Raw genomic sequence first — 57671 nt, 5'->3', positions numbered from 1 at the left:
TAGGACCCAAGGGCATGGACAAGATGCTCGTCGATACCATCGGTGATGTCGTCATTACCAACGATGGTGTAACAATCCTCAAAGAGATGGACATCGAGCACCCGGCTGCAAAGATGATGGTAGAAGTTGCCAAGACCCAGGATGATGAGGTCGGTGACGGTACCACAACTGCAGTTGTAATTGCAGGTGAATTACTCAAGCGTTCAGAAGAACTTCTTGAACAGGATGTGCACCCTACCGTTATCGCTCACGGATACCGGATGGCAGCAGAAAAGGCACAGGACCTTCTCAAGGGCTTTGCAATCGACGTAAAGCCAAAGGATGTAAAGATCCTGAAGAAGATCGCCGAGACTGCAATGACCGGAAAGGGTGCAGAAGCCTCAAAGGACAGTCTTTGTGACCTTGTTGTCAAGGCAGTGACCATGGTCGCAGAGACCGATGGAACTGTTGACACCGAAAATATCAAGATCGAGAAGAAAGTCGGCGGATCAATCGAAGACTCAGAGATAGTTCTTGGAATGGTCATTGACAAGGAGCGTGTCCACCCTGGTATGCCAAGCAGCATCAACAAGGCGAAGATCATGCTCCTGAACGCGGCAATTGAGTTCAAGAAAACTGAAGTTGACGCCGAGATCAACATCACCAGCCCTGATCAACTCCAGGCATTCCTCGATGAGGAAGAGCGGATGATCAAGAGCATCACCGACAAGGTGATCAAGAGCGGTGCAAAGGTCGTCTTCTGCCAGAAGGGTATTGATGACATTGCACAGCACTACCTCTCAAAGGCAGGCATCCTCGCAGTTCGCCGTGTCAAGAAGAGTGATATGGAGAAACTTGCCCGGGCAACCGGAGCAGCAATCGTCTCCAGCATCGATGCAATCTCAGACTCAGAACTCGGATTTGCAGGAATTGTTGAGGAACGTAAGATCTCAGGCGAAGAGATGATCTTTGTCGAGGAGTGCAAAAACCCCAAGGCAGTCTCAATCATCATCCGTGGTGGAACTGAGCATGTTGTTGCAGAACTTGAACGTGCATTCGAGGATGCAATTCGTGTAGTTGGTGTTGTTCTCGAGGACAAGAAGTGTGTAGCCGGTGGAGGAGCACCAGAAACTGAACTCTCACTCCGTCTCCGTGAATACGCAGCAACTGTTGGTGGCCGTGCCCAGCTCGCAATCGAGGCATTTGCATCAGCACTTGAGATCATCCCCCGGACTCTCGCTGAGAACGCAGGTCTAGATCCAATCGATATGCTTGTTGAGCTTCGTGCAGCACATGAGAAAGGGCAGAAAACTGTCGGACTCAATGTCTTCGAAGCAAAACCATCTGATATGCAGAAGGAAGGAGTCGTTGAGCCACTGCGTGTCAAGACCCAGGCAATTGCCAGCGCTGCAGAAGCAGCAATCATGATCCTCAGGATTGACGATATCATCGCCTCTGCAAAGTCAGCAGCCCCGGCCATGCCACCAGGTGGTATGGATGAGATGGGAGGCATGGGCGGTATGGGTGGAATGGGCGGCATGGGGATGTAATCCCCAAATCCCTTCATTTATCCAAAAAATCCAATTCAAAAAAAAAAATCTTTTTGTCTCTCGAACAAGAAAAAAAGTTATTCCTGACGTGATCCCGGACTCTCAATCGTCTCGGTCAGTATCTTCCTGACATCAATCCAGATAATCAGTCGTTTCTTACTCTCCTTATCAGTATCCTCGGCTTCTGTCTTAACCCCGTCATCATGAGAGAGTTTAATGATGCCATGGACATAATCCGCTAGTTCTGCATTCACACCCTTGACATTAGTATCAATATCTTTCTCATCAACGGTGAGAACGCTATGGACCTCATCAACGATCATCCCTACACTTGTATTCTCAAATACATCCGGGATCAATACCATGATATTCTGTTCTTCCCGTTGTTTGGCAGGCTTTATTCCAAGAAGATGATGGATATTAATTATTGTTGTGATCTCACCACGCAGGTTTAGAAGTCCGGTGACATGGCCGGGAGCTCGTGGGATTGGGGTGATGGGGAGCATCTCAACGATCTCACGTGCAATCTGAATATCCATGGCATATGATTCTCCCCCCAGATCAAACTCAAGAATATCGACAGCCATCTTATCGTGAGTGAGTTTACCGTGTGAGGGTTTCAACCTTTGTGATCAGATAAACAAAAAAGGCACACTTTTCATATATCAGGGAATGTGGAAAGGCAGGAGAAATAACACCTGCCTATATGTGTTCAAAACCCCCCGGATATCTCATGCCTGATATGTCCACAGAAGTTTCCCTGACAATTAATTGATTTTTCTGTCCGATATATAATACTTTTTATTTTAGTATGAAATATATCTCCTCATTTCTCCCTGATGCACGATTCTGATGTTATAATCACCGCTCAAGTCACTTGGGTAAATTATATCCTTTGGATTTAGAATACTTTTTATCGGGCTTCTTATTAAAAAAGATTCAGAAATAAAAATTTAATTTTGATATTCAGCAAAAAAGATATTTTTTTTAAACACTTGAAATCTAGATTGTCGTCTTTCATCTCGCGCGAAGGCTATGGTTATTTTTGATGTGGATGGGTAGGTGCCGCATGACCATACTCTACATGGGTAATAAAAAAAGTCTTTAATGTGAGTCGTGCGAGATTATTATTATTTGCGCTGCGAGAGTGTTGATCTATAGTAACTCAGGGATAAATAATGGCAACAGAACAATTGCATGTCCTTTTGATTGAGGACAATGAGGATCATGCATTTCTGGTAATGCATGAATTAAAAAAAGGTGGATATTCAACAGATCTCCTGAGGCTGGACACTCTTCAATCAGTCTGTGATGCATTAGACTCCAAGGAGTGGGATGTCGTCCTCTGTGATTACTCACTTCCCGGGTTTACTGGTCTCGATGTTCTTCAGGAATTCAATAAACGGGGCCTGGATATTCCATTCATCATTGTTTCCGGTGAGATTGGTGAGGATACTGCTGTCTCGCTGATGAAAAGTGGGGCCCATGATTATATCTTTAAAGGAAATCTCAAGCCACTTATCCCTGTCATTCAGCGTGAGATTCGAGAATCAGAAAACCGGAAAAAAAGCCGGGAGAATGATCGGCGTCGTGAGGCAGAGGCCCGAAAATACCGCGCTATGATAAATGCAGCTTATGATGCCATAACTCTCTTTGATAAAGATACCCTCGTTGAATGCAACACAACAACTTCGGAAATTTTTGGGATTCAGGAAGAAAACATTCTTGGGAAAAACCTCCGTGATCTCTCTCCACCTACGCAACCTGACGGGACCGAGTCAATTCTTTTCTTCAATAGGCACTATGATGATGCACTGCGAGGGATTCCCCAGAATTTTGAGTGTGTCTTAAACAGGGGTGATGGTACTTCGTTTGATGCAGAAGTGACAATGAAGGTTCTTGAGCTTCCTGAAGGAAAGAGGACACAGGCAACATTTCGGGATATCACCGAACGCAAGCGCGTTGAACGTGAAATAAAGGATCAGATGGAGACAATACGTGAACTCCAGCAACAGGAGATGACGATGATCAATCAGAATCCTCTTCCTTTGCTTCTCATGGATCTCAATCTGCGAATCCTCAAGGTGAATGACTCGTTTCTTCTTATGAGTGGGTACTCAGAGAACCAACTCCTTTCTATGAAAGCCCATGACTTCAAGGTCCTGGAAAAGACGGGAATGGGACTTAAGGATGCTCTGAGGACGAAAAAAGCCGTAACCGGTCATCTGGTTGTTGAGTTCCCTGCCGGGGTCCATCATATTGAACAGGACATCATCCCACTTTTAGACAAGTACGATCAGGTGGTCAGTGTGATGTCCACATACAAGGACCGGACTGAAGAGATCAGGAAAGAAAAAGAGATCCAGCGGATGATTCAGGAAGCTAAGGATCATACGGCAGCACTTGATACCAGTGCAAAGGACCTTGCCGGGGCCTTTGAAAGAGTTTCTTCCGGTGATCTTACTACCGATATCATTGTCAGAGAAGGTGATCCTCTGGGGTTAGTCAAGAATGACGCAGTCAAGACGGTTGGTGCTCTCCGAAATGCCCTTCTTGAAGTTAACCGTGTATCTGGTCAGGTTTCTGATACGATGCAGGAGATCAACAAAGGATCAGAATCTATCGCCAAAGCAACCCTTCAGGTGGTTCGTACTGTCCAGCAATCTGCAGAGACTGGAAAGGACCTTATTGCTCACATCGAGGATATTACTGATCAGATCTCCACCCTCTCTGCTTCAAATGAAGAGATTACCAGCACTTCTCAGGAGATCCTCAAACATGCACAGGATGTTACTGTGCGGGGAAGTGAAGCACAGTCCCTTGGCAACGAAGCAAATGACAGGATGGATGTGGTCAAGCGGATCGCCCAGGAGAGTGTTGAGGATATTGATGAACTCAACAATCAGATCCGTGAGATCAACAAGATTGTGAAGATGATCAATGACATTGCCGGACAGATCAATCTTCTGGCCCTCAATGCCGCAATAGAGGCTGCCCGGGCAGGGGATGCTGGTCGTGGGTTTGCCGTTGTTGCAGGTGAAGTCAAGAACCTGGCTGCTGACGCCCGCAAAGCAACCGATCATATTTCTGATGTTATCAATGCCATCCAGCGGAGTAGTGAGAAGACATCAACTGCAATCCGTTCCTCACATTCGGAAATTGCACATGGGGTGGATAGTGTGACCAAGACCATTGAAGCGCTCAATCAGATGGTAAATGGAGCATCCGAAGTAACCCGTGATATGCGGGAGATTGTTAAGGCTATCGAAGAGCAGGCTAATATTTCGTCTTCGGTTGTTAACACGGCACAGGAAGGAATCAAACTGACCGGGGATAATCTGAAGCAGGTTGAAGAACTCTCAACCCTTGCTGAACAGGTCAGTGCTTCGGTTGAGGAGATCAACAGCGCAATAGTGGAAGTTGGCGATCTCACCAGTGAACTGAAGAATGAGATTCATCGATTCAGGGTGTAAACCCGTTCTCTTTTTACCACTTTCGTCAAAAAAAATTAGAAGAAGTTCTGGGTGATGTAGTAACTTGTTCCATCAAATGATGTTCCGAGTCCGATCACTCTGAATTCTGGAAGTAGCAATGTGGTTTTGTGAGAGATACTGTTCATAAATGACTGAATTGCAACTGATGCCACCTGATCAGGGTCATCTGGATTTATCTTTCCAAACTGGTATACATCGCCGATTGGAATCTTTACAATATTTTCACTAATACCATAGAACTTCTTCCCGTTCGGGAGGTATCGCGTCTGGTTGTATCCGTGACGTGTTGCCCTGTCGATTGGGTTTTCGCCAGATGGGTTTACATGATCAAAGAACTGGCGATCTGCCATATCCTGGCTCTGATCCTCTGCAACAACATCAAGTGCAGAGTCCCGTTTCAACTCGGTCAGGTTTCTCTTAACACGTTCGGCATTTGTATAATTTAGTACAAGCTCTGATATCCGTTCATTGTACCAATCCTGGGGACGGGTATAGGTATTGTTGATGGTGACCAGGTTACTACTTATGCTGTTATCGCTTTCGTTGGCATCTTTGAGGAGTGTAAACTTGATCGTGAGCAATGCACCGGCGTAGTATTTTCCAGCAGGTATGGTATCTGGCACTTTTCCGATAAGGCCTGTTTCCACTGAATTTCCGGGACGGATAAACGAAATTTCTGTCTCGCCGATGGGGTAATCTGCTGTTGTAATGTTTTTGTCTGTTGAAAGGTACAGCGTGACTGTATCGGTCATTGATATCCTGGTGCCCTTGTTTGTTACTGTAAACCATGTGTATAGCGGGCTTCCCGGGGCTCCTGATGGAGCAGAATGCAGATCCGAAATGGCAAGATCAAAGGTGGATGATTCATTCTGGGCTGCTGCCACTGGAGATGGTATAATGAAAAGGATACTCAAAAGGATAAGGAGTATTACGGGTCTTAATTCCATGATATATCACTCCCGATCACAGGTCTGGTGATCAGGATAGTAAGGAAAGGTTCAGGTTCAGAGAATAATTAGTTCACGGTGTTCCTATGTTTTAGTCGCCATGAGAGAATGATGGGTCAATACCTGAACCATCGCATCATGACGATTGCATCTTCGGTGTTTGCATAGTATCCTGCATACTGAAACACCGGTTCATATCCAAGTTTTTTATAAAATTTTTGTGCGGGCTGGTTTGATATCCTGACCTCAAGCTGCATGGCTGTAGCGCCCTTGAGCATGACCTGGTACTCAGCCCGTTGCACCAGAGCAGAGCCAATTCCTGACCCCCGGTGGAATGGCGATACTGCAAGACTGCAGATATGGCCATATATGTCTTCACCGGTATCTTCCACTCCACAGATGATATACCCGGCGATTCCCTCTTGTGACTCAGCAATAAAATTGGTATCTGGAAAAATTTCAAGAGCCTCTTCAAGAGTATCCCGGCTCCAGAAATCTGAAAATGATTTCTGTTCAATAGATTCAACGGCAGGGATATCAGCCTCTTTCATTTTGCGGATCTGCAGACTCCTGTTCTCCATATTTCCGGTACTGGTTTGTCACTGCACTCTTATAGGGGCAGGGGGATACGTATAATCAGACTGGTGTCAGACACATGGTTCATATATATCCTTTTGCTGCCGTGAGACCTGCTGATGGAAAGGCACAGGCGATCGCTGCAGTTCCTTATGATGTGGTAAGTGCTTCGGAGGCACGGGAGATCATCAACAATCAACCGCTCAGTTTCCTTCGGATTAGCAGAGCAGACGCCCTGCTGCCTGACACAGATCCATATTCTGATCAGGTCTATGCTCTCTCCAAAAAAATATTTGATGAGTATATATCTGATGGAATATGTGTTCAGGAATCAGTTCCCTTCCTCTACGTATACCGGGTTCTCCATGAGGGACGATCGTACACCGGTCTTTCATGTTGTGTGGATGCCCGTGAATACAAGTCTGGAGTTATTCACCGTCATGAATTGACCCGGTATGACAAGGAGGAGGATCGGACAAGACACATCGATGCCATGAATGCCAATACCGGGCCCGTTGTTTTGCTTCATCTGAAGAACGATGTAGTGGCAACACTTCTCAGCAAGTCTGTTACTGGAACTCCTCTCATGGAAGTCACTGCAGCAAATGGAAGCATTCATCAGATCTTTGCAGTGCGTGACTCCGAAAAGATCAAACTAATTGTTGATGCATTTGGTAAAATCCCTGCACTCTATATTGCTGATGGTCATCACCGATGCAAATCTGCCCTGAATGTTGCGGAACGCAGGATTGAAAAGGGTATCAACATTCCCGAAGAGACCTGGCATGTTATGGGGGTCGTCTTTGCAGAAGATGAGGTTAAGGTACACGGGTACAGCCGTTTGCTAACCTCCCTCGGTGATTATACTCCTCAAACCTTTTTGACTGCCCTTCGTGCGGTTGCAACCATAACGCCATTTGAGGGAGTTGAGCCCTCTTCGTACTCGATCACTCCAAAGCAGAAAAAAACAGGGCTTCATGTCTTCCATCTTTACCTGGAAGGAAGATGGTATGAATGCGCAATCCAGATCTCGGGTGCAGTATCACGTATAGATTCTCTTGATGTTTCTGTTCTGCAGGATCAGGTTCTGGTCCCGTTTCTTGGGATCACTGATTCACGGGGAGATGCACGGCTCCAGTACCTGGGTGGGGCCCGACCCATCCGCGATCTGATGATAAAGGTAGACTCAGGAGAATACGTTGCAGCGATTGCCATGCAACCCGTGGATGTACAAACTGTCTGTGCGATTGCAGATGACGGTGGTATTATGCCCCCGAAGTCCACATGGTTTGAGCCAAAACTCCTGAGTGGACTGCTTGTTCACTTGTTAGAATAATATCAAGCTCTTTTTTCCGGAAATTTGAGGTTCTCTCCTCATAATTGTATACAAAAAAAGATGTGGCCACCTCTGGTGGCTGTGTTTTTTACGAAGTTCCAAGAACGCTTACCGGAGCTTCGATATCAGTGGCAGTGCTCATCATGGAGACCATGTCTGGTTTTGCCATCATGGCGATGACATCACTCTGGCATTTGTAACTCCGTGCATGGAGTGTATATGACCCACTGCCATTCTTTGCATAGACGAGAGCGTAATATCGGGAACCGGTTGTCGGGTACGTGATTCCTACGTACTTGTTTGAACCACTGCTTGTATCTGCCCGGGTTGCTGCACAACTGCTGTACCGTGGATCACAGTCCTTGTAGATGTAAAGCGAGAAGTCAGGTCCACAGTAACTGGTCCGCATTGTGCTGACATCACTTGCCGACATCATTGCCATCGGGATGACTTCATTGCCACAGGGGCCTGTCAGGATCCACTCGATGTAGTTACGGTCACCCATGATCTGATAGGTGTAGGTCTTTGCCTCTCCTGAATTCAGGTACCCGGTTTTGACATCATCTGCTGCCGGAGCACAAGTGGTTCCCCCGCAATTCGGATTGCCATAACATGGGTCTGGATATGGTGGGTTTGGTCCGGTACATGTGTTTGATGCATCAAGTGTGAACTGACCGTATCCAGATGAGGAATACACCACAACGTACCAGGATCCTTTGTCCAGATTCAGGTACTTCACTTGGTTGTATGAGGTTTCTGACTTGTCGTAGTGTGCCATGATGTAATTTTCATTTGGCCAGCTTCCAACCGGGCTTCTCATGGCATAGATATCAAAATCTGCCCCATAAGGTGCGTTCAAAACCAACTGGGCCCCGCAGTCCACCTGGATTTCATATGTTGCGGCCTGCCCCTGATAGAGGTATCCGCTCTTTGACCAGAAGTACCCGGAACTTGCCGACCCGGGTGCAATGCATGCTGCCATGACCACAAGGATCACTGCAGCGGTCAGATATCCTGAAATGTATTTCATTTTCCACTCCCCTAACATTGTACTATGCTCTGACTCTATGATCTTACTCAAGGTTCCTAATCAATCTTCTCCATTTATACAGAGGTGAATTCGTCCTGATTTCTCCTCATGATGGTGGAGCAACAGACGTTGCTGTGTACATCATTGATGAAAAATCGGTCTGCTTCATCATCATGACCACTTCGTCCTGGCAGGTATAACTCCGGCAGGTCAGGGTGTATGTTCCACTTCCCTGTTTGGCATATACCTGAGCGTAGTACGTGGCTCCGGTCTCTGGGTATGATATACCAACATACCCGTCAGATCCTGATTCTGTATCTGCATAATCGGCGTACCACCCCCAGTTTCTGTGTTTCTCCTGTTTGTAAATGTAGAGATCAAAATCTGGACCACAGAATCTGGTTCGCATCGTTCGAATATCCCCGGCTGACATCATACTCATAGGGATGATCTCGCTACCACATGGCCCGGTAAGGATCCACTCGATATAGGATCGCTCTGCAGGAATGTAGTAGCCGAATGTTCTACTCTGCCCCTGATAGAGATATCCTGTTTTCACATCCGTTTTGATTGGAGTACAGCCTGGCTGACACTGATCATCACAACAGACATTATCGAAACAGGCATCCCAATAGGGATGCAGAGGAACCGGACATGTACTGCTTCCTTCAAGCTGATACTGGCCACTTCCCTTACTGGCATAAACTGCCACACACCAGGTTCCCGGTTCAAGGGTAAGTGAACTAATTCCACCTCTTCCGATTGAAGCCCGGTCATGATGAGTTATGATGTAAGAGACTCCCTGACAGGAACTGAATGGGTTGTCATTTTTCATCGCATAGAGATCAAATACAGTGCCAACCGGTGCATGTAGCACAAGCTGGGTGCTGCAATCGATCTGGAGTTGATGAACGATCCCCTGTCCTGAGTACAGGAGTCCGGATTTCGTCCAGGAGACCTGAGATCCAGCTGAAGCTGTACTCACGGCAAGGAGAAGGACGAGAAACAGCGTTGATAAGCCACTGTATAACCTGGATGAATTCATTTTTCCTCTCCTGCAGGGTAGCATCACCCTGTCATGATCGATACTATCCGGGTAGTGGATAATAATCCTTCTCCCATTGGAAAAAGAATAGTATGCTGAGTTTTACAAAAAGGAAAGGGGTCTTACTGGCTTTTTTGGAATGGCGGCCGGACCATTCACTCTTCATCAGATCGGTACATCTCAACAACCCCGCCTATGACGATGACTGCCGGGGGTTTGACACCTGCCGCAGCTGCCTTCTCAGCAATTGTGGCTAGTGTTCCGATCGTCTCGCGCTGATCAGGTCTGAGTCCACGTTCGATGACTGCAACCGGAGTCTCGGGTTCTCTTCCAAATTTTATCAGGGTTTCCGCAATCGTGGGAAGATTTTTTACACCCATGAGGATTACGATCGTTCCTCTGCTACGTGCAAGCCATTCCCAGTCGATTGCAGATTCTTCTTTTGTCGGGTCTTCATTTCCTGTGATAACTGTTACCTGTGATGCCCATTTCCTGTGAGTAACTGGTATACCTACTGATGCAGGCACAGCGATGGCACTTGTCACCCCTGGAACCACTTCAACCGGGATCCCATGTTCTCTGCAGGTTTCAAGTTCTTCCCCACCCCTGCCGAACATGAAAGGATCTCCACCCTTGAGCCTGACCACCCGTTTTCCTTGTTTGGCTCGCTGGATCATGAGGTCTTCTATCTCATTCTGCTTGCGGGTGTGTTTGTCAGCATATTTTCCTACATCTATCAGTTCAGCACTTTTTGGAAGGGAAGAGAGTACCTCATCTCCTGGAAGCTGGTCAAACAAAATTACTTCAGCCTGATCTATCACTTCCCGGGCCCGGATTGTCAGCATTCCGCACCCTCCCGGTCCTGATCCGACCAGAAATACTTTACCTCTAGTTTCAGTCATGTGAAAGTCCCAACCTCAAATAGGCTTCATCAATCAACTCACGTCCGCCTTTCCTGATCTCAGTACCGAAGGCATGTGCCTGATCCAGATCGCTGATCTTCTGCTCCAGCCTGAAAACCCGATCTCCCTCAAGTGAGAGCACCTCAGTGATCAGATGGCGGTCTTTGCAGAATATTCCCAATGGTGTATAACATCCGCCACCTATCTCTTCCATGACTGCCCGTTCGATCAGGGTATCTGTTCTGGTGATCTCGTCGTCAATGGTTGCGAGTATCCCTCTAACTGGAGGCTCGTTTCTGCTCACTACAGCAATCGTCCCCTGGTTGGTAGAGGGAACATGGATTGTGGGATCAAGTCTGAATCCGGGAAGAGAAAGTGAGAGACGCTGCAGTCCGGCCTCGGCAAGGACAATTGCATCGTATTCTCCAGCTTTCAGTTTTCCAAGACGCGTATCAACATTTCCTCTGAGGGGGAGTATCGATATCCCTGACCAGTTACGCTTCAACTGGGCAGTGCGTCTGGTACTGGAAGTTCCGATGACTCTGATGGCATCGTGATCCTTCTCAGTCACAACATAATCTGCAGGAGAATCCCGTTTCAGGATTGCTGAAGTCGTCAGACCTTCGGGCCGCTCAGCCGGAATGTCCTTCATCGAGTGAACTGCGATGTCAATCTCTCTGTTTATGAGAGCATCATCAAGGGCTCTGACAAAAACTCCCTGGCCACCTATCTCATGGAGAGGTACTCCGGTCTTCTCATCACCAACAGTTGATATGAACACAAGTTCTGTTGTGACTCCCTCTTTTTCAAGAAGCCCTGCAACCTTTTCTGCCTGTGCCCGGGCCAGCATCGAACTTCTGGTTCCAATTTTCAGATGCATGCCTTGTATGCCTGGCTTATAGCCTCTATTTCACGTTCTGAATGTGCTACAGAGATAAAATTTGTCTCGAACTGGGAAGGTGGGAGGAAGATTCTTGCTTTGAGCATTTTTTCCCAGAATGATCTGAATGCTGTGGTATCTGCTTCTTTGGCTTCACGGTAGTTTCTAGGAGGCTGGTTTCTGAAGTAGTACTTGAACATCGATCCAATCCGGACAAATGAGCCACCTTTCCCGGTACATGCATCTTCAATTATTTTTGTCTTTGATTCGAGATCTCCATACATTTCTGGGTGCTTATGTATCCATTCCAGTGTAGCAATTCCTGCTGTGAGTGATAGTGGGTTTCCGGAGAACGTCCCGGCCTGATACACCGGTCCGGCTGGTGCAATCATGCTCATGATATCTTTTCTTCCTCCAAATGCCCCGATGGGAAGTCCCCCTCCAAGGATCTTTCCTAGTGTCGTCAGGTCAGGTCTGATCCCAAAGTACTGCTGCGCCCCGCCTATGCCGAGACGGTACCCGGTGATAACTTCATCAAAGATGAGAAGGACATCATGTTCTGCAGTCACCGATCTCACCTCTTCTAGGTACCCCTTTTCAGGCAGAATCGGGCCAATATTACCAAGAACAGGTTCCATGATGAGGGCAGCAATTGATGATGAATCTTTTTCCAGAAGTGATGTGAGTGACTCGATGTCGTTGTATGGGATCTGTCGTGTATGCTTTACAAGATCAGCTGGGACCCCTGCTGAATCAGGCTGTCCAAGGGTTGTACATCCTGATCCAGCCTGAACTAAAACAGCATCATGTGCTCCATGAAACCCGCCTTCGATCTTGATGATATCAGTCCTGCCGGTAAATCCTCGTGCAAGTCTGAGTGCAGCCATGGTCGCCTCTGATCCTGATGAGACAAACCGTACCATCTCAATTGATGGATGATCTCTGATCACCTGCTCTGCAAGTGTTATCTCCGCGGGAGCAGGTGTTCCATACAGCCACCCATCAGAGAGCTGCCCTATGATTGCCTCTTTTATGACTGGATGGGCATGGCCGAGGATCAGGGGTCCGTATGCACAACAACAGTCGATGAGATCCGCATCGTCTACAGTTGTCAGTCTGGGCCCATGTCCAGATGTGACATAAAACGGGTATGGCTGTATTGCCCTGACAGGACTTGAAACACCGCCAGGAATTACCTGTTTAGCAATATTGTATAATTCACTGCTCTTCATCGATCCACCTGCATACTGATTCAGCAAAATAGGTGATGATCAGATCGGCCCCTGCCCTCCTGAGCGATATAAGGCTCTCCATCACCACCCGTTTTTCATCAAGCCAGCCGTTTATAGCCGCTGCCTTGATCATTGAGTACTCACCTGATACCTGATAGGCTGCTACTGGAAGGCCAAGAGTTGCAACATCAGAAATAATGTCACCAAACCATCCGGCAGGCTTGACCATCAGAATGTCAGCTCCTTCAGCTGCATCAAGTTCAGATTCTCTGATCGCTTCGCGTCGGTTTCCGACAGGTTCCTGATATGTGGTCCGGTCCCCAAATGAGTATCCTGATCCTGCTGCATCACGGAACGGGCCATAAAGACTGCTTGAAAACTTGGAGGAGTAGGACATGATCGGGATCTCCTCATATCCATTCTCGTCAAGGGCGGATCTGATGGCTGTCACCATTCCATCGAGCATACATGACGGGGCAATGATATCTGCACCGGCAGCAACATGGGAAACAGCGATCTTCTGCATCAGGGCGAGTGATTCGTCGTTTTTTAGATCTATCCCGTCTCTGCAGTCACCTATGATCCCGCAGTGTCCATGTGATGTATACTCGCATGCACAGAGATCAGTGATGATTACCATTTCAGGAACAGCAGTTCGTATTTTTTTTATTGTTTGCTGAATGACCCCATCCGGCGCAAATGCCCCTGAGGCTGCTTCATCCTTCACCTTTGGTATTCCAAAGAGAAGAACTGCTTTGATACCAACAGATGCAAGGTTTTTACATACTTTATCAGCCATTTCCGGAGGATACCGTTCAACTCCGGGCATTGATGCGATTGGTATTGGAGATTCTGCTGTTTCATCAAAAAACAGGGGTGCAATAAGGTCAGTCTTTGCGATACGGGTCTCGTTCAGAAGCGGGCGTATCTGGCGCCGCCTGAGTCGTCTCAATCTTATTTGCGGGAACATAGTCCTTCTCCTCTGGTAATTGCCGATACAAGTTCTTCGGCCAGGGCTATCTCGCCCCGTTCCGCACAGAACCGAATTGACATGGTCACATCAGCCAGGAGTTTTCTGGTCAGAGCCCTGGTCAGATCCTCAACAATCTCATGGGCATGATCATCATATCCCTGCAGTCTGGCAAATGCCCTGTCACGTTCCCGGACCCTGACCGTTTCGGCCCAGGTATGGAGGGTAGCAAGGGTCTCGTCTGCAGCCCGGCGATTATACAGTTTGATAAACTGATCAAGTTCCTCTTCAAGGAAAAGTCTGGCGTGAGTTGCTGCCTCTCGTCTGAGCTGGGAAGTGGCGTCATTGACCTGTCTGAGATCGTCAATAGTAAAAAGACAGACTCCGTCAATCTTTCCAACCTCCTCTTCCACATCACGCGGCTGGGCAATATCAACGATGATGACAGGTTTTACTACCCCGTCGAGTGGCCAGGTTCTGCCTTTCATTGCTTCTCTGACATCGTTAGCACGGATGACCGGATGTGGGGCAGCCGTGCAACAGATTACAACGTCTGAAAGGGCTAGATACCGGTAGAGATCATCCATCGGTACTGCTGTTCCGTCAATTTTATGGGCAAGGACCCGAGCTCTGTCAAGCGTCCGGTTTGCAACATAAATGGCAGAAAGCTGTTTTGCCGCAAGAGCCTGTGTGACAAGCACTCCCATCTCCCCGCTACCAAGGATTAGGATACGTTTTCCCTCCAGGGTATGGAGCTGCTCTTCGGCTAAAAGCACTGCTGCTGACCCGACTGATATTGCCCCGTTATTTATCCCGGTTCTTCTACGGACCTCGGATCCTGTATGAATAGCCTTGTTGATACAGAGCGTCAGGATGGGACTAGCAACCCCCAGTTCTTCAGACTTTGTCAGAGTTCTTCTGAGTTGTCCAAGAATCTGATCTTCTCCGATGATAAGTGAATCAATCCCTGCTGCGAGCTCAAGCAGGTGTGAGAGTGCTTCCTGATCCTGATAGAGTCTGAACCTTGATCTTCCCCTGCTCTTAAGAAATTCAGCGAGGATATCCGGTTCTCCATGAACAATAACTTCAACTCGGTTACAGGTCTGGAGAAGTGCAACTCCTTTGAACCACTCCCGGGCTTCAGTAAGGAATACGTCTTCATCAGTAAATCTGAACTCTTCTATCTCCGGAACCGAAGCGGTATGATGTGATATGCCCGCAATAGTAAGTGGAGCAAAAAGAGTTTGTCTCATGTCAGGTAGGTCTCTTTCACTCTCATGAGAGTATCCTCTGTTTCAGTACGAAGACTCTTCCATACTGTAGGATCATGCAAAATTGCAGTAAGAATCTCTCTCTTCCTGGTTTCCGGAATCATTCTCGTCCGCATATCCATTCTGAGTTCTTCAGACAGGGAGATCATCTTATCGAGATCAGGCCACATCTCTTCAATCTGTTCTCGAATAAATCGGGAAACTGCTGGACTACTTCCGCTGGTACTGACTGCTATAGTGTATCTGTCACCTGTAATTTTTGCCGGAAGGGTGACATCTGAATGAGAGTCTGTGGCATTATTACAGAGAATACCATCTGCTTTGCATCTGGTTGCAATTATTTGATTGAGATCTGGATCCGAGGTTGCTGTGATGACCAGGAAAGTTCCTCTGATTAGATCGGAAATTGCAGTTTCATCCCTGGGTATTGTTGTTCTGATCTGTTTTACCTGAATGGATCCAAATGCCGGTGAAAAGGATCGGCTGTAGACTGTAACATCAGCTTCATCGGCAAAGTACCGGGCCTTGCGTGCACCCACTTCTCCCCCTCCAAAGATGGTTACCAGCCTCTTTGAACAGTCAACCATGAGGGGAATCATAGTAAGAAATTAGGATCTGAAAAATATGAATCTGTCTAAAATTCATCCGGATTTATGATCAATTCGCCTCAATTTTTAAATTTTTATCAGATTGAAACAAGGTCCATACTCTGGGCGCGTGTTATGTTCCTGAATGAAAGTGGTACTTCCTGGGGGATTAAGTTCAAAAATTATATATGGTGATAAGTATCACCTTGTAGAGCACTTACGCATCGATAGTGTAGTGGTCATCACTAGGCGTTGCCAACGCCTAAACCCGGGTTCGAGTCCCGGTCGATGCATTCGTTTTTTACTATTTTAATAATGATTTGGTATTTTTCTACAGTCAATCGTTATGCAGAAATAGCGACCAGGTAAATATCTGTCCATGGAGTTTGTCTGGGTTTCGACACCACAGAGTCAACGGTCTTCAGGGCTTATTGCACTGATTATCGGTATAATTATTCTTCTCTTTGCTCCGTTTGTCACAAGTCTTATTGGAACAGTACTTTCTGCAATAGTGCTGGTGATATCTGTTGGCATGATCATCTCTGGTGCGATGATGCGGGGGATCGGATTTGGGTTAGCCCTGCTGATCCTTGGTATTCTGGGCTTCTGTTTAGGCATTACCGCACTTGTCTCGCCTGATCTTGCCGTTTCTGTGCTGGGAATATTTCTTGGTGTCTGGATGTTCTTCCTTGGTGCTGGCCAACTCCTGCTTGCTTCCCGCTTTTCAGTAGACAAACTCTATTATGCCTTGGCCCTTCTGGGTGGAACCCTGACCGTTATAGTCGGTCTTTTTCTGCTCGTTTCACCGGTCCAGGGAATGCAGATCATGGTCTTTTTCCTCGGATGTTACCTTCTTGTTTTTGGTCTTATGAGCCTCATCAGACCCAGGTATATGTATTGAATTATTTTCATCAGATACTGGAGAGGATTGATCCAGATCCCCTCCCCAGATGAAATCTTTGAGGATCGTCTGGAGTCTTGATCTTATTCTTGTTCTCGCCCCTCTTTTTGATGTTGGTTTTACCTGATTTGAAATGACCTGGTTTGTTATATCTGATTCATCGATGGCCTTTTCAGGGATACGAAGGTCTATGGGATAGAGCATGACCTCTATTGGCCTTCTCCTCTGGATCTTCTCCCGTGTTTTTGTCCTGATTTTTCTCCGCGGCTGGCCGATACCTTCTCCCCTGAGCCTGTCCATCATACTGACCCATATCATCTCATCGACAAGGGTAATGTCCTCCATTCCCTGAATGAATATTGGATGGATCATTTCAGAGTCCTTATCCCGGGGTTTTAGGTCCTTTTGGATCTTGAAATCCACTTCCTGATCATCTGACCGATGAATACATGCAATCCATGGTCTGGTGTATTGAACAGGCAGGTACCTTGTCTTTTTACCTGATCCGAGAGCGAGGATACAGTTCTTTTTTGGAAGGAGAATCCGGGTTATGCGTTCCGGAGGGAGTGGTATGGTTACCCAGCGTGGTGGTTCTGTACGGGTAGAGGTTGTTCGTCTGCGTCTGTTTCGCTCCTGCAGCAGTCCTGCCACCTTTGGGGCCATGAGTAAGAAAACGACAGGTGAAAAAATCTGCTGTACAAGACAGATGGAAGTAGGCACAGATTTCAGGTAATTAAGATTGCACCAGGGACACCCTTCGGAATCTGGAAGATACCAGTGGTCTGGATTTAAATCGCAACAGACCAGTCGCTTGTACACCTGATCTATTACATTAAACCAGGTTTCGATGTTGTTATTATCCTGTGAATCTCCTTTGAATTCTTGGAATTCTTCATCAAAGAGATCGATGAGAGGCTTTGGAAGTGTCCTGATAGGTGGTGCTTGTGGTGGTGGGCGAAGAGCAGGATCATCATCACTCCATGGATAGAGACCTGATGCCATCCGTCGTTCATGTGATCCTGCACCTGTTGTCCGGCTTCCTATTGCATGGAATGGGTGGTATCCATCCATCAACATTCTAAAGATAAGGATTGCAGGCGACAAACTCATCTTTAAAGTGGACATTACCTGTTCTGGTTTTGGGAGGATGAGTAATCTGATCGATGCGTCAGGGCCCACGAATACAGTCCGTTCAGAGAGGTACACATCCCTGATGCCATGGTTTCTGGCTGATATGAGTACAGCCGTCAGGTTGAGGCAGGCTGCAATACGGTGTTTAAAGTAAAATTTCCCATCAAATCTCTCTCTTCTGCTTTGTGGATCGGCAGCCACATGCCATGGATGAAATCTTCCTGGGTCGATTGCCTGAATCGTCCATCCTACTGGCATATTATCTCTATACACAACCTGTAGCGGGATAACAAGCGACTGTGGAATCCCATGTGGATATATTGCACCTGGCTCTGGCGGATTAATCCCATTGTGAACAATGAACACCTGTGTTCCTGGCACAAATGTGGTGATGATCCCGGCCTCAGTTCGAAATAATATCCCGCTCTGATCTGTTTTTAGTTTATTCGGATCACTCCATCCGTCAAGAGTAATTCGCGTATCTTGATTTTGTTTTTCCACGACCCTCTGCTTCGTCGTCTCCTGGATTTTTTTCTCCCTGGGAATGAGTGAAGAAAGCATTGTTTCCCAACGTTCAGCACCAGGTCTTTTGTGAGGTTCACGTAGTCCTGAAACAAATGTTTCCCTAAAAAGTGTTTGAAATGAAGATGGAAGAGAAGCATATGGAGGTGCGTAATCTGGAGGGGATATTCCGGCGATTCGACACTCAAATGCAAAGTACCCAAGCAATATCTTATCTGTAGTTGCTGGTGCATCCTTAACGAGTGGCCCTTTGGCCTGAAATGGATGAACACCGCCCATCATGAACCTGAAAATGAGAACCGCCAGAGCAAAGTAATCGCCATACCGACGATCACATCCTGATTCTGCAAACGATCCATCCAGATGCTCAGGAGGGAGGTACTCGCCTGTTCCTACCCGGCTCCAGAAAGTTCGTCTGCTGTTTTTATCACGAATCTGAAATGAGTCTGTATCAATAAGAACAAGATCACCGCGTTTGTTGATGAGCAGGTTATTTTCCCGTAGGTCGCCAATTACATGCCCTGCTTTGTGAACACCGGCCACAAGTCTCGCTAGCTGAAGTGAGGCAACGATACGACTTTGGAGGTTTCTCTTCTCTTTTTCTTGTGGTTCATCGTACCAAAGGTGGACAGATCTATACTCATCAGGGATACGACGCATAACATATCCGATGATCTTTCCCCCTCCTGGAAGATCAGTAAGAGGTTTCAGTGGCCAGGTCAGGAATTGTAGTAGTTCCCTCTCTGGAGGGGCAGCAATCATTGTACGAATCTTCTCTTCGATCTCCTGTGTCCTTCGATGAGGGTGAAAGATCTTGGCACATTTTGTATCATCATCAGCAAAGTAGTAGATCTCACCCTCGCCTCCTGCTTTACCCGTTGAAATTAGGGTGCACACCTTTCCACCCGGTTCATAAACTGTGAGTTTGGTACGTGGTTGCTGCCTTACCGACGTCCGGGTTTTTTTGACCTGAACCGGGGTGCGTCTTGAAGGAACAACATCAAGGGTGAGGATCTGTGTTCCGGCATTGGTGATGATCTGAACCGGAACGCTCACACTCCTGTCAGATGTGAGCATCCGGGTGTCAATTTTAAAAAGAATTTTTTTGCTTGATTCAGCAGAGAAGATAGATGGCAGGATTTTTATCCAGGGAGCCGGTGCCGGGATAGTTCCTCTGAGAATTCCACGGCCTTCATTCTGAATTTTGAGCGTTTCTTCGAAGATCCCCTTCTTATCCCATAAACATATTATCCGTGATGAAATTAGTTTCAATATCGGGCCATCTCCACCTCGGAAGTTGATGGAGATAGGGACCTCTAGGTCTCCTCCTGTACTTCTGATCCTTATTTTTCCTGTAGGCTGGCGTACTATAGGTGCATTTGTAGTATGGACAGTTACCTGAACTACCTGAACTTTTTGCGTCCAGAGTGTTCGTGATTTTACTTCTATCCAGTCGGATTCAGATTGAATTGTTCCGCTGAGTAACCCGTTTCCACTGTTGCGGATAATAAGATCAAATGAGAAATTTTCCCCTTTTCTGAGGTTACAGAACTGAAACTGACGCTCGTCAACTGTGAGGCACGGTTTTATTGCAGGCAGGGTATTGCATTCAACCCTGACCTTTACTGTTCCTCCGTTGGTGATAATGGTAACTGCGCCTTTTAGCGGGATATTAGGTGAGACTCGTCCGGGTACAATCTCGATTCTGAAAGGAACAATAAAAGGTGTCTCAATACGAGGGTTGGGTATCCTGATCCAACTCACATCGGAGATAGCAGTTCCCTTGAGGATCCCTCCTCCGTCATTCATTATTGTGAGGATTTCAGTCTTTACACTGGTGACACTCTGAACCGGAATCAGGTCACGATCTACCTTGAGCCGTGGCGGGCTGTTACCGGTAAAGAGTGCAGCCATTGGTTATCCTTCAGGACTCTGCTTTAGGTACTTGCTCCCTGAAAATGACCACAAGGGTTTTATCATCACCTGAAAGTTCCTGCATTTTTTTGGAGGAGAGCAACGTGGAGATGTCAGGTTCTGGACTCAGGTTAACTGATATTTTTCTCTCAATAAATGAGATCAGTGGGAGAATGAATGGTTCGTGCGGTTGATACCTTCCGTCCCGTTTAACTGCAAGTGCTCCCTGGCACCCGTCAGTTGCGATAATAACGTGATCAATTTCAAAACAAGGAGTAATCCGTAATTGGTTTTCCCAGTCTGTTTGTATAAGACTGGCAGTCTCGTTTGCATATTCGCTTTCACCTGGTGATGACAGGAGCACAGCCTGATCTTTCTTTGTGCCTACTGCAATGCCATCTCCGATATGTCCAAGGGTGATCCTCTCTCCAGAATAGAATGCCACGATCAACGTTGATGCAAACTCTGATGGGCTAATCTCCAGTTCACTAGCTTCTTTAATAACCGCCTCTCGTGCCTTGAGAAATGCCTGCCTTATCCGTTCTTCAACTGAAATATCGGGACATTCAAAATCAGCAATTACTACTTTAGATGCAGTATCGACTGCTATTCGGGCTCCGGCATCTGAATGCCCGGCACTCCCAAGTCCGTCAGCAACTGCTATCCCCCAACCATTTTTTGAATACGCGACAGCGTATGCATCCTGGCATGGCTGTTCAGACTGAATATGTCTGTTTCCCCTGACTGAAGATCCGGAAATTCTGATATTCATATACCAATCCAGGATTTTTGGTTCTGCTTTAATACTGGCATTATATGATTAGAGGGGAATTGAACCCCATCCATCAGGTCCGGTTGGGTTTTCAAGACTTATTTGCTCCCCGATACGTGAGTCTGATATTTTTGCAAGGCTGCGGGAAAGCCAGAGGAACATGTCAGACCATTGAGCCTCTTTGAGCTGAAGTGGTACGCGGTTTGGGGGAGAGAGTTCACGAAGGACTGTCATATTAGCCTGATCTACTCCCAGTGCCCAGAATAGGAATTTCCGGTCTGATTCGCCACCGTGGATCACCTGGATAACCTCCTGCCATCTGGTATCGCCCCGCGACATGTCTGTCGGTTGTCCGTCAGTAATCAGAAATATCCAGGGACGATAATAATCAACTCCGGTTTCACGATATTCAGCCTTACGTTTCTCTATGATCGAAGCGGCTTCAAGAATGGCCGCTCCCATCGGTGTGTATCCTCCTGCTTCCAGTTCAGGTGGTTCAAACTGACTTACTCCGGTGAATGGTTGAATAACTTCAACCTTCCTTCCAAAGGATATGATTGCGAGATCAATTCGCTTTGCTGCAAGATCGTCTTGAATGAGTTCATCAGATAGGATCTTCAGACCTTCATTTAATTCTGCTATCTTTGCCCCTTTCATGGAGGCTGAGGTATCAAGGACGAGAACAGTTGCACAATGAGGATGCTGTGGGTACGGGATATCTACCAACTGCTCAAGTGTATCAGAATCCATCAGTATTCTCGTCAGCAGACAGGGTATATAATTCTGTGGCAAAAAACGGTAATAATTTAATCTGCCTTATGAGAAATGGAAAAAAAGTGACTTTCCTGGATCAAGAATTAAAAAATGTATTATACCTCTCCATGATTTTCACTGATTATTAGGACTTAACAATATTGATGTATCGTGAAGATAGATCTAATAAGTAATTTTCTGCTCCGGAGGTGGTATCTGTGGATTATGATTCAATAAATAGTGCTGATATGGCAGAGCAGGCACTCGCACAGGCAGTTGATGAACACATCGAAAATAGTAAGGAAGTCATTGATCATATTGAAAAACTTGAGGTTAAGATTCGTTCCTGGAATATGGAAGACATCAAAGAGTTCAAGGCGATGATCACCGAGATGCGTGCTCTTCTTCAGAAACACTTCCAGGTTCAGATTGAGAATTTTATGAACATGAATCGGATTCCTTCAACAAAAGTTCCTGATGTTCTCAAAAAAACGTATCGGATAGTGGGTGTTGATAAGCGAGGGTATGCCCTTTATGGTCCTGAAATGGATAAGATTGCACATATCAATAAGATCACTGAACATTACAAGCAGAAGACCAGTGCCTGCCAGCCACAACCCACAAAGAAATAATCCATCATCTCTTTCTCCCTATTTTTCTACTTAGAGACCTGCCAGTTTTTTAAGCAACATACTCGTCCCTGCTTTGTCGAGCGGTTGATTGTCATTACCACATTTTGGTGAATGAATGCATGCCGGACATCCTGATGCGCACTTACATTCAGTAACAAGGGTTGCAGCTATCCTGGAAATATCCAAAAACAGTTCAAACGCACGTTCAGCTAAACCCACTCCACCTTCATATCCATCGTAGATGTATATTGTTGCTGAACCTGTCTGGTGATCTATTGCAGTTGAGAGGCCACCGAGATCCCACCGGTCACAGAGGACAAAGAATGGGGTCATGGCGATCAGAGCATGTTCAGCTCCGTGAAGTGTTCCCGTGATATCACAAGAGTTGTCGCTGATTTTTGTTATAGTGTCCTGATCAAAAACCATCCAGAGTGCTGATGTTGTAAATGTTATCGGTGGCAGAACAAGGGGTTCAGATCCAATTGTAGTCTGCCTGACGATCTTCCGATATCCACTGCAGGTCTCTGATACCTCCACTTCTCCTAGATGAAGTACAGCCCCGGGAACGATTTTTGAGATTGTATCTTTTATGATTGTAACGGTGGTCTGCTGATTTGGTCGTGTGTAGTATTCTACATCTGCTGCATCGGCAAGGATCCTGTGATGTCCATGATCCCACCAGTTCACCAGATATTTCTCGCCCTGGTGAATTATGACAGCCCCTGGGTGTGCTTCCCTGCAGGCCTGGCCGAGATCCACTGTCTCAAGTACTCTCCCTCTCTCCTCTATCGTCCATGTTTCCCCGGTGCCTGAAAGAGACACCAGTTCAACCGCTCTTTTTCGCCCAGAATACACATATCCACGATTTGTTTTCGTTAAAAGATTTGCATCAGTAAATGCGTTGATATGTTCCTGGATTCTGTTTCCAAACCACCGTGTATCAAGGGCAGGATTAAGCGGGAGCTCTGCAGCAGCACAGAGAAGCTCCCCTGAGAGAATATATGGATTTTTTGTGGTGATGATCGCATGTTCGTGGGATGAACCAAAAAACTCCTCTGGGTGATCCATGAAATACTGGTCAAGAGGGTTTTGAAAGCTGACAAGAATTGCCAGTGACGGACCTGCCCCTCTCCCTGCCCTGCCAGTCTGCTGCCAGGTTGACATCATAGTCCCAGGATATCCGGTCATGACAACTGCATCAAGAGATCCAATATCAATCCCTAGTTCAAGAGCATTAGTTGATACAATACCTTTCAGTTCTCCCTTTTTCAGTCGATGTTCGAGGTTTCTTCGCTCTTCAGGGAGATAACCTGCACGATAAGCAGCAATTTTGTCGTTTCTGTTAGAATTACCTTCGTTCAGGCGCTCTCTTGCCCATGTTGTTACCACCTCTGTCATCTTTCTGGAGCCGGTAAAGCAGAGTGTCTGAAGTTCTGCCTCAACAAGTGATGCAAGGAGTGTAGCACTCTCGGTGTAAACTGACTTTTCAGCAAATCCTCCGATGTATGGATTATAAAGAATGAAGTACCTGACTCCTGCCGGTGCTCCTGATGTATCAATAACCTGAAAATCGCGTCCTATGAGTTCCTTTGCAAACTCATTTGGGTTGGCCAGGGTTGCTGAAGAGAGGAAGAATGTTGGATGAGATCCATAGTGTGCACATATCCGAAGCAGCCTTCTTATCAGAAGTGCCATATGGCTCCCAAATATTCCCCGGTACTGATGTGCTTCATCAATAATGATGTATTTCAGGTGTGAAAAAAAAACAGACCACTGGTGATGCCAGGGTAGGATATGATGTAACTCGTGGGGATTTGTCAGAACGAGACCTGCTTTGTTTCTGATAGCAGGCCTGTCGTGACGGGGAGTATCACCGTCATAGATGGCAGGATTAAAAGGGATTTTTGTTGCTTCACTTATTGCTTTTGCATTTGTGAGTTGATCTCTGGTGAGCGCTTTTGCCGGGTAGATGGCAAGAGCAGTAGCCGAGGGATCCTGCATCCTCATCTTGCAGTATGGGAGAAGGAAAGCGAGTGTCTTTCCTGATGCTGTGGGTGTGCAAAGGATGGTATCCTGTCCTGAGTTAACTGCATCAATGGCTTTTGTCTGGTGAGAATAAAGTCTGATACCGATATTATCCAAGTATTTTTCAACTGGTTCCGGGAGTGGTTCCTGTAATTCTCCAAAAACAGCATCATGTCCGGGAATAACTTTAATGTGTGCTATGTAGCGCGAAAATCGAGAATTTTCTCCGATGATCTCAAGAAATTCAGCAACACTCACGTGCTTTACTCCTGAGAAGATCAAGGAGAAGAGGAAGGCTTGCGATATCCTGTTCATTATGTCTGACGATAGGCACTAATGGACCACAGTTACCGGTATCCCGGTACTTCATGTACCACTCAGGGACAAGCATTCCTGGAAGGTCAAATTCACGTTCAACACCCAGGAATTTTTGTTCAACTGTTGAGAGCCTGCAATCAGGAATCTGTTCCCTCCACAATCTTCGGGCATAGTGGAGAAGATCAATATGTGGGAGACTCGGAAGGGGATCGAATCCGTAGTATGCACATCGCTCATTCAGGTATGGGAAATCAAAACTTCTCCCATTGTAACTTACCAGTACATCAGCACCATCAAGGAGTTCTCTGACTGCTGTCAATGCTGCTGGCTCCTCAGTAATATCCCTGAGGACAAACTGATGGATGGTCAATCCTCTTGGACCAGGACATCCTATGCCAAAAAGGATGACTGGTCTGCCAAAAATGCCCAGAGTTTCAAGATCCAGGAACCTGATTTTTTCAGGAGTGAATCCTTCAGAAGCAATCAGGCCCAGGGGATGGGATGGGCCGAGCCGTGATCTGATCAGATGAGTCGCACCAGCTGGACCTGCATGTAGTACTTCCAATACATGGGCAGCCTTCCTTTGGTACCTGCGGTGGTGAAGGAGATCTGAAATTTGTTTGCATCCGCGTTGCCTGAGCCTATCCGCTCCTTTTGGGCCAATGCCCCTGACAAGCCTGAGTTCACTCATAACTGACGGATCTGGTTGATGATGTGAGGTGAGTTGTATCGGCCGAATATTCTGAACATGGTAATATTCTCCATCTTCATTTATGGCTGGGGATCCCGGGATAGCATCTTCAACGGGAATACCGGAATATTTACGGCAAATTTCGCGGTAGTATTGTTCGAAATGATTATAGGTAGATTCACCAATCGCGGAGGCATGAAGCCCCATGCGGAATACATTGTCATGGGGGACTATCCTGTAGTCGGGCGAAGCAGTTATTCGTGCCTGCCACCTCTGGCTCACCGAGACGAGATCTGTTCCCTGCATCTACCGATACCTCATCGTCGTGGTATATAAATTATGAAGGGCACAGGGCGAAAGTGTTTCAGGTATCCAACCCCTAAGAAAAAGGACGTATCTCATAAAAAAGTAAAAAAAATAGGCCGTTTATATATTGATCTAGATGTTTTTTTGTTCGAAATTAATCTCGCTTAATTCTTATTTTATCTCACGCATTAGGGTCATAACCCTCACTTTAATTATTTTATCATCTTTGTTTCTTCTTATTGGAGGGTGTATTTTTCATCCGATTATTGTTGGGGATGGAAATGAGTATGTCGGGATGACAATCTCTTTATTAAATCATTGGTCCCCTGATTACAAACCTCAAGATACAGAGCTAAAACAGAAAATATATGAAAAAAATGGAATTACTGTAAATTTAACAGCTGGTTATATTACATCACTTAAAGGAACTCTTGAAGCATCCCATCTTTGGTTTTATTCTCTCTTCGTTTTACCAATCTTCTGGGTTTTTCATCTCTTATCTTTTAATGAATTAAAGGCATTTCAGTTTTTCAACATTTTTTTGTTAATTATTACAATCTGTATCATTTATCGACATGATACGATAATAAAACCAAAACATTTTTGGTATATTGCATTTACGATAAGTTCTCCTGTTCTTCTCTATCTACATTGGACTCATACAGAAGTTTTTTCATATTGTTTTGTTATTTTATCTCTCTATTTTAGTTTTCTGTCTGATAAACGAAATTATTACCTGGCAGTTCTCTTTTCTTCATTGGCTTCATTACAAAATCCTCCAATTGCAGTTCTATCATTATCCCTGATTTTGTTAGGTTGGAAATCTAAATTTTACAAATTCAGATATTTTGTCTATTTAGTTTCAATTTCTTCTATCTCTCTCCTTCCATACCTCTATAGTTTTTATTTTTTTCACACAACCAACCCTCAAATGTACATTAATGCTGCAAGTTTTTCCTTCATATCCTGGGAGAGAGTAGTAGGGTTATTTATTGATCTGAATTCAGGAATTCTTGTATATCTACCCCTGTTATTAATAATTTCAATTTTTCTAGTCCCCTATTCTCTTGTTATTCAGCATGATTACCGAATATTACTAATCTGGATGATCGCTATTGCTCTTGCATTTGCAGGAACAACGACAATAAATTGGAATTGTGGAATGATGTACCTCTTTCGTTATGCAATCTGGATTATTCCACTGTTTATTTTGATTGTATCCCTTATTACTGAATATAATTCAAATTATTTGGTCTCTTTAATTCTTCTAGCCACGTTAATATCAACCGGAGGAATCACGATTGGATGTCTTATGGATCACCGGGGTGATAATTATCTGACCTTTAATCAGTTGTCCAAATCTGTAATGGTGATATGTCCAGCATGTTATAATCCAGATAATGAGATTTTTGGAGAAAGATCACTATATACTGAATACTCATATGAGGATGGATTTCCCTATTTTGTGACCTACAAAAACAATATTCGAAAGGAATTTTCTGACAATAATTCTATTCCTCTTCTCGATAAAATTGATAATACTGCCTTTATCGATCAAAAAAAGGCCGTTATCCAACATGGGCCAGGATATATCAACGGAGATTTGGAGATTTCAGATTTTCCAGTTGATATAAATAAAGTTCACATATTTGCACAAAATACATTCAAACCTGATATTTTTGACAAGTCAATACAGTTTATCGATTACACAACCGGGTGGAGTCAACTCAAAAGTGAGAATGGAAAGCCATTTCGCTGGATGGAAAATAATGGTACATTTGCTGTATCTTCTCCAGATGAAAGAAGAGTTCAATTAAATATTCAAGCGAGAAGCAACTCTCAAAATAGAACACTTGACATAATATTAGACGGAAAAATTCAGGAAAAAACCGTAATAACACCGAATGGAGTAAGTTATACTCAGAAGATTAACCTGAAAAAGGGTTTGAATATTATTCAACTCAATGTCCATGATCTAGAAAAAATGCCGATATGGAGAACAATGGAACGATATCCGATAATAGGGTTTAATAATATTTCCATTTCAAACCCGATTTAAAATAAATCATACTTTTTTCACAGTATTACACGGTTCTTTAGCCAGAATTCCTTTTATTGCATTTGACCCACTCTTGTGTGCCGCCGTGAGTATCTCGGGGTTTCCGGTTATTCCACCAAATCCATCCATATCTTTTGCGAGGATATTTTCACAATATGAAAAACCGAATATATTAAATAATGCGGTCATCATGGGAAACGCAGTCGAGAAAACGTCATCCCGGTCCATTCCTGCAGTTGATAGAAAATACCCTCTGTGGAGTTTCTTTTTTTCCGGGGGGAGGGGATGCGTGTTAAGCTTGTAATGTCTGACCCAGACATAATGGGCACGATCGATGAATCCTTTGAGTTCGGTGGTTATACCCATGGTGTAGATGGGCGATGATATAACAAGGCAGTCAGCACTCAACATTTGTTCAAAAACCGGATGAACATCATCCTTTAGAATACACTCCCCGGTTTTATGGCAGGCATTGCACCCTTTACACGAGGAATATGACATTTTGCTGAGAATAATTTTATCAGTCTCCGCTCCTGCTTCTGTTGCACCTTTCAGGAAAGAATCTAGTAAAATCTCAGTGTTTCCATGCCTTCGTGGACTACCAAGCACTCCGATAACTTTAATTCCCTGGCTCATACAGAAAGCCTCTCCCTCAGTACAGAGATTATCTCAGAGCCTTTCTGAATTGCATCTTTTTGTGCAGTGGGATGATTAAGCACTGCCCCCTTTTCATCCACATGATTGATCATCAGGTATCCAATATCGCTATCCCTGACTTCAATCACATGAAAAAAGCATTTTATCACGGGGATGGCGGCATCAAAGACATAACTCCAGTCTTGTCCTGCTGATGAGATGAATAGTCCTAGTCGTTTTCCCTTCCGCTCTGGTGGAACAACCGGTAGTTTTAGTACGTACTTACGGGATCTAAAGACCTGTGCTCGGTCGATGAGAGCTTTAACCTGGGAACAAACACTCATACAGTAGATCGGCGATGACACAATGATACAGTCAGCTTTTATGATCTGGTCATGCAATTGATCCATGCCGTCCCTGATAACACACCGATTCAATTTTTCACATGCATTACAGCCACGGCATGGCCTGATATCGGCGTCAACGAGGGTGATCTTTTGGACTGATACATCTGGTTGATTCATCATCGATGAAAGGACCCAGTCCATTAATTGTTCAGAATTGCCGTGTCTGCGAGGACTTCCAGAAATGGCAAGAACACTGATCCCCATATCATCCAGTGTTGGCGGTTGCCAGATAAAAGAAGAGGGGTTAGGAGTCTTTGAAGCAGAGGTAAAAATCTTTATAATCGTATCCTTCAGTAATACGCTTTTCTGCCTCCTCTACAGTCTTTGGAGGTGGAACAATAACCTTATCCCCAGGCTGCCAGTTTGCTGGTGTTGCAACTCCTTCTTTGTCAGATGTCTGAAGTGCTTTTACCAATCTGACAATCTCCGGAATTGATCTCCCGTTACTGAGTGGGTAATAGATCATTGCCCTGAGTATCCCCTTATCATCAATGAAAAAGACAGTCCTCACCGTTGCTGTGCTGCTCTGGCCCGGATGAACCATTCCGTATAGAGTTGCAACTTTCATATCAAGATCTGCAATAACAGGGAATGGGATCTCAATACCCATCTTCTCTTTGATATTTCTGATCCAGGCAATATGGGAGTGAACACTGTCAATGGAAAGTCCGATGAGCTGAGTGTTCATAGCCTTGAGTTCATCATATACCTGGGCAAAAGCGATGAATTCAGTTGTGCAGACAGGTGTGAAGTCAGCAGGGTGGGAGAAGAGAACCACCCACTTACCCTGTAATTCTGATAGGGTAATGGTTCCCTGGGTTGTTACCGCTTCAAAATCAGGAGCCGGGGCCCCAAGGATGGGAAGGCTGATACAGTCACATTCATACTCTTCATCGCAATTCATACTCACATAACCTCTTCTTCAACAATCTTCCCGTTTACATATGCCGGCATGCCAGCTAGAAGGTAAGCCACTCTAAGAGCTTCTTCAACTTCGTCTTTGGTTACTCCGAGGTTTTTCGCTCCAGCCATCTGTGCCCTGATAGCATGCTGATCCCTCATTGAGGTAGCAATGGCGATAGCGATAAGTTTCTTAGTTTTCCGAGATAGTGCCCCATCGTCCCAGATATACTGGTCAAGTTTGAGGATCATCTCATGTAAATCCGGATCGGTTTCGGCTAACTTTTTAAAAACGCGAGGTACTTTTCCGATCTTTGTTTCAAGATCATCAATTCCTGCTGTCATGGGATTACTCCTGGAGAACCATCGGTTCGCCACAGCAGATAAGTTCGCCGCCTCCGACTTCGGTAACTTTTACCACATTTCCGCAGATCTCGCATTCAAAGACCTGTCCTTCCGCTGATACATTAACCATTTATGTTCCTCTGGGGTGAGATATTCAGAAGGCAATACCGGGAATCCTGCCGGGACAGGTCGAAGCGGTTATGATCGCTTCGGGGGATGCGTTGCGTCTTCCGGAGTTTTTACGTCATCCCTGATATGAGTAATCGGGAAACAGTCGTACATCTCACATGCACATGCAGGACAGTGTCTCAGATCCTGTTCAGCGTCGGTCATCTCGTATGTCTTTCCGCAATCCACACAGACGTATTTTCCTGGGCCGACCTTTTCTCCTGCTTTTACTCGTTTCGGTTCACTCATGGTTTTTACCATATCTATACTCATCATGATCGTTATTTAATGATTCGGATGAAAATGTGTTGAATTAATTGGTTATTTTCTTAATATTGCAATATTTTTTAAATATTTTGGTTTTTTAATCGGTCCGATCGAAACATACTTGTCTGGATATAGGTGAATATCAGTGGTATGAGACCACAGATCATCGCGCTTCTTGGAAGTCCGCTTACTGAAGGAAATACCGCTAAATTATTGAAAAAGGCAGTATCAGGCGCTGAATCTGCAGGATGCGATGTTCGGGTCATTCATGTACCCGAACTTGAACTGACTGCCTGTCGGGAGTTTTACTTCTGCAAAGATCATGAGACTTGTATGATGGAAGATGATGTCAGTGGTTTGTATCCTGCTTTCAGGGAGATGGATAGTATGATCATTGCCACGCCGGTAATGACTATGGGGATACCCGGTCATCTTAAGTCTTTCATGGATCGATTTCAGGTCTTTTATTGCGCTAAATACGTGAGAAAGAAGCGACTTGTTTCAAAGGAAAAAAGAGCTGTTAGACGTACACTTCTTCTCTCCATTTCTGGGATGAATCTTCCAGAAAATTTTGATGGGGTTACTCTTTCAGTCAAATCATTTTGTGATATTCTGGACTGCCGGTATGACGATGAACTCTTTATCAGGGATATGGACAATAAAGTGGATCTGGATAGATTTCCTGACCTTCTTGATGCTGCATATCAGAAAGGGTTCAGACTTGGCGGGCTCCTTACCGGAAAATATTGTAATTAAGAATAATCTGGGGATTGTTCTGACGAACATTATAAAACCCCCCCTTCTTTCAGTGATGTAATTCCTGTTTTTGAGATTATTATATGGTCTAATAAGGGGATGCCTAAAATTGTTCCTGCCTGTGCAAGTTGGGATGTGATCCTGATATCTTGTGTACTTGGTTCAAGATTGCCTGAAGGATGATTATGAACACAGATGATTGAAGCAGCCCGGTCTGTTATAGCATCACAATAAACTTCCCGTGGATGGACGAGACTGTGGTTGAGCAGGCCCATTGTAATAATCCTTGGTCGTATCACCTCTGATGCACCATTCAAAGTTACAACCAGAAAATGCTCCTGCTTTTTTGTTCTGATATCAGCGATCTCAGGTAACAGAAGAATGTCTTGAGGTCTGGTAATTTTGATCAAAGGCTCCTCTGATGCTTTTCCATATCTTCGGGCAATTTCAAAACATGCCAGAAGAACACAGGCCTTTGACTGTCCTATACCTTCAACTCTGATGAGCTGCTCATACTTTGGAAAATCCTCTTTTTTTAAAAGATCTGCAACTTCCTTTGAAATGGAAATAATATCACGATTTGGTGTTCCTTTACCCAGAATGGCTGATATGAGTTCATGATCTTCCAGAGATGCTGCCCCTTTTTGCACCATCTTTTCTCTGGGACGATCATGAACCTCAATATCCCGCATCCGCCTCATAATATCTCTGTTGTCATCTGATCCATATGGATGTGAATGATCTGTTCTTGGGTTCATTTTTCTTTAAATGAATATGTACGAACATTCGGTAATCAGAACTAATTTATGGCCATCTGTATTATGATCCGGTATGGCAACCAAGGACAATCTGAAAGCAGGTTTTGCCGGAGAATCTCAGGCAAACCGGAAATATGCATCATTCTCTGAGAAAGCAGCAGAAGAAGGATTTCCTCAGGTAGCAAAACTCTTCCGTGCGGCTTCAGAAGCTGAGGCCATTCACGCAAAGAGGCATCTCTCTGTTTTAGGGATATCCTCTACCGCAGACAATCTCGTGGCCTCCGTTGCTGGCGAGACTGAAGAGTTCACCGAGATGTATCCTGGATTTATTAAAGAGTCAGAAGCAGAAGCAAACACTGAAGCTACCCGCTCATTCACCTTTGCGATGAAAGCTGAACAGGTTCATGCCGGTCTGTATGAAAAAGCCCTTACTGCGGTTAAGTCTGGAAAAGATCTCCAGGCAGAACATGTCTATTTATGCCCGGTATGTGGAAATGTGGCTCTGGATAAAGCCCCGGGAAGTTGTCCCATCTGTGGAGTGCCAGGATCAAAGTGGTCAGAGATTTCCCTTTGAATAATTTTTTTAACTTGTGATCCTGATTCAGTTTTGTTGGTTTTTTGTATGACATTTTTCTGACAAGCATTTTACCGGAATAGATCCTTTGTTTTTCCGCTTATCTCTCTCGTTGCTGATAGATGACAATCATTCATATATACCTTCGTAGAGAATGAATAGGTGCATGAGATCAATCTTCTGGATTGGATGTGTCCTCACGGTTCTCGTCTCCCTGCTCGTCTCCGGAGCATTTGCGGAGTCTGTGAACAATTCTACTGTAAAGGCGACTGGTGCCCTTGACATAAACAAGACCGCTGTTCCTGCTCAGGAAGCAACTAGTGTGAATGTTACGGGTAAGGCAGTTAATGCAACTTCTCCGTCTGCAAAGGTAAATGCAACCAACGGTACTTCAGCAAACGTCTCAACTAAGGAACCTGACCTTGTTAATGATACCTTAGTGAAGTTTGTGAATGATGCCAGAACGTTTGCACTTAACAACGGCAAGACTGTGGCTCTCACTACCTTTAACAACCCATCAAGTCAGTTTTCCAACGACAAGATGTTCATCTTTGCCTACGACAATGATGGAAAGGCACTAGCTCTTCCGTTTGACCTGGGCTCTGTCGGAAAGAATATGATTTCCGCAACTGACTCAACTGGTCTTCGCTATGTTCAGCAGATGGTTGATGTAGCAAAGATCCCGGGTGTTGGCTTTGTCAAGTACCAGGAAGCAAACCCACTGAAACAGGGAACTGTCATGAATAAGGTATCCTACATTGCCAGTGTGGATGGAACATACTTTATTGGTGCCGGCGTCTATCAGACCAAGGATGATAAGAAATCTGTATCAAAGACCAATGCAACTGCAAATGTTACAAGTTCTGCAGTAAATGCAACCAATGTTACAGAACCAGCAAACACCCCTGTCAAGACCGCTGTAAAAGAAGTAATTAACAAGACTGTATCCAATCTCACCGCGTAAATCTGGAGATACATACTTTCTTTTTTTGTCTGCTGTGTTCATTGCGATATCACTTTAATAGATTCTTCCGCGAATCCTATCTTATCTTAAAAAATAATAAGCAGGATCAATTGAACAGAATAGTAGTTGAAGCCTTCACGAAACCTTGATATTAGTTTTTCCCATATATCCTCAGAACTATCTTTGTAGATGTGGGGTTAAGGGTCTATGAAACAGGTGTTCACAGGGCTATTTATATGCGGTTTCCTGCTGCTTATCCATATTGTGTCTGCAGTCCCGGGAGATATTATCTGGCAGCAGACTCTTGGGGGTCAGTCTGCAGAGGAATGGGGATATAGCGTTGATACAACTTCAGACAATGGGATGATCATCACCGGGATTGCTTACTCTGAAGATGCCAATATTTCAGGAGCAAAAGGTCAGGGTGATCTCTGGGTGGTCCGGCTCGGCCCAGATGGAAAACCTCTTTGGAATCATGCCTATGGTGGGAATGGATCTGATTATGGTCTTTCGGTAAAAGCCATCCCTGATGGTAGTTTCATCATTGTTGGAACAACCGGATCAACAAACGGGGATATCTCTGGGTATCATGACAACGGCGATCTCTGGGTCATCAAACTTACATCCTCAGGTGAACCGGTCTGGAAACATGTCTATGGGGGGAATATGACTGATGAAGGTGGAGATATCATCCAGACTCCTGATGGTGGTTACATGCTGGTGGGGTACACTATGTCCAATGATGGTGATGTGACGGGCCATCATGGGGGTGGTGACCTCTGGATGTTGCACCTGAATCAAACGGGGTCAATTGTTTGGCAGAAGACGTTTGGTGGATCAAAGCGCGATAGCGGGAGTAGTATCATCAGGACATCAGATGGTGGGTACGCCATGACTGGAAATACCTACTCCAGTGATGGAGATGTAACCTCAAATCACGGTAGCAGTGATCTCTGGGTTGTAAAGACTGATGCAAACGGTACTCTCCTCTGGCAGAAATCATATGGTGGTTCGAAATTAGACTGGGGTCATTCCCTGGTAGAACTTCCGGGTGGCGATCTCCTTGTCGCCGGAGTGACAGCGTCTTCAGATGGTGATGTTCATCTCAATCATGGTGCAGGAGATATCTGGGTTCTCCGGCTTTCATCCCAGGGTAATTTGATCTGGGAGAAAACATATGGTGGAAACTTCAGCGATAATGTCTGGAAGATAGAATCATCTCCAAGAGGAGGGGCTTTCCTTGTTGGGGAAACCTTCTCTGTAGATGGTGATATTCTGGGTAATCATGGCGATGCAGATCTCTGGACCTCTGAGATTGATGGAAATGGGGCCCTCATCTGGCAGCGGACAATGGGTGGAAGTAATTATGACAGCGGGTCTTGGGGCAGGCTTATGCAGGATGGGAATCTGGCTGTTGTTGGAACAACACGTTCATCTGATGGCGATGTTCATGGAATTATCGGCAATGGTGATCTCTGGGCAGTTAAGATTAGTACCGGAAATATCTCAACGAATGCAACTGTTCAGGCTGCTTCTGTGAATGCAAGTAATGTGAGTGCTGGTAATGGTTCAGTTCCTCTCATTGCCGCAAATGTAACCCAGCAACCGATTCCACATCTGGCAAATAATACTACCAGTACTGGTTTCTTGAATGCCACTTCTTCTCCGGCGATGCCGCCGGTCCCTGTAAATAGTTCTGAAAACAAGACACTGGTCATTCCCCCGCCAGTTATCAATCAGACTCCGGGAAATGCAACTGCTCACACAAATCTGACAAATTCATCAAATGCTACCCTTGTTGCGATTCCCGGGTTTGTTCAGATACCGGGTGATCCGAATCATGATGGAAAATATGAGGACCTGAATGGAAATGGGAAGATTGACTTGCAGGATCCACCTATACTCTTCAATAACTTTGACTGGATAAAAGCAAACCTTCCAAACCAGGCCTTTGATTTCAATGGAAACGGAGTTCTGGATTATGGGGATATTACCGCATTGTTTGAGGAGGCTTCCCGATGAAAAAATTGTACCTTGCGTTATTAATTGTGCTTCTTACTGGTTTTTGCTCTGCGTTCAGTAGTGCATCTACTATAACCATCTCTCCCGCCTCAATATCAGGAATAGGGATGAGCAGTACTGCAACAATCTCTCTTGACTCTGCTGACCAGGGCCTTTCCGGGTATGTTTTCTCGGTGTACCCACAAAGCCCGCAGATCGCATCAATTACCGGTGCAATATTCCCTGCATGGGCAACTCTTTCTGATGCTTCACATGGTGAAGGGGCTGCCTATACCATCAGGGCTCTGGACATGAATGATGCCGTTGTTCCGGGAGCTACAAATGTCCTTCTCGCGACCCTGAACCTTAATGGGGTATCACCGGGAAGCACCCAAATTGTTATCGAGGTTAAACAACTCGATGATGATGCCGGGAATGCAATCATTCCTCAGACGATTCCCGGGCAGATAACTGTGGGGGGCAGCAGTGGCGATCAGATTCTGAACCTGCAACTTACACCGGGTTGGAACTTTGTTGGCATTCCGATGGTCATGCAGCCAGGGACAGATACTGCAGAGGTGTTTAGAAATGTTCCAAGTGCCGGACACTCAGTCTTTACCTATGATGCCCAGAAGGGATGGAGCATCGTCGGCCCGAAGGATGCTCTCTCTCCAATGAATGCGTACTGGATCTTCACTGAACAGGCACTGACCATTCCACTCAGGGTTCAGGGACCAGCAACATCGCCCCGGTCTCTTGGATCAGGATGGAATATTTTTGGACCACCCGGAATGGCCCAAAAACCAGCGTCTGATATTCTTGCATGTTTGTCTGACTGGACTTATGTAGTTGGGTTTGATTCTGCACATCAGCAGTATCAGCAGTCCATTATCAAAGGCGGTTCAGGCCAAAATTCAGATAAGACTCCGCTGGTTCCGGGAGCAGGATATTGGATCTATCTCTCTGCACCTGGACAACTTACCCCCTGAAGGGGACAAATCCATTTATTTCTGGGTGCCATTGTACTGAGAGACTTGCCAATTGGCAAAGACTCGGACGCTGATATCATGTATCTGAAAGCCGGAATAATTCTAGTATCACTGTTCTTCATTGTCAGTAGTGTGTCTGCAATTCCACCACTGCCGTATGAGTTCTATGGCAACGCCACGATCAATGGTGCTCCTATACCTGCAGGAACTGTCATTTCAGCCAAAATTAACGGGACTGAAGTAGGGAACATCACAGTTGTCGATGCTGGTGTATATGGAGGTTCAGACACCTTTGACAAGCGTCTTGTAGTAAATGGGGAAGAAAAGCAGATCGGTCAGTATATTATCTTCAGCGCTCAGGGAATGGAGGCAGCGCAGAAGGTCAAACTCTACGCCGGTGAATCCCAACGTCTGGATTTGACCTTTGCACCCGGTGTATCCGGAAGTATTGATGCATCGGTCACTCCTTCCCAGCAGACCAATACTCCTGATCTCCCGAAAACAGAACCAACAAAGGCAGCACCCATGGTTGGTGCTCCTGTTGTTGCAGGCCTTCTTGCACTGGTACTGTTTGCGCGACGATCATAACTGTCACTCCCTTTTTCCCGCACCTTCATATCTTTCCACTGCATATCCACCTGTATGCCACAGGTGACCGTCTATTCAACGCAGAACTGTCCTTATTGTCGACTCGCCAAGGCCTTTCTGGATCGATACGGGGTTGAATACCGAAGTATTGATGTTGGTGTCGATCGCACGGCAGCAAAAGAGATGGTTGAAAAGTCCGGCCAGTACGGGGTGCCGGTCATCACTGTTGATGATGAGGTGATTGTTGGTTTTGATTCAAACCGGCTCTCTGAATTGTTTGGCAGCAGTGATGAATCTTCAGTCTACGATATTATCATCGCTGGTGCAGGACCGGCAGGAATGACTGCGGCACTGTACTGTGCTCGTAAGAATCTGAAAACCATTGTTATTTCTGAAGATATCGGCGGTCAGGCTCTTGAAAGCTGGAATATTGAAAATTACATGGGCTATCGGATGATCACCGGCGATGAACTGATGTCAAAGTTTGAGGAACAGGTAAGGCAGACCGATATCAAGATCGAGCTCGATCAGATTTCATCACTTCTTCCTACAACCGGTGGATACCTGGTTAAGACCGCATCAGAAAAACAGTTCAAAGGGAAAAGCGTCATCCTTGCCCAGGGCAAAAGACCCAAACGTCTTGGGCTTGAGCGCGAGGAGGAGTTTACCGGCAGGGGAATATCAGTATGTGCCACATGTGATGGTCCGCTCTTCAAGGAACGGGTCGTCGCTATTGTTGGTGGCGGGAACTCGGCGCTGCAGACTGCCATTGAGATGAGTAATATTGCCACAACTGTGCACCTAATTGTCAGAAGCAAGATACGAGCTGATGCGGTTTACGAGGAGAAGATCAAAAACCGTTCAAATATTATCATACATCTCGGTTCAGAGGTGACTGAATTCAAAGGAACTGATCGGCTCAGTGGTATTGTAATCAACGAGCGATCCTCCGGGAAGAGCGAAGAGCTGAAAGTCGATGGTCTTTTCACTGAGATTGGCTGGATTCCAAACACCAGTTTCCTGGAAGGACTCGTGAACCTCAATTATCTAAAAGAGATTGTCATCGATATCAACTGTCGGACTAATGCTCCTGGTATTTTTGCAGCTGGTGATGTTACTGCTGTTCTTGGCAAGCAGATTATCATTGCAGCCGGTGAAGGGGCAAAAGCAGCTCTGTCTGCCTTTGATTATCTGATGGTAAACCACTAATCCGGTTTATCCCTCTTTTTGAAAGAGCACTATCCGGTTGGTATTGGTGCCGATCTCCATGTTTGATACTCCCCAGATGTTTGCGGTTTTGGTAAACTCCTGGCTGTTCACCACAATTCCAACACAGGTAAACCCGGCATTCATCCCAACCGGGACAATAACCTCATCAAGCATGACTGTCCGGTTCCTCACTTCTCCCACTTCAAAGGCTACCCATCCATCTGGTTGTGTGATCCTGTAGAGTTCATGAAAAACTCCCTGCATCACATCAGTCCAATCAGTTACTTTCGGGAGTTTGGTAATTTTTGATCCAATCTCTTCTTCATCAATACCATTGAACCAGCACCTGAGCCAATTATCGGCAGAATACTGAACGATATCAAGAAATGGAGGTGATGTGACTGTGAGACGAACAGAATTTTCCTCTATCGAAGATGTCTGTCTTGCATCCCCAGTTATAAACAGAATTTTTTCTCCTGCTTCACGGAGGTTTTGAATCTCTTGTCTTGTTAGATCCTTCACAAGGATTCGGGTTTTTTTCAGGATGATATCCCTGGTACTCCGGTATGGGGGTTGCTGTCCCCGTGTCTCATTTATTTTGATCTGCCGTTCGGGTGAGACTGCCTGGTTTGGCGGGAGGGTGTATACTGAGAAGAAACCAGGGGAATGTCCGGTTAGTCGATTGGTTGCAACCATCCGAATCCACTGGTCCAGGTGGTCAAGACTGCCAGTATGTTCACGGGCCAGGATGTACGTTCGAAGAGAAAGGATCTCTGCTTCAGTCTCCGGATGAAAAAACATGGAGAGATCACGTTCGACCTTGAGCCCGGATATATATGGAATTGAAAGAAGCCTTGCTTTGACTTCTGCGGGATCAGGGATAAAAAAACGTGGAACTGTAAGAATTCGGGATAGGGGGTTGATATCATTTGCAACAACCTTTCTTCCAAGGAGACCAGCTTCAAGAGGTGTTGTTCCTCTTCCTGCAAATGGATCGTACACAAGATCTCCCGGCTCTGTCAGAAGTTTAATGAAAAACCTGGGAAGTTGGGGTTTGAAACAGGCACGATATGATATCTCATGAACTCTGGCAGCCTGTCTCTGTCTCGCTGTCCAGAACTCATTTGTGTACCTGGTAATTTTTTCCCCTGAAACTGAGATAACATCCTGAAGTGTTGTCCCCTCGCTAAAGGTACACTGGCCTGAAGAGTCATCTTCAAGAATAAAAGACCGGAGGTATGCATCCACCTCATCGGGATCTCGCCGGCTCATTATGATGTTACTGTGCCTCTTTTTTCCGGTAACCTTCAAGCAGAAGGGTCATCAGATTTTTAACTGGTTTATCAGTATGTTCCTGAATATGGTATTCGCAGAACGGGCAGATCGTGATGACTGAATCAGCACCTGTCGCTTCGATGGCGCTTCTTCGCAGTTCTCCTAGCGCTGCAGCCTCTTCAGGCAGTCCAGATCTGACTCCCCCGCCAGATCCACAGCACTGCGCTGGCATCTCAACGAACGATCCTGCGACTCTTCTGATCAACTCTCTGGGTTGCTCACTGATTCCCTGTCCGTTCATGAGGTGACAGGGATCGTGGTAGGTTACAATCTCACCAAGACGGGCAGGCAGGGGAATTTTTATTTCTGTTAATATTTCTGTAACGTCTTTGACAGTAAATGGGGTCTCATAATCATGTTTCAGGGTTGAACCACACCCGGCACACATGGTCATTACTGTTGTGATCCCACGGCTCGTGAATGCCCGGATATTTTTCTCTTTGATTTCATCGAGAAAAGAAGTTTGTCCTGTTCGTATGAGAGGAGAACCGCAGCAGATCTGATCCTTTGGAATGATGACCCTGATACCGACACGTTTCATTACTTCCAGCAGATCTAGTGCACGTTCAGGGAGCCTCCCGTTGAACATACAACCGACAAAAAATCCTACCTCCCCTTTTACCTCACCAAAAGGCTCGATGATATCCGGGACCTGATCGAGAAATGTTTTATCAGATGTCTCAACGCTCCGCCCTGTTCTTTTTACAAGATCGGCAACTGCCTGATGCCGTGGGAGGGTTAGACCTTCACGATTTGCAATCTCACGAAGTTTTTCGATGGCTTTTCCCGGTATCTCGATCTCTTTCGGGCAGACTACCCGGCATCTCTGGCAACTGGTGCATGTGAAAAGTCCCTGGGCGATTGCATCCCTGATCCTGCTTTCTGTCTCACGAGGATCAAGAGCGATCCGCATCTGTGCACGCATTGAGGTCGGCCCAATGAAGTCTGTCACTTTCATCGCTGGACAAGCTGAAACACATGAGAGGCATTCGATACAGTCCCGCAGTGGTTTTAGTCTGGCAATCTGTGCAGGGTCAGGGATGTCATGGCAATCGCATGGGTGGATACGTGGAATAGAATTGATACCCGGGACAAGTTCTACAACAAGATCTTTGATTACAGGAAGATCCAGTGGTTCGATGAGCATCCTGTCTGTTGCCTCTGCCATGCAGGCAAGTTTTGGCTCACCGTTGACCCTGACTGCACAACTCCCACACTGACCTGCACGACAACTGGACCTGAATGACAGGGTGGGATCCTGACTCTGGATCGCCTGCAGAACATTGAGTATTCGTGCTCCCTCATTCACATCAACAGCGTATTGTTTAGTGTGTGGCTTCAGATCTCCTTGAGGATTAAACCGTGAAATCTGGACTTTCAGGTGGATCATGCTCCCTCCCTGTGTTCTATCGAAACATCTTTCTGACTGATATGAGTGTGACCAAATGGGGAGGATGCGTTATCCCAATCCTGGGTTATGTCAGTCCTGACATGGGCACCCCGGGATTCTTCTCTGGTCAGGGCAGAACGCACGATAAGTCGTGCGGTAGTCAGCATGTTTTTCACAATACAGCACTCTGCATACTCTTCCGGAATTGTGGCTTTCATCCTGACCTGATCAAGCGAGTCTATCTCGTTTAAGGTATGTTGAAGCGCACCCTTGTTTCTGAATATTCCAGCCCCGTTCCACATCGCTTCCTGAAGTCGTGTCCGTATCTCACGAGCAGGAGTCTGTCCCTCAGAAAATTCCTTGAGATCTCTGATCACCAGTTGGATTGCAGAATCGTTCAGGTTCTTCTCGCGAACCGGCTCTTTGCCAGCTGAGTCACCGGCCCTTCTTCCAAACACCTGTGTCTCTGCAAGGGCGTTTCCACCAAGCCTGTTTGCACCATGAACACCTCCTGCAACCTCACCACAGGCAAACAGACCGGGAACTGTTGTTCTGCATTCGCGATCAATGCGCAGACCTCCCATGATATGATGTGCAGTTGGTGCGACTTCCATCGGTTCTTTCCGAATATCAACGCCGAACATCAGGAACTGTTCAAGCATAGTTGGAAGCCTGGTTTCTATATCTTCAGGAGAGCGATGTGAGATATCAAGCCAGACACCACCATGTGGTGTTCCACGTCCTTCCCTGATCTCTGTAGCTGCAGCCCGGGCCACAACATCACGGGTTGAGAGTTCCATCCTCTGGGGATCGTACCGGGTCATAAACCGCTCACCGAGCGCGTTTTTAAGGACTCCTCCCTCTCCTCTGACTGCCTCTGTCACAAGACGGCCCCGTGCGTCCCAGGGATATACGGCACCGGTTGGATGGAACTGAACCTGTTCCATGTCGATGAGTTCTGCACCTGCACGAAATCCCATTGCATATCCATCACCGGTCCCGCTTGTTGAGTTGGTGGAAATATCATACACTCGGGTTCCACCACCTGTGGCAAGGACTACTGCATCGGCAAGAAACTCAATGAGCTCTCCGTTTCTGTCTAGACCGGCAGCTCCTATAACCCGCCCACCTTCGCAGAGCAGGGAAATGATTGTCACCTCATGGCAGATCCTCACCTCGGTGGCTGCCAGGCGATCCATCAGGGTGATCATCATCTCATGGCCGGTGCGGTCACCTGCAAAACAGGTTCGAGGAAAACATTGTCCTCCAAAAGGACGTTGAGCCAGGGAACATTCACCTGTAACATCAAAAACTGCTCCCCAGGAGAGGAGATCCCGGATTCTCTCTGGTGACTCGGTTACAAGAGTTCTGACCAGTTCTGGGTTATTGAGAAAGGCTCCCCCTTTCATGGTGTCAGCGAAGTGATCATCTGTTTTGTCATCGCAATTTAGAACGGCGTTGTACCCACCCTCTGCCATGATGGTGCATCCACCTTTTCCGGCAATGGTCTTTGAGACCAGAACACACTCTCCATGTGTCGATGCTTCGATGGCAGCTCTGACTCCGGCGCCACCGCTTCCGATGACCAGAACATGCGAACTGATGATCTCCCTGACCTTCATCTTATTAGTAGGGTGCATCCTAAAATGAGATAAAAAGTACTTAGTATGAGAGTTGCGGCTGAATGAAGCTCATAATGAAATTTGGGGGGACCTCTGTCCAGAATGCTGATGCTGTTGGTAAGACCATGGATATCATCACCAGCCATCTGGCAAAAGGTGATCAGATGGTGGTTGTGGTCTCGGCACAGCGCGGTGTGACTGATCGGATCATCGAGACTGCAGAGCAGATGGTCAGCTCCCGTGATACATCGGCAGTGAATGTCCTGGTCGATTATCTGACATCCACTCACCTGACCACTCTTCAAGCGGTCGCTCCTGATTATTATTCAGAAACAAGTGAGGTTATTATCAGGGCGATTAACAACCTCCATGATTTTCTCCATGCTGTTTTTCATCTGCGGGAACTCACCCCCCGGTCACGCGACTATGTGATCTCATTTGGGGAGCGGCTGAATGCACCAATAATTAGTGCAGCACTCAGGCAACGGGGGATTTCATCTCTGGCTTTGGATGGATGTGAGGCTGGTATTCTCACAACTGGCAACCACGGTGATGCTATTGCGCTCCCAGCAGGAGAAGCACGGATCCGCTCACGTCTTGACCCTCTCATAACAACCTCTGTCCCGGTGGTTATGGGATTTATGGGCTGTACTGAGAAGGGTGTTGTAACGACTCTTGGGCGAAGTGGTTCAGACTATACAGCTGCGATTCTCGGTGCTGCACTCATGGTCGATGAGATCTGGATCTGGACAGATGTGGATGGAATCATGACCACTGATCCCAGACTGGTGAAAGATGCGCGTGTAATTCCCCGGATCTCTTATATCGAGGTTATGGAACTCTCCTACTTTGGGGCCAAGGTTATGCACTCACGTTCGATCGAACCGGCAATGCAGAAGAATATCCCTGTATGGGTGAAGAATACCTTCAATCCTTCATACCCGGGTACCTGCATTGAGAAAGGTGAGCGTCGTGAGACGAGAGTGGTAAAGGCCATTACCTTCATTGACAAAGTGGCAGCCATCACCATCACAGGCGCCCAGATGATCGGAAGACCAGGAGTGGCCAAGCATATCTTCTCTATCCTTGCAGAGAATCAGATCAACGTGATGATGATCTCCCAAGGTTCTTCGGAAGCGAATATCTCACTGATCATCGAAGAAAAGCAAGTTCAGACAGCCAAGGATGCCCTGCAACCGCTGAAAGAGCGATGTGTCTTCAGAGAGATCACTGCAAACGAAGATGTATGTGCGGTAGCAGTTGTTGGTTCAGGTATGGCTGGTATGGCTGGGACAGCAGGACGAACATTTTCAGCTCTTGGAAAAGCCGGGATCAATGCCATGATGATCTCGCAGGGCTCTTCTGAAGTGAATATCTCGTTTGTGGTAAAACAGGAGGACGGACCCAGAGCAGTGATGGTCCTCCATGAAGAGTTTGAACTCTCTACCAAGTGTGAGGAGTGCTGATGACAGACAACAACAAGGATGCATACCGGGAAGCCGGGGTTGATATTGACCTTGAGGCCCAGGCTGTGAAGGCGCTGGTCTCCCAGTTGACTTTCAAACGAAAGGGCGAATACCAGATGGCTTCAGACATCGGTCATTTTGCCGGGTTTGTAAATTTTGGCTCCCATGTCCTTGCACTTGCAGTTGACGGGGTCGGCACCAAGATGCTCATCGCCGATGAACTGAAAGACTGGTCAACTGTAGGGATAGACTGCATCGCGATGAATGTCAACGATCTCTATGTCATGAATCTGGAACCGGTGGCATTTGTCGATTATGTTGCAACAAATGCTCTCTCACTTGAGCAGATGAAGCAGATTGGAATTGGGTTAAACGAGGGAGCCCGCCTATCCAATATCTCAATTGTCGGGGGCGAGACCGCCACTCTGAAGGGATTAGTCCAGGGTTTAGACCTTGCCGGTGCCTGCCTTGGAATTCAGGAGAAGAATAAGGTGATAAGCGGTGAGAAAGTTGCCCCTGGAGACCTCATTGTTGGCATCCCTTCGTCTGGTATCCATAGCAACGGCCTGACTCTTGCCAGGAGGATGGTTACCGAGTATGGTTCATACGATGAACGACTCAGTGATGGCAGGGCAATCGGAGAGATCCTGCTTACTCCAACACGAATCTATGCTGAAGTTCTGAAACTCACTGCTATAACTCAAGTTCATGGTATGTGCCACATAACCGGTGGCGGTCTTCTCAATCTTACCCGGCTCTCCGGGTTCGGGTTCTCGATCGATACACCACTCGAACCCCAGGAGATCTATCGCTGGATACAGGAAAAAGGAAAAATTTCTGACAGTGAGATGTACCGCACCTTTAACATGGGAATGGGATACGTCTGCATTGTACCTGAATCAGGTGTAACAGCAGTCAGTTCTATCTTCCCGGATGCAAAAATTGTCGGTAGGGTTACCGAGAAGCCCGGTGTATTGCTGAAAGGAAAAGAGATCCGATAGCCCTTCATTCAGAGCGAATCGGTACAGATTTCATAGGACTCTTTTTTCGCGCGATCTGAATCTATCACAGAGTTACCCATTGGATCAATGATGATCAGGGTTATTCGAAATGATCCGGTTTTTACCAGTGCAATCTTCTCCTTGAGATCCATCGCGTTCCTCCGTTGTTCATCATCGCCATCGATGATCGCACTGTCAAGAACTTTGTCTATTCGCATGAGGATACCCTCTACATTGGAGACAAAACCCTCACATGCAGGACCTGGTGTGATCTCAACTCCAAGTTCTGGTATCTGGATCTCCCCCTGTGTACTTCTGACGACCCTGACCATCAGATCCTCTTCTGATGTGACAGGGAATTCTATCCGGACAGGCTCGCGGGAAGTCAGAGACTGGACATCAGAAAATCTGTACCCACAGAGTGGACAGGAGCATGTGATGATCAGGATCTCGGAGAAATAGGGTATATTTTCGGTCTCATAGAGATATTCGACCTCTTCACCACAGGCCGGGCAGGTTCCCCTGACCTCCTGACGCACTCAGGCACCGCCACCGATCCGGTCGCGTGATATCTTGACATTGCGGGGGGTGATGATTACATACTGCTGGTCCCCAAGACCTACGATATCTCCGTCAACGTCACGCGCAACCTGATAAAAGTCCTTCATCACCCGCTCGTAATTGATCTTGTCCATCTTGAGCCGGTTGATATCGACTATAACAATGTCACCATCATAGATCTGATCCTTTACTATCTGGCTTTCCCGCAGGCTGGTGACAGTCGCCACTTTTACAAGCAGTGCAGGATTCTCACCCTCGTAATCCTTCAGGGGGAGTTCTTTATACTGGTCAGGATCACTGTTATCTTTGGGCCTGAAGATAAGGTCACGAAGTCCCATAACAAAACCTTTTTGTGTGCTCAATATTAAAGATGCTGGTTTCCGTGGTATTTTCCGCCGAATTTCCTGTATCAGAGTTCAACGGTCCAGATCTCATCACCGACATGATGGAATGTTTTGATTACCTTGCCTTTCTCCTGTGCCATGAGGTCTTCAGCATCGAAGAGGGCAATTCCAAGGGCCAGCGGTTTTCCATGACGTTCGTCAACTATCTGAACAGGTCTTCCTGCTTTCACATCAGGGCTCACTGATTTGACTCCCGGGCGCATGATGTCTGCACCGTTAATGACAAATGAAACTGCACCCATGTCAACTACGATGCGTCGCTGTGGAAAGGGTCTTGCAAGTGCGCCCTTGAGACTTGGAAAGAGAACACCGTCTTTCTCAAGAAGCAGCGGTTCTTTATCCACGAGATAAATATGGAGCTGCGTACCTGTCTCAAGCACCTCGATGGTTTTAGCAGTAAAGAGTTCAGCAGATGCCCCTATCTCCTCTTTTAGAGATCCGATGAGTTCAGCGACCTGTGACTTCCTGATCGGATGGCGCCGTTTTGCAATTATTTTCCCCATATATCAGGTATCATTTTGATGATCAAACCCATATATGTCTGTAGATAACGGGCATGAAACCCGGAGAGTGGATTCGGAAAACGTTTAAGTACCGTCCGCTCTCAATCTATTCACTCATCTCGAGTTACACAGGGTAGTAATATGACCAAAAGACCTATGGATATTTTAGATCAGGTCCTCAACCGGCAACCGGTACTGGTATCTCTGAAAGGCGGACGTGAAATCCGGGGCGTCCTGCAGGGATATGATGTCCACATGAACCTCGTCCTCGATAAGGCAGAGGAGGAGATAAACGGGCAGCCTGCAAGTATCGGCACCCTGATTATCCGCGGCGATAATGTCATCTACATCTCCCCGTCAGTTCAATAAGAGGTAACGAGTCTATGTCAAAAGGAACACCATCACGCGGAAAGCGTCAGACGCAGACCCACATCACCTGCCGGCGGTGTGGAAAGATGTCCTACCACAAGAGACACAAGATCTGTTCTTCATGTGGATTTGGACGAAGCCCAAGACTTCGTGGATACCGCTGGATTAACAAGCGTCCAAAAGAAGCAACTCATTAATCATGTGCGGTATCGTTGGCATCAGTAATTGTGCCGACGTCTCCTTTTCTCTTTATTATGCGCTGTACGCGCTTCAGCATCGCGGTCAGGAAAGTGCCGGGATTGCCACTTTTAACGGAAGCGGACTGTGTAAGTTCAAAGGCAATGGCCTTGTATCAGAAGTCTTTTCAGAGGCTACACTCAGTTCGCTATCCGGTTCGGTAGGTATTGGCCATGTCCGGTATCCGACAACCGGAGAGAACCGGCCAGAGAATATTCAGCCGTTTCTTTTCAGTTTCCGCGGACATGTGATTGCAATAGCCCACAATGGCAACCTGGTCAACTATCGTGATCTTCGGACAAAATTCGAGGATAAGGGGCAGATATTCTGGTCTACCTCTGATACTGAGATCATCTCTAAGATCATAACCGAAGAGATCAGGAAAGGCGGCACTATTGAAGACGCTGTTCGCAAGTGCATGGAGTGTCTTAAGGGCTCATACTCGGTTGTGATGATGTATGATGGAGATCTCTATGCGTTTCGTGATCCCCATGGTATTCGTCCGCTATGCTTTGGCAAGGCTGGTGATTCATACATCATCTGTTCAGAGAGTGTAGCAATAGACGCACTGGCAGGAACACTTGAGCGCGATGTATATCCTGGTGAAATGATTCACATCAATCAGGATGGTGTCAGATCTAAGCAGATAGCCGAGGCACGACACCGTGGACACTGTGTCTTTGAGTACATCTATTTTGCAAGAGCAGACTCCCGTCTTGACGGCTCGCTTGTGTATGATGTGCGCAGAAAGATAGGTGCCCAGATATCTGATGATGAACCAGTGAAAGCCGATGTTGTCTGTCCGGTTCCTGACTCCGGTACAGCGTATGCTGTAGGTTTCTCTGAGCAATCCGGCATTCCGTTTAAGGAGTGTCTGATCAAGAACCGGTATATGGGCCGGACATTTATCATGCCAACCCAGAAAAAGCGTGAGCAGGCTGTGAGGATCAAACTCAATCCGATCCCTGATCATCTGAATAACCGCTCGGTGGTTCTGGTTGATGATTCAATTGTTCGTGGAACAACTTCCCGGAGAATTATTGAAACGATGAGGGATGCAGGGGCACAGGAGATTCATATGAGGATTGGCTCACCCATCATCAAGGCTCCGTGCTACCTGGGGGTTGACATGCCTACCCGTACTGAACTTATCGGCAGTGACAAGGATGTTGAAGAAGTTCGTAAAAGCATCACCGCAACATCACTCCACTATCTTTCAGTTTCTGCTCTTGTGGAGGCAATCGGGATCCCACAGGAAGATCTTTGTCTTGGGTGTCTCACCGGCTGTTATCCGGTAGAGATCACCAATGAGGTTTGTGATAACCGGTGTATCACAATTGTAGATCGTGACTTTCAGACAAACCTCTTTCACCACTGACTTTTTTTATCCCTTTGCTATCCTGCCATTATCTATCCTGAAAATGCTTTCATATGACAACCATCAAGTCATCTTCAGACGACCTAGTAATGAGTACTGTGAAATTTAACGTTCTTGTCAGTGACGATCTTGCAGAAGAAGGTATAGAGATTCTCAGAGAGAAGGTGATGGTTGATGTGCAGACCGGTTTATCAGAGGATGAACTTGTTGCAACCATTGAGAACTATGATGCTCTTCTGGTTCGCTCCGGTACACAGGTTACCGAGAGAGTAATTGAGGCAGGTAAAAAACTGCGGTTCATCGGTAGGGCCGGGGCCGGTGTTGACAATATCGATATGAAGGCCGCGACAAAGCGTGGAATCATCGTTGCGAATGCCCCAGAAGGTAACACGCTGGCAGCAACAGAGCATACCATGGCAATGATGCTCTCTCTCTGCCGAAATACCCCACAGGCAAATGCATCAATGCAGGCCGGTGAGTGGAAGCGTTCCAAGTTCATGGGTGTTGAACTGAACGAGAAGACTCTTGGTATTGTTGGTCTTGGCAGAATTGGAAGAGAGATTGCAAAGAGAGCCTCTTCCTTTGATATGAAAATTATTGGGTATGATCCGTTCATCACTACAGAAAAAGCTGCAGCGATGGGTATCCAGTCGATGAGCCTTGAAGAACTCTTCAAGCAGGCAGATATAATCACGGTCCACACACCTCTGATCAAAGAGACCCGCCATATTGTAAATTCACAGACCATCAAGACAATGAAGGATGGAGTCAGGATCATCAATTGCGCGCGTGGTGGAATCATTGACGAACAGGCACTGGCTGATGCTGTAAAATCTGGGAAGGTTGCCGGTGCAGCGATCGATGTCTTTGAGTCAGAACCTCCAAAGGATTCCCCACTCCTTGGAGTTCCCGGAATCATTACCACTCCACATCTGGGTGCAAGCACTGTCGAGGCACAGAAGAATGTCTCTATATCAGTCGCAAAGCAGTGTCTTGAAGTTCTGAATGGTGGAAGTGCGAAGTATGTTGTGAATGCGCCAATTATTCCAGCAGACCTTCATGATTCTATCCAGCCGTTTGCAATCCTTGCCGAGAAGATGGGTCGCCTGTTGGTCCAGATCGCTGATGGCAGAATACAAAAACTTGAGATGATCTACGGTGGTGAACTTGGATCAATTGGGCCATCATCAAAACTGATCACTCATATGGCTATCAAAGGCCTTCTGGATCCCATCCTCCGGTTCCCGGTAAACATGGTTAATGCATCGGTAGTAGCCCAGGATAGGGGCATTTCTGTGTCTGAAACCCAGACTGCCGAATCTGCCGGATATAAGAATCTCCTGACCATGAATGTAGTGACTGATACAGGTAGTCTCTGTATTTCAGGTTCCATTCTCTATCAGGGAGGAAGCAGGATTGTATCTATCGCTGGATATACTATGGACATGATCCCAGAAGGCGCGGTCATCATCTCACGTCATCTGGACAAGCCGGGAGTTATCGGGCGTGCATCAACCATTCTTGGTGAAAGCCAGATTAACATCGCTGGAATGCAGGTTGGAAGATTCAAAGCTGGAGAAGAAGCAATTATGGTCCTGAATGTTGACGGTGACGTTCCTGAAGGGGTTATGGAAGCCATCCGGGGAATGCCGGGGATATATTCAGCCAAGTTTGCTAGACTTTGACCGGTGAATGGATTCAATCTAAAACAACAATTTTTAAATAGTCGTCCCCCCTACATTGTAGGGCACAACCGGGGGCTCGTGGTCTAGCTGGTTATGACGTCGCCTTGACATGGCGGAGATCCTGAGTTCGAATCTCAGCGAGCCCACTATTTTTAATATTTTTTAGAATTTGCTTTGGTTCATTATTTGAAGTTTTCTTTAAACCTGTTTCGCTGAAACCGGTGATAGAAACCTGAATATTAATAGATTTTTAATATTGGAAAATCAGGTGAATAGAGGAATTCGAGACAATGCCATTCCTCCATAATTTTTATTGATCTCTTCAAAGATAGGCTCTCCATAGAGGAATGTATAGATATAATCCGCCATCACTTTCGGTTCAACATCGGTAAATTTCTCAGGATAGAGTGCCTTGCCAATAATATATGCATTCATCAGGTCTGACTCGTGATCTTCGCCATATAAGGAGGTTGGCAAAAGGCCGTATACCTCACCCTGCCTGACCGCGGGAAGTCCTTTGAGAGACTCACTCTTCTCAATATCAGTGACAGCACTCTCCTTCAATGACCAGGTTGTCATATCGAGAAATAGTGCATCCGGTGCGATCCTTATTAGCGCCTCTTTGGGGATTGTAAATGGCCCTGAAAGTCCGTTCTGGTTCCCATACTCTTCTGCAATATTATGGGCTGATATCAGTCGCAGAGGTATGAAGATTGATGTAGTTGAGTATAAACCCTCGGGATTTGGATTAGAATATCCCCCAATATATGCTTTTTTCTGCTGAAAATCTGATATTGTTGATGTTCTGGCCTCCAGATTTTCAGTGACTTTATCAAAGAACCTGATCACTTCTTCCGCCCTTTCTGATTTTCCGAGAACAAGGCCCATGATCCGAAGAGAATAATTCATGGCATTCCTGCGGTATGAAAGATCACCATCCTGAAGAACTACTACCGGAATGCCTGTCCTTCTCTGCAGTTCATCAGCAGAAATCTGTGGATTGTCTCCCATCAGGATGATAAGATCCGGGCGTGGATTTAATGCAGTGATTTGTGATGGTTCAATTACGTCTGTTATTTTTCCAGCAGCAGGAAGGGCTCTGATCTGAGGATTTGCCACAAGGTATGGGAGAGGAGGTGGTGATTGTGTATCCCGCTCTACAGGATCTGCTGCCACTGCCTTTTTGGTTTCCCCTATATAGGCGAGGTATCGCATGCACCCAGGTCCAGAGCAGAGGATGTGGGTAATATTTCTGGGCACTGTAACTTCTCTGCCAATAGCATCAGTGAGCACAATCCCACTGTTGGTTGCAGCAATATCTTCAAGATCAATTATTGAAGGACCTGGGATTGATTCAGGAGGTTGAGATTTATCTGGAGAGGTACAACCGGAGAGCAGAACTCCGATAATCATAAGTACCCCTGTTAAAATCCCGATACGATGATCCATAATTACACCTGTATCTATCACTTCACAGTTTGAGAATTTGAGGATAGGGGAGAAGAGTTGATGGTCGTTACTAACAGATATGTCAGAGATGAGTGCTGTCTTTTCTGTCATCCTTGCCGGAGGTGTGGGAACCAGGCTCTGGCCCCTCTCCAGAACCCAGTATCCGAAACAGTTTCTCCAGGTTCAAGGTCACTCTCTTTTCCAGGAAACATACCTGCGTGCATTGCGGCTATCTGACCCGGATCATATTTTCATTGTCACCAATGAAATTCATCAGTTCCTGGTGAGGGATCAGGTTGCTGAACTTGGATTTTCAATTACAGATGAGCGATTACTTCGTGAGACTGAAGGGCGCAATACCTTGCCAGCTATCGCCTGGTCTGTTCGTGAAATTCAAAAAGAGTCCCCTGATGCAACGGTTGTAGTATTTCCAAGCGATCATAAACTCGACGAAAAAGCGATAGACGAAATAAGAGCAGCGATCGAACTTGGAGAAGAAAACCTGGTAACCTTTGGGATTCGTCCTGCCACCCCTCACACTGGATATGGATATATCGCGCCTGGTGAAAAGATAGGCCCCGGGTTTCGGGTTAAGCAGTTCAAAGAAAAACCGGATCAAAAGACTGCTGAAACCTATGTCTCTAATGGATATCTCTGGAACAGTGGAATGTTCCTCTTTTCAGCTCGAGTTTTTCAGGATGAGTTGAAACAGTATCAGCCCGAAATTTTCGAAGCTTTTGTTTCGCCGGATCTGGTGTATCAGGATCTGCCTTCTATCTCAATTGACTACGGTCTTCTTGAGTATTCTTCCCGGGTTGTCACAGTCCCTCTCTCAGCTCATTGGACTGATCTTGGTACATTTGCAGCATGGTACGATGTCTCACCAAAAGATGAACATGAGAACGTGGGGTCCTATCAGGGAATGGGTTCATCTGGGAATTTCATCAGCACCGGTGATCGGGTCACAGCATTGATTGGTATTAAAGATACTATCGTAGTCGATACCGATGATGCGCTTCTGGTTTGCAGGCGTGATATGGCCGAGCAGGTTGGTGACCTGGTAAAGGGACTGAAAAAGCAGGGTAATCCCATCACAGAATTTCACCGGACAGTTTTCAGACCATGGGGGTCGTATACTGAACTTGAAGAGACGGTTGGTTACAAGATCAAGCGTCTAAATGTAAACCCTGGAAAGCGGCTCTCAATGCAGCGTCATCACCACAGATCTGAACACTGGGTCATTGTGCATGGAAGTGCTGATGTGCAGCTTGATGGAACCCACCAGTTTTTACGGCCAGGTGAGTCCACCTATGTTCCTGCCGGTGTGATGCATCGACTTGCAAATACTGGTAAAATTCCTCTTGAGGTTATAGAGGTCCAGATTGGAGAGTACCTTGAAGAGGATGATATTGAACGGACAGAAGATGATTTTAAACGGGTATAAATCCCTAAAAATGTTTTTAAGAGATCTGCTGTTCTGAAACCTCAAAGGTTTCTCCGGTCTGCAGATTCCTGTATGGTCCTGTTACATGAACACCTGCTCCATCCCTGCTGGTTGAGTAAGGCACAGTAAATGTCCCGTTATTACTCTCCTGACGATATGTAAACGAACGGCCCTGGTTAGTGACCACCGGGAGTTCTATTGTTCCTGTTCCATTGATCTGGTATCCTGGAACCCGCTCAAAAATTTTTACATTGTGCATCTCAGCAAGTTCGTCTGATGCAGTTACTGTAGGAGATTCATATACCAAACGGTAATGCATGAGGGCAGGGATTTTAGTAATCGGGTGGGTATACTGGATAGAGACAAGATCCGTTCCTGCGCTCAATGGTTCTGATGCAGCCTTTTCCGCCTGATCTGGTGTCAGGGTGGTTATTCGTGAGATGGCAGGGACTTTCTGGCTCCCTGTCTGCATCTCTCCATATTGGACAAGGCTTCCTCCAGTACTATTCGTTTCAGTACCATCAAAGATGTAAAGGCGGGATACCATGGATGTGAAGAAATCCGGCTTCAGGGTAAGAACTGGATCATATTGGTTTGGATTGTTCTTTGATTGCTGATAGTAATATTTCTGATATTTATCACGTTCATTCTGTCCATTTGCCCAGAGTGGTAATGACGGGTACTTACTGTTTATCGTCTCGTAATCGATGATGACATATTTTGCTCCCATCTTATCTGCTAATGAATCTGCCGCTTTTTCATCGGTGGATACCAGGAACTGTGCTACCGGGGGCACATTGTTTTGGAACGGGGTTGTGATAGGGATACGTTTGGCAAGGTACGTGATCCAATGACCATAGTCCCACCATGAGAGCACTCCATATGAGTTGTTCGGATAGGAAAATCCGTCTTTATTGTAGATCTTCAGATCATCAATGCCGGCATCTGGTGAGTTCTTCTCAAGCCAAGTGAGAGCACCAGCCCAGTCATCATTCATTCCTATCATCTGGAGTTGTTTCGTTCCAACTTCCCAGGTAATCTGTGCTGACATGGCTGTAATGATCAGGACAATAATTCCCACTACTATGATAGGCAGATTCTTTTTAACCAAAGTAATGCCAGATTCTTTTTGTCCCTTTTTCAAACTTTTTGGCTCACTGATTTTGCTGGGCGAGAGAAGATCCCAGAGATATGACAGGGCAATTGATGTGAAGAGGACCACTATAACTGCTACATAATATTCATATCTCAGGTGAAGAATTGTTGAAATCAGGATAACGAACGCCCAGATAAGTATGCATAGTCTGATGGCATCGTATTTTTTGAAGGTTTGATATATGGTCAGAACAAGGCCAACAACCATGACAAGCAGGGCAATATTGAATGAGTGATAAGCCCTGGTCAGGTCCCACATCTGCATCTCATTTATAAAGGTCTCTTTGTATGAGAAGAAGAAAAAGTATGAAAATCCTGAGGATATCGTCTGAACCAATGATGGAAGTATGATAGAAACTATTGCATAAATCACAACGGGAATTCCAATAATTATTCCCCAGGTGAGTCCTGCTGTTTTTCCTCGTGTCAAATGTAATGCCACAGTGAGAAACAGAGGTTCGATGATAAGCGCAAGTGCAAGAAAGATGTGAGTAGGTGTGTATTGCGCAAGACTCATCCCTTCATTATGAATTCCGGTAAGGCCAAAGAGAATGATGAATACTCCGAATAGTATTCCATGAGCAAATGTCAGTGATTTGAGTGATTGTTCATCTCTTGATATAAGGGCATGGACTACACAGAATCCTCCAATGATTCCCGCAAAGAGAACCATTGTCGGGATGTTCATAATCCCAAAATAATACATCAGGCCGGTAAGAGTTGAATAGAGGATCAGGCATGAGGATGGATATCTCGATATATTCTCTCTAATACTCTCCCGAATTACAAAAAGATAGAATAGAATAAAGGCTGTAGAGAAGATGACTTCAAAGAAATGATGGTCAATATATCCATAAAAAGATCTATAGAGATATTCCCCGGCTATGATTGAAATTAAACAAGCAGATATTGCACCGGTTTTCCTGTCTACAACGGTTTTTCCAATTACATAGAGCATTGGGATCATTGTAAGAGAAAAGATAGGTGGTATCCAGGATGCCACTGTCATGATATCATTTCGAGAGACCGCACCGGTGAGAACTGCAATAACCGCTGAAAGCATGGGGTAAAAAGGGCCCCAGTCATTGTCTTTCCCGATTGGAAACCCATTCATAGGATCAAACCATGGATATGCCGGAAAGTTAGAGACAATGACTTCGATCAATCTCATGTTATACCATGAGTCCATGAAGATCACCTTTGGAACCAGCCCGCTTGTGAGTTGCTCCATCGGCAAAAGCCGTAACCAGAATCCAAAAAGAGCAAATATTAATATAATTACCAGAATGATAGCAGATTCTTTCTGCTTTATGTTGGTGAGGCCCATGTTATACTACAGAATAATAGGCTGGATTGCGGAAATAGGTTTCAGGATCTCATCCTGGTTATCCAGACAGGATCCCTTCAGAATAACTAATAGCATCGGGTGAGAGATCTATACTAATTATTGAGATCAGAGCGTTCTGATCTTTTTTTAAATATCCGATTTTTCAGGGTATTATTATTTCAGGAGTAGCCTAGTCAATGAATCCGGTTGTATCAATAGTTATCCCTGCTTTGAATGAAGAGAAGACGATTGGGGCTTGTATAAAAAAAATTCATGAAGGGTGTGAATTATCAGGGATCTCCTATGAAATCATTGTTGCGGATTCTTCAACTGATCAGACTCCGGTCATCGCTTCAGAGATGGGAGCCCGGGTTATTCACCCTGAAAAGCGAGGGTATGGGAACGCCTACCTTGCGGGTTTTGCTCATGCAAAAGGGGATATCATAGTCATAGGTGATGCTGATAACACGTATGATTTCCGGATCATCTCTGAATTAATTCACCCGATCAGGCAGGGAAATGCAGACATGGTCATTGGATCCCGGATGACCGGTACCATTCTTCCCGGAGCTATGCCAGCCCTTCATCAGTATCTAGGAAATCCTTTGCTTACCCGTCTCCTGAATTTCGCTTTCGGGACTAGTTTTTCTGATTGTCATAGTGGTTTTCGTGCTTTTAGAAAAGATGTTCTAGAACGGCTCTCTCTTCATACCGGTGGGATGGAATTTGCATCAGAGATGATGATTGAAGCGGCAAAAAAGAATCTTAAGGTTGCTGAGATCCCGATCACATATTACCCAAGGGAGAGCCCGTCAAATCTTCACAGTTTTGCTGATGGATGGCGTCATGTCCGGTTTATCATGCTTGAAAAACCTCTTCCGTTTCTCGCTGTTCCAGGAGGTCTTTTCGCGCTATTCGGGCTTGTGATGATGGGTTTTGTCCTCATGAACTCGCACGGTTCAGGGTTTCATTCGTTTATTCTGGGTGTTGTTTTTCTGACCGGTGGGTTTCAACTGGTAATGATGGGTATAGCCCTCAAGGCATATGCTGTGACTAATGGCTTTGATGTCTGTGGAAAATGGTTTAGACCTATGCTCCGGTACCGGACCCTTGAGTATCTTCTGTTTGGTGGGGGTATTCTTATCGTTTTAGGGCTGGCTAACGGAGTTAGTATTATGTATGACTGGATTCACCGGTCGTTTGGTGAATTGTCTCAGGTTATGAGCGCTCTTCTGATTCTCTGCAGTATTATTCTCGGTCTTCAGATGGTATTTACAGCAATTTTGGTGAGCATGATGCTCCTTCGGTGTGACAGGGATGGATGTGATTTTAGCCCGTAAAATGGGATTAAATTAATGGAAACTTGCCTGTATCCAAGATCCAATTTATAATTTGTTTTATCTTTGTGTGCATACCACTCACCACTTTTTCATCTGTTTGGATTCCCGTGAACAGGATGAATATTGAATGGGCCTCTGATTACCCGGCAAATTACCTATTTTTATAGTATGAGTTCTCTCTCACAATAAATTAACTCAATTAAGGGTTATTTCTGCAAAACAACCTTTATTTGATTACAACCCAACTTTGCCACTAATCAAAATAAATGTGTTATTAGTGATGTTTGAATCCTCCAAAATATGAAGCATATCTCAACGAAATTCATCAAAAATAGCGCTATCGAATTTGACAGTTACGATTTATTCGTGGATGAGGAATACAAAAAAAGTTCATTTACTCCAATTTTGATGCCATCAACACAGCTATTTTGGACCATAATTGGGTCATTACATGAAGTTTTGAGGGAAAAAATCTTCAACTGTCAAATACAGTTTCCCGATGAAATCAGGGAAAAATTAGATCAAGATAGTGGATGGGCTCATTGAGGATCTGAAGCCAAAGTGGCAAAGTTAGGTGTGTGACAAGAGGTTGGTATTCAGATTGCGTAATGCTATTCTAT

General features: G+C 45.9%; 52 protein-coding genes and 2 tRNA genes (1 of these 54 running past the window's edge). 23 read left to right on the top strand and 31 right to left on the bottom strand.

What is annotated here, in order from left to right:
- Positions 1-1529 carry the 3' portion of a thermosome subunit alpha gene (gene thsA / locus DK846_RS15530; RefSeq protein WP_109969912.1) on the top strand. Its footprint begins 130 nt before the window's first position, so 1529 of the gene's 1659 nt are visible here — the last part of the coding sequence; the start codon falls outside the window, past its left edge; it ends in the stop codon at positions 1527-1529.
- A 77-nt stretch (positions 1530-1606) separates the two neighbouring features.
- On the opposite strand, the gene DK846_RS15525 is transcribed toward thsA, so the two are convergent.
- Complete coding sequence (locus DK846_RS15525) at positions 1607-2116, bottom strand: chemotaxis protein CheW (RefSeq protein ID WP_109969957.1); 510 nt, start codon at positions 2114-2116, stop codon at positions 1607-1609.
- Positions 2117-2707: 591 nt separating this feature from the next.
- Between DK846_RS15525 and DK846_RS15520 the strand changes: the two genes are divergently transcribed.
- On the top strand, positions 2708-5002 hold the full coding sequence (locus DK846_RS15520; RefSeq protein ID WP_109969911.1) for a methyl-accepting chemotaxis protein: 2295 nt from the start codon (positions 2708-2710) through the stop codon (positions 5000-5002).
- Positions 5003-5037: 35 nt separating this feature from the next.
- Here the strand turns inward: DK846_RS15520 and DK846_RS15515 are convergent, their stop codons facing one another.
- Together DK846_RS15515 and rimI are read right to left on the bottom strand one after the other, a co-directional pair.
- Positions 5038-5970: a CAP domain-containing protein gene (locus DK846_RS15515; protein ID WP_109969910.1), complete on the bottom strand. Its 933-nt coding sequence runs from the start codon at positions 5968-5970 to the stop codon at positions 5038-5040.
- A 116-nt stretch (positions 5971-6086) separates the two neighbouring features.
- A complete protein-coding gene (gene rimI / locus DK846_RS15510) occupies positions 6087-6521 on the bottom strand; it encodes a ribosomal protein S18-alanine N-acetyltransferase (protein ID WP_245926577.1) in 435 nt (144 codons plus the stop codon).
- Between the two features lie 104 nt (positions 6522-6625).
- On the opposite strand from rimI, the gene DK846_RS15505 reads away from it, so the two are divergent.
- Positions 6626-7882: a DUF1015 domain-containing protein gene (locus DK846_RS15505; protein WP_109969908.1), complete on the top strand. Its 1257-nt coding sequence runs from the start codon at positions 6626-6628 to the stop codon at positions 7880-7882.
- An 88-nt stretch (positions 7883-7970) separates the two neighbouring features.
- On the opposite strand, the gene DK846_RS15500 is transcribed toward DK846_RS15505, so the two are convergent.
- The 8 genes from DK846_RS15500 to DK846_RS15465 all read right to left on the bottom strand — a co-directional run bounded on the left by DK846_RS15500 (position 7971) and on the right by DK846_RS15465 (position 15811).
- On the bottom strand, positions 7971-8912 hold the full coding sequence (locus DK846_RS15500; protein WP_146201252.1) for a hypothetical protein: 942 nt from the start codon (positions 8910-8912) through the stop codon (positions 7971-7973).
- A gap of 106 nt (positions 8913-9018) precedes the next feature.
- Positions 9019-9957 carry a hypothetical protein gene (locus tag DK846_RS15495; RefSeq protein ID WP_109969906.1) on the bottom strand — a complete coding sequence of 313 codons (939 nt, stop codon included), beginning with the start codon at positions 9955-9957 and terminating at the stop codon, positions 9019-9021.
- A 155-nt stretch (positions 9958-10112) separates the two neighbouring features.
- Positions 10113-10859 (bottom strand): uroporphyrinogen-III C-methyltransferase, encoded by a 747-nt coding sequence (cobA, locus tag DK846_RS15490; RefSeq protein ID WP_109969905.1) that lies wholly within the window; start codon positions 10857-10859, stop codon positions 10113-10115.
- Positions 10852-11739: a hydroxymethylbilane synthase gene (gene hemC, locus DK846_RS15485; RefSeq protein ID WP_109969904.1), complete on the bottom strand. Its 888-nt coding sequence runs from the start codon at positions 11737-11739 to the stop codon at positions 10852-10854. The genes cobA and hemC overlap by 8 nt, the downstream gene beginning before the upstream one ends.
- Positions 11730-12971, bottom strand: a complete 1242-nt coding sequence (gene hemL / locus DK846_RS15480) for a glutamate-1-semialdehyde 2,1-aminomutase (protein ID WP_109969903.1) — start codon at positions 12969-12971, stop codon at positions 11730-11732. Before hemL ends, hemC begins: the two co-directional genes overlap by 10 nt.
- Positions 12958-13941 carry a porphobilinogen synthase gene (gene hemB, locus DK846_RS15475; protein WP_109969902.1) on the bottom strand — a complete coding sequence of 328 codons (984 nt, stop codon included), beginning with the start codon at positions 13939-13941 and terminating at the stop codon, positions 12958-12960. Before hemB ends, hemL begins: the two co-directional genes overlap by 14 nt.
- Entirely contained in the window at positions 13926-15194 is a 1269-nt protein-coding gene (hemA, locus tag DK846_RS15470; protein ID WP_109969901.1) for a glutamyl-tRNA reductase, read from the bottom strand. Before hemA ends, hemB begins: the two co-directional genes overlap by 16 nt.
- On the bottom strand, positions 15191-15811 hold the full coding sequence (locus DK846_RS15465) for a precorrin-2 dehydrogenase/sirohydrochlorin ferrochelatase family protein (protein WP_109969900.1): 621 nt from the start codon (positions 15809-15811) through the stop codon (positions 15191-15193). Before DK846_RS15465 ends, hemA begins: the two co-directional genes overlap by 4 nt.
- Positions 15812-16020: 209 nt before the next feature.
- Here DK846_RS15465 and DK846_RS15460 point away from each other — a divergent pair.
- Both DK846_RS15460 and DK846_RS15455 read left to right on the top strand, forming a co-directional pair.
- Positions 16021-16092 (top strand) — tRNA-Gly (locus DK846_RS15460).
- An 86-nt stretch (positions 16093-16178) separates the two neighbouring features.
- Entirely contained in the window at positions 16179-16700 is a 522-nt protein-coding gene (locus tag DK846_RS15455; protein WP_109969899.1) for a DUF308 domain-containing protein, read from the top strand.
- On the opposite strand, the gene DK846_RS15450 is transcribed toward DK846_RS15455, so the two are convergent.
- Genes DK846_RS15450 through DK846_RS15440 form a run of 3 tightly spaced genes read right to left on the bottom strand, consistent with a single transcriptional unit; the run spans position 16602 to position 21789 of the window.
- Positions 16602-20267 carry a hypothetical protein gene (locus DK846_RS15450; protein WP_109969898.1) on the bottom strand — a complete coding sequence of 1222 codons (3666 nt, stop codon included), beginning with the start codon at positions 20265-20267 and terminating at the stop codon, positions 16602-16604. The genes DK846_RS15455 and DK846_RS15450 overlap by 99 nt on opposite strands.
- Positions 20268-20277: 10 nt before the next feature.
- A complete protein-coding gene (locus DK846_RS15445) occupies positions 20278-21039 on the bottom strand; it encodes a PP2C family serine/threonine-protein phosphatase (RefSeq protein WP_109969897.1) in 762 nt (253 codons plus the stop codon).
- 48 nt (positions 21040-21087) lie between these two features.
- Positions 21088-21789, bottom strand: a complete 702-nt coding sequence (locus DK846_RS15440) for a vWA domain-containing protein (RefSeq protein ID WP_109969896.1) — start codon at positions 21787-21789, stop codon at positions 21088-21090.
- A gap of 221 nt (positions 21790-22010) precedes the next feature.
- Here DK846_RS15440 and DK846_RS15435 point away from each other — a divergent pair, with 221 nt between their 5' ends.
- Positions 22011-22424 carry a hypothetical protein gene (locus DK846_RS15435; RefSeq protein ID WP_146201251.1) on the top strand — a complete coding sequence of 138 codons (414 nt, stop codon included), beginning with the start codon at positions 22011-22013 and terminating at the stop codon, positions 22422-22424.
- Positions 22425-22454: 30 nt separating this feature from the next.
- Here the strand turns inward: DK846_RS15435 and DK846_RS15430 are convergent, their stop codons facing one another.
- Both DK846_RS15430 and DK846_RS15425 read right to left on the bottom strand, forming a co-directional pair.
- The gene (locus DK846_RS15430; protein ID WP_109969894.1) at positions 22455-24764 is read right to left on the bottom strand and encodes a DEAD/DEAH box helicase; all 2310 of its coding nucleotides are present in this window, start codon (positions 24762-24764) and stop codon (positions 22455-22457) included.
- Complete coding sequence (locus DK846_RS15425; RefSeq protein ID WP_109969893.1) at positions 24694-25764, bottom strand: ribonuclease H-like domain-containing protein; 1071 nt, start codon at positions 25762-25764, stop codon at positions 24694-24696. Before DK846_RS15425 ends, DK846_RS15430 begins: the two co-directional genes overlap by 71 nt.
- Positions 25765-26059: 295 nt before the next feature.
- Between DK846_RS15425 and DK846_RS15420 the strand changes: the two genes are divergently transcribed.
- Positions 26060-27823, top strand: coding sequence for a hypothetical protein (locus DK846_RS15420; protein WP_146201250.1), 1764 nt, complete (start codon positions 26060-26062; stop codon positions 27821-27823).
- Between the two features lie 6 nt (positions 27824-27829).
- On the opposite strand, the gene DK846_RS15415 is transcribed toward DK846_RS15420, so the two are convergent.
- The 6 genes from DK846_RS15415 to DK846_RS15390 form a co-directional block, all read right to left on the bottom strand.
- Entirely contained in the window at positions 27830-28459 is a 630-nt protein-coding gene (locus DK846_RS15415) for a flavodoxin family protein (protein WP_109969891.1), read from the bottom strand.
- On the bottom strand, positions 28456-29070 hold the full coding sequence (locus tag DK846_RS15410) for a flavodoxin family protein (RefSeq protein ID WP_109969890.1): 615 nt from the start codon (positions 29068-29070) through the stop codon (positions 28456-28458). The genes DK846_RS15415 and DK846_RS15410 overlap by 4 nt, the downstream gene beginning before the upstream one ends.
- A gap of 40 nt (positions 29071-29110) precedes the next feature.
- Complete coding sequence (locus tag DK846_RS15405) at positions 29111-29770, bottom strand: peroxiredoxin (protein ID WP_109969889.1); 660 nt, start codon at positions 29768-29770, stop codon at positions 29111-29113.
- Between the two features lie 2 nt (positions 29771-29772).
- Positions 29773-30111 carry a carboxymuconolactone decarboxylase family protein gene (locus DK846_RS15400; protein WP_109969888.1) on the bottom strand — a complete coding sequence of 113 codons (339 nt, stop codon included), beginning with the start codon at positions 30109-30111 and terminating at the stop codon, positions 29773-29775.
- A gap of 4 nt (positions 30112-30115) precedes the next feature.
- Complete coding sequence (locus DK846_RS15395) at positions 30116-30241, bottom strand: desulfoferrodoxin FeS4 iron-binding domain-containing protein (protein ID WP_109969887.1); 126 nt, start codon at positions 30239-30241, stop codon at positions 30116-30118.
- Positions 30242-30309: 68 nt separating this feature from the next.
- Positions 30310-30528 carry a zinc ribbon-containing protein gene (locus tag DK846_RS15390; RefSeq protein WP_109969956.1) on the bottom strand — a complete coding sequence of 73 codons (219 nt, stop codon included), beginning with the start codon at positions 30526-30528 and terminating at the stop codon, positions 30310-30312.
- A gap of 168 nt (positions 30529-30696) precedes the next feature.
- On the opposite strand from DK846_RS15390, the gene DK846_RS15385 reads away from it, so the two are divergent.
- A complete protein-coding gene (locus DK846_RS15385; protein WP_109969886.1) occupies positions 30697-31302 on the top strand; it encodes a flavodoxin family protein in 606 nt (201 codons plus the stop codon).
- A 29-nt stretch (positions 31303-31331) separates the two neighbouring features.
- Here DK846_RS15385 and radC read toward each other — a convergent pair whose 3' ends face one another.
- Positions 31332-32003 (bottom strand): RadC family protein, encoded by a 672-nt coding sequence (gene radC / locus DK846_RS15380; RefSeq protein ID WP_109969955.1) that lies wholly within the window; start codon positions 32001-32003, stop codon positions 31332-31334.
- A gap of 130 nt (positions 32004-32133) precedes the next feature.
- On the opposite strand from radC, the gene DK846_RS15375 reads away from it, so the two are divergent.
- The 6 genes from DK846_RS15375 to DK846_RS15350 all read left to right on the top strand — a co-directional run bounded on the left by DK846_RS15375 (position 32134) and on the right by DK846_RS15350 (position 38385).
- Positions 32134-32634, top strand: a complete 501-nt coding sequence (locus DK846_RS15375; RefSeq protein WP_109969885.1) for a rubrerythrin family protein — start codon at positions 32134-32136, stop codon at positions 32632-32634.
- A gap of 166 nt (positions 32635-32800) precedes the next feature.
- Positions 32801-33598, top strand: a complete 798-nt coding sequence (locus DK846_RS15370; protein ID WP_181391825.1) for a cache domain-containing protein — start codon at positions 32801-32803, stop codon at positions 33596-33598.
- Between the two features lie 207 nt (positions 33599-33805).
- Entirely contained in the window at positions 33806-35620 is a 1815-nt protein-coding gene (locus tag DK846_RS15365; protein ID WP_109969883.1) for a hypothetical protein, read from the top strand.
- On the top strand, positions 35617-36588 hold the full coding sequence (locus tag DK846_RS15360; protein WP_109969882.1) for a hypothetical protein: 972 nt from the start codon (positions 35617-35619) through the stop codon (positions 36586-36588). Before DK846_RS15365 ends, DK846_RS15360 begins: the two co-directional genes overlap by 4 nt.
- 78 nt (positions 36589-36666) lie before the next feature.
- Positions 36667-37176: a hypothetical protein gene (locus DK846_RS15355; protein WP_146201249.1), complete on the top strand. Its 510-nt coding sequence runs from the start codon at positions 36667-36669 to the stop codon at positions 37174-37176.
- Between the two features lie 54 nt (positions 37177-37230).
- Complete coding sequence (locus tag DK846_RS15350; RefSeq protein ID WP_109969880.1) at positions 37231-38385, top strand: FAD-dependent oxidoreductase; 1155 nt, start codon at positions 37231-37233, stop codon at positions 38383-38385.
- Positions 38386-38391: 6 nt separating this feature from the next.
- On the opposite strand, the gene DK846_RS15345 is transcribed toward DK846_RS15350, so the two are convergent.
- From DK846_RS15345 to tfrA, 3 genes are read right to left on the bottom strand one after another with little or no spacing between them, the layout of a single operon-like run.
- Positions 38392-39657 carry a DNA methyltransferase gene (locus DK846_RS15345; RefSeq protein ID WP_109969954.1) on the bottom strand — a complete coding sequence of 422 codons (1266 nt, stop codon included), beginning with the start codon at positions 39655-39657 and terminating at the stop codon, positions 38392-38394.
- Positions 39658-39664: 7 nt separating this feature from the next.
- Complete coding sequence (gene tfrB / locus DK846_RS15340; RefSeq protein ID WP_109969879.1) at positions 39665-41110, bottom strand: fumarate reductase (CoM/CoB) subunit TfrB; 1446 nt, start codon at positions 41108-41110, stop codon at positions 39665-39667.
- Positions 41107-42732 carry a fumarate reductase (CoM/CoB) subunit TfrA gene (gene tfrA, locus DK846_RS15335; RefSeq protein ID WP_109969878.1) on the bottom strand — a complete coding sequence of 542 codons (1626 nt, stop codon included), beginning with the start codon at positions 42730-42732 and terminating at the stop codon, positions 41107-41109. Before tfrA ends, tfrB begins: the two co-directional genes overlap by 4 nt.
- Before the next feature lie 62 nt (positions 42733-42794).
- Between tfrA and DK846_RS15330 the strand changes: the two genes are divergently transcribed.
- Positions 42795-44198: an aspartate kinase gene (locus tag DK846_RS15330; protein ID WP_109969877.1), complete on the top strand. Its 1404-nt coding sequence runs from the start codon at positions 42795-42797 to the stop codon at positions 44196-44198.
- Positions 44198-45199 (top strand): phosphoribosylformylglycinamidine cyclo-ligase, encoded by a 1002-nt coding sequence (gene purM / locus DK846_RS15325; RefSeq protein WP_109969876.1) that lies wholly within the window; start codon positions 44198-44200, stop codon positions 45197-45199. Before DK846_RS15330 ends, purM begins: the two co-directional genes overlap by 1 nt.
- A gap of 8 nt (positions 45200-45207) precedes the next feature.
- Here the strand turns inward: purM and DK846_RS15320 are convergent, their stop codons facing one another.
- From DK846_RS15320 to DK846_RS15310, 3 genes are all read right to left on the bottom strand, one after another.
- A complete protein-coding gene (locus tag DK846_RS15320; protein ID WP_109969875.1) occupies positions 45208-45738 on the bottom strand; it encodes a ZPR1 zinc finger domain-containing protein in 531 nt (176 codons plus the stop codon).
- On the bottom strand, positions 45739-46098 hold the full coding sequence (locus tag DK846_RS15315) for a cell division protein SepF (protein ID WP_109969874.1): 360 nt from the start codon (positions 46096-46098) through the stop codon (positions 45739-45741). It lies immediately after the preceding gene.
- A 71-nt stretch (positions 46099-46169) separates the two neighbouring features.
- Positions 46170-46667 carry an RNA-binding protein gene (locus DK846_RS15310; protein ID WP_109969873.1) on the bottom strand — a complete coding sequence of 166 codons (498 nt, stop codon included), beginning with the start codon at positions 46665-46667 and terminating at the stop codon, positions 46170-46172.
- Between the two features lie 141 nt (positions 46668-46808).
- Between DK846_RS15310 and DK846_RS15305 the strand changes: the two genes are divergently transcribed.
- From DK846_RS15305 to DK846_RS15285, 5 genes are all read left to right on the top strand, one after another.
- Complete coding sequence (locus DK846_RS15305; protein ID WP_109969872.1) at positions 46809-47036, top strand: LSM domain-containing protein; 228 nt, start codon at positions 46809-46811, stop codon at positions 47034-47036.
- A 14-nt stretch (positions 47037-47050) separates the two neighbouring features.
- Positions 47051-47233 (top strand): 50S ribosomal protein L37e, encoded by a 183-nt coding sequence (locus tag DK846_RS15300; RefSeq protein ID WP_109969871.1) that lies wholly within the window; start codon positions 47051-47053, stop codon positions 47231-47233.
- A 2-nt stretch (positions 47234-47235) separates the two neighbouring features.
- Positions 47236-48651, top strand: a complete 1416-nt coding sequence (purF, locus tag DK846_RS15295) for an amidophosphoribosyltransferase (protein ID WP_109969870.1) — start codon at positions 47236-47238, stop codon at positions 48649-48651.
- A gap of 89 nt (positions 48652-48740) precedes the next feature.
- The gene (gene serA / locus DK846_RS15290; RefSeq protein WP_245926576.1) at positions 48741-50336 is read left to right on the top strand and encodes a phosphoglycerate dehydrogenase; all 1596 of its coding nucleotides are present in this window, start codon (positions 48741-48743) and stop codon (positions 50334-50336) included.
- Positions 50337-50408: 72 nt separating this feature from the next.
- A tRNA-Val gene (locus DK846_RS15285) sits at positions 50409-50482 on the top strand.
- A 118-nt stretch (positions 50483-50600) separates the two neighbouring features.
- On the opposite strand, the gene DK846_RS15280 is transcribed toward DK846_RS15285, so the two are convergent.
- Positions 50601-51896 (bottom strand): ABC transporter substrate-binding protein, encoded by a 1296-nt coding sequence (locus DK846_RS15280; RefSeq protein ID WP_109969952.1) that lies wholly within the window; start codon positions 51894-51896, stop codon positions 50601-50603.
- On the opposite strand from DK846_RS15280, the gene DK846_RS15275 reads away from it, so the two are divergent.
- Entirely contained in the window at positions 51874-53229 is a 1356-nt protein-coding gene (locus tag DK846_RS15275) for a mannose-1-phosphate guanylyltransferase/mannose-6-phosphate isomerase (protein ID WP_109969951.1), read from the top strand. The genes DK846_RS15280 and DK846_RS15275 overlap by 23 nt on opposite strands.
- A 16-nt stretch (positions 53230-53245) precedes the next feature.
- Here DK846_RS15275 and DK846_RS15270 read toward each other — a convergent pair whose 3' ends face one another.
- The gene (locus tag DK846_RS15270; protein WP_109969869.1) at positions 53246-55711 is read right to left on the bottom strand and encodes an oligosaccharyl transferase, archaeosortase A system-associated; all 2466 of its coding nucleotides are present in this window, start codon (positions 55709-55711) and stop codon (positions 53246-53248) included.
- Positions 55712-55908: 197 nt separating this feature from the next.
- On the opposite strand from DK846_RS15270, the gene DK846_RS15265 reads away from it, so the two are divergent.
- Positions 55909-57051 carry a glycosyltransferase family 2 protein gene (locus DK846_RS15265; RefSeq protein WP_109969868.1) on the top strand — a complete coding sequence of 381 codons (1143 nt, stop codon included), beginning with the start codon at positions 55909-55911 and terminating at the stop codon, positions 57049-57051.
- Positions 57052-57671: the final 620 nt, after the last annotated feature.

Origin of the sequence: Methanospirillum lacunae, from assembly GCF_003173355.1 — an archaeon.
GTDB lineage: Archaea > Halobacteriota > Methanomicrobia > Methanomicrobiales > Methanospirillaceae > Methanospirillum > Methanospirillum lacunae.
The sequence above is the reverse complement of the archived record's forward strand: the minus strand, read 5'-3'. Positions and strand labels throughout refer to the sequence as shown.

Excerpts from the sequence above, each read along its gene's own strand:
- DK846_RS15505 (WP_109969908.1), top strand. The coding sequence starts at position 6,626 with ATGGTTCATATATATCCTTTTGCTGCCGTGAGACCTGCTGATGGAAAG.
- DK846_RS15410 (WP_109969890.1), bottom strand. The coding sequence starts at position 29,070 with ATGGGGATCAGTGTTCTTGCCATTTCTGGAAGTCCTCGCAGACACGGC.
- cobA (WP_109969905.1), bottom strand. The coding sequence starts at position 10,859 with ATGACTGAAACTAGAGGTAAAGTATTTCTGGTCGGATCAGGACCGGGA.
- DK846_RS15465 (WP_109969900.1), bottom strand. The coding sequence starts at position 15,811 with ATGATTCCCCTCATGGTTGACTGTTCAAAGAGGCTGGTAACCATCTTT.
- DK846_RS15455 (WP_109969899.1), top strand. The coding sequence starts at position 16,179 with ATGGAGTTTGTCTGGGTTTCGACACCACAGAGTCAACGGTCTTCAGGG.
- DK846_RS15500 (WP_146201252.1), bottom strand. The coding sequence starts at position 8,912 with ATGAAATACATTTCAGGATATCTGACCGCTGCAGTGATCCTTGTGGTC.
- purM (WP_109969876.1), top strand. The coding sequence starts at position 44,198 with ATGACAGACAACAACAAGGATGCATACCGGGAAGCCGGGGTTGATATT.
- DK846_RS15390 (WP_109969956.1), bottom strand. The coding sequence starts at position 30,528 with ATGAGTGAACCGAAACGAGTAAAAGCAGGAGAAAAGGTCGGCCCAGGA.
- serA (WP_245926576.1), top strand. The coding sequence starts at position 48,741 with ATGAGTACTGTGAAATTTAACGTTCTTGTCAGTGACGATCTTGCAGAA.
- DK846_RS15350 (WP_109969880.1), top strand. The coding sequence starts at position 37,231 with ATGCCACAGGTGACCGTCTATTCAACGCAGAACTGTCCTTATTGTCGA.
- DK846_RS15310 (WP_109969873.1), bottom strand. The coding sequence starts at position 46,667 with ATGGGGAAAATAATTGCAAAACGGCGCCATCCGATCAGGAAGTCACAG.
- rimI (WP_245926577.1), bottom strand. The coding sequence starts at position 6,521 with ATGAAAGAGGCTGATATCCCTGCCGTTGAATCTATTGAACAGAAATCA.
- DK846_RS15315 (WP_109969874.1), bottom strand. The coding sequence starts at position 46,098 with ATGGGACTTCGTGACCTTATCTTCAGGCCCAAAGATAACAGTGATCCT.
- tfrB (WP_109969879.1), bottom strand. The coding sequence starts at position 41,110 with ATGATCCACCTGAAAGTCCAGATTTCACGGTTTAATCCTCAAGGAGAT.
- hemB (WP_109969902.1), bottom strand. The coding sequence starts at position 13,941 with ATGTTCCCGCAAATAAGATTGAGACGACTCAGGCGGCGCCAGATACGC.
- purF (WP_109969870.1), top strand. The coding sequence starts at position 47,236 with ATGTGCGGTATCGTTGGCATCAGTAATTGTGCCGACGTCTCCTTTTCT.
- hemC (WP_109969904.1), bottom strand. The coding sequence starts at position 11,739 with ATGCATCTGAAAATTGGAACCAGAAGTTCGATGCTGGCCCGGGCACAG.
- DK846_RS15520 (WP_109969911.1), top strand. The coding sequence starts at position 2,708 with ATGGCAACAGAACAATTGCATGTCCTTTTGATTGAGGACAATGAGGAT.
- DK846_RS15270 (WP_109969869.1), bottom strand. The coding sequence starts at position 55,711 with ATGGGCCTCACCAACATAAAGCAGAAAGAATCTGCTATCATTCTGGTA.
- DK846_RS15415 (WP_109969891.1), bottom strand. The coding sequence starts at position 28,459 with ATGAGCCAGGGAATTAAAGTTATCGGAGTGCTTGGTAGTCCACGAAGG.
- radC (WP_109969955.1), bottom strand. The coding sequence starts at position 32,003 with ATGAGGCGGATGCGGGATATTGAGGTTCATGATCGTCCCAGAGAAAAG.
- tfrA (WP_109969878.1), bottom strand. The coding sequence starts at position 42,732 with ATGAAGGTCAGGGAGATCATCAGTTCGCATGTTCTGGTCATCGGAAGC.
- DK846_RS15305 (WP_109969872.1), top strand. The coding sequence starts at position 46,809 with ATGACCAAAAGACCTATGGATATTTTAGATCAGGTCCTCAACCGGCAA.
- DK846_RS15275 (WP_109969951.1), top strand. The coding sequence starts at position 51,874 with ATGAGTGCTGTCTTTTCTGTCATCCTTGCCGGAGGTGTGGGAACCAGG.
- DK846_RS15355 (WP_146201249.1), top strand. The coding sequence starts at position 36,667 with ATGTATCTGAAAGCCGGAATAATTCTAGTATCACTGTTCTTCATTGTC.
- DK846_RS15345 (WP_109969954.1), bottom strand. The coding sequence starts at position 39,657 with ATGAGCCGGCGAGATCCCGATGAGGTGGATGCATACCTCCGGTCTTTT.
- DK846_RS15300 (WP_109969871.1), top strand. The coding sequence starts at position 47,051 with ATGTCAAAAGGAACACCATCACGCGGAAAGCGTCAGACGCAGACCCAC.
- DK846_RS15440 (WP_109969896.1), bottom strand. The coding sequence starts at position 21,789 with ATGGATTCTGATACACTTGAGCAGTTGGTAGATATCCCGTACCCACAG.
- DK846_RS15495 (WP_109969906.1), bottom strand. The coding sequence starts at position 9,957 with ATGAATTCATCCAGGTTATACAGTGGCTTATCAACGCTGTTTCTCGTC.
- DK846_RS15515 (WP_109969910.1), bottom strand. The coding sequence starts at position 5,970 with ATGGAATTAAGACCCGTAATACTCCTTATCCTTTTGAGTATCCTTTTC.
- DK846_RS15525 (WP_109969957.1), bottom strand. The coding sequence starts at position 2,116 with ATGGCTGTCGATATTCTTGAGTTTGATCTGGGGGGAGAATCATATGCC.
- DK846_RS15360 (WP_109969882.1), top strand. The coding sequence starts at position 35,617 with ATGAAAAAATTGTACCTTGCGTTATTAATTGTGCTTCTTACTGGTTTT.
- hemA (WP_109969901.1), bottom strand. The coding sequence starts at position 15,194 with ATGAGACAAACTCTTTTTGCTCCACTTACTATTGCGGGCATATCACAT.
- DK846_RS15265 (WP_109969868.1), top strand. The coding sequence starts at position 55,909 with ATGAATCCGGTTGTATCAATAGTTATCCCTGCTTTGAATGAAGAGAAG.
- DK846_RS15370 (WP_181391825.1), top strand. The coding sequence starts at position 32,801 with ATGAGATCAATCTTCTGGATTGGATGTGTCCTCACGGTTCTCGTCTCC.
- DK846_RS15420 (WP_146201250.1), top strand. The coding sequence starts at position 26,060 with ATGACAATCTCTTTATTAAATCATTGGTCCCCTGATTACAAACCTCAA.
- DK846_RS15450 (WP_109969898.1), bottom strand. The coding sequence starts at position 20,267 with ATGGCTGCACTCTTTACCGGTAACAGCCCGCCACGGCTCAAGGTAGAT.
- DK846_RS15405 (WP_109969889.1), bottom strand. The coding sequence starts at position 29,770 with ATGAATTGCGATGAAGAGTATGAATGTGACTGTATCAGCCTTCCCATC.
- DK846_RS15395 (WP_109969887.1), bottom strand. The coding sequence starts at position 30,241 with ATGGTTAATGTATCAGCGGAAGGACAGGTCTTTGAATGCGAGATCTGC.
- hemL (WP_109969903.1), bottom strand. The coding sequence starts at position 12,971 with ATGAAGAGCAGTGAATTATACAATATTGCTAAACAGGTAATTCCTGGC.
- DK846_RS15330 (WP_109969877.1), top strand. The coding sequence starts at position 42,795 with ATGAAGCTCATAATGAAATTTGGGGGGACCTCTGTCCAGAATGCTGAT.
- DK846_RS15425 (WP_109969893.1), bottom strand. The coding sequence starts at position 25,764 with ATGCAGGGAACAGATCTCGTCTCGGTGAGCCAGAGGTGGCAGGCACGA.
- DK846_RS15385 (WP_109969886.1), top strand. The coding sequence starts at position 30,697 with ATGAGACCACAGATCATCGCGCTTCTTGGAAGTCCGCTTACTGAAGGA.
- DK846_RS15365 (WP_109969883.1), top strand. The coding sequence starts at position 33,806 with ATGAAACAGGTGTTCACAGGGCTATTTATATGCGGTTTCCTGCTGCTT.
- DK846_RS15445 (WP_109969897.1), bottom strand. The coding sequence starts at position 21,039 with ATGAATATCAGAATTTCCGGATCTTCAGTCAGGGGAAACAGACATATT.
- DK846_RS15280 (WP_109969952.1), bottom strand. The coding sequence starts at position 51,896 with ATGACAGAAAAGACAGCACTCATCTCTGACATATCTGTTAGTAACGAC.
- DK846_RS15430 (WP_109969894.1), bottom strand. The coding sequence starts at position 24,764 with ATGAACAGGATATCGCAAGCCTTCCTCTTCTCCTTGATCTTCTCAGGA.
- DK846_RS15400 (WP_109969888.1), bottom strand. The coding sequence starts at position 30,111 with ATGACAGCAGGAATTGATGATCTTGAAACAAAGATCGGAAAAGTACCT.
- DK846_RS15375 (WP_109969885.1), top strand. The coding sequence starts at position 32,134 with ATGGCAACCAAGGACAATCTGAAAGCAGGTTTTGCCGGAGAATCTCAG.